Here is a 57,671-nt window from a genome sequence, read left to right on the forward strand (position 1 = left end):
CCATCATTTGGAGTCTTATCAGGGAAAGACCTTACCTGAAATCCTTCGTGAGCAGATTGACGCGGGGCGGTTCTATGCCACGACCTCGTATGCGGAAGCAGCGGCAAACGTGAATCATTATATTGTAACAGCAGGGCTGCCTGTTCATAACGGAGACCCGGACCTGGGACCGTTGAAAAGCTGTGCAGAAACGCTGGGCAGTGTACTGAAAAAAGGTGATACGGTCATGATCCGCAGTACGGTCGTGCCAGGGACGACGGAAGAAGTGGTTAAGCCCATTCTGGAAGAAGTCAGCGGCCTGGTTGCCGGCACGGATTTCTATCTGACCTATTGCTCAGAGCGCATTGCGGAGGGACGAGCCTTCGAAGAGTTCATCCACATGCCTCTCGTTTTGGGTGGAATCAACGAGGCAAGTGCGGAAAAAGGGAAAGAACTTCTCTCGTTTATTAGTGAAACTGACGTGACGATTTCGGATATTCGCGTCGTGGAAACGGCAAAGGTGATTGAGAACATCCAGCGCGATGTCAATATTGCCATGGTTCAGGAATTTGCCCGTTTTGCTGAGGCGTTCGGAATCGATACGTTCGAATTGATTAAAGTAGCGAATACGCATACCCGCGTAAACCTGTTGACGCCAGGGCCAGGAGTGGGAGGATTCTGCTTGCCGAATGCTCTGTACTACCTGCAGCCAAAGGCGAGAGAACTGGAAGTGAGCCTTCCGATCCTGCAGCAAGCTCGCATGACCAACGATGCTGTTCCGGAAGTGCTGATCAACATGCTGGAACGCGTGTTGAAGGAAAAGGGGAAAACACTGGCAGGAAGCCGTGTAGCCGTTCTGGGACTGGCTATGAAGGACTTCTCCAACGACGACCGTGTCAGCCCTGTCAATGATCTGATCGGGCTGCTCCAGACAAAAGGAGTAGAGGTTCGTTCCTATGACCCAGCTGTGCCGACACGATACGAGCACAAGGTAGATAGCTTTGAGGCGGCGGTCAAGGATGCAGACGCACTGTTCCTTACAGCAGTACAAAAAGAGTTTGCCGAAGCGGATTGGGCAGCGGTAGCCGAACAAATGGCTGATTCGCCGATCCTGTTTGATACGAAAAACCGCATCCCGCGTGACCTGGTGAGCAAGGCTACTGTGGTGCGCATCTAAAAGGGAAAGTACTCCCAGCGAAAAACCTCCACAGACACAGGTCACGTGGAGGTTTTTGCTTGCATGCCAGTTAATCCTTCAGCTCAGTAATGACCTCGGATGCGAACTTTTCGTCGGGGGTTGGAAACATCTGATACTGATGGCGAATCTCGATTTCCTTTTCGTCCAGGGCGGCTTGCTGCAGCTCAGCTTGCTTTTCGAGGTCAGCCTGCCTTTCCTTTTGACCAGCCATGAATCGATCACCTCCTGTACTTGTATAATGTGTTCCTCTAGAGGTTGAGCCATGCTGAATAGATTTCATCTGGAAGGGAAAGCTAGTCAAGGTAAGACAAAATTTTAACTTCATGTAAGGGTTACATGCTAGGAGGCAAAAATGGAACGCGGTAAAGTAAAATGGTTTAACAGCGAAAAAGGGTTTGGCTTCATCGAGCGCGAAGGCGGAGAGGATGTATTCGTTCACTTCTCGGCTATTCAAGGGGATGGCTACAAGACACTGGATGAAGGACAGGAAGTTACGTTTGATGTTGAGAACGGCCAACGTGGACCGCAAGCAACAAACGTCCAGAAAGTCTAACCAAACAACCAACAGACTCATTCCTTGAGTCTGTTTTTCTATTTTTAGCGGACGCTCAGCAAAATACGAAAAATTGACCATGACATTCCAGGAGAAACTGACCCTGTTTAAAGGGTCAGTTTTTTTGTAAGCTTTTTGTAACAATCGACCTAGCAAAGGATGTGCCGCAATGAACAAGACGTTGAACCTGAAACATAAAATAGGCCAGGGAATCTCACCACATACCTTCATGGAGAGCATGGAGGTCAGGACGATGGAGCTCAGCGGGATCCCGAACACGAAAGAAAAGATGATCGCGAATTACGAGCATTTCTCGTGGGCGAGTGCAGAGGAAAAAGCATTCTTTGGCTCCATTCCCGAGCACGAGGATCTTCATTGTCTCATTCTGTGTACGGATTGGTGTCCAGATGTCATCTGGAACGTGCCAGTGTTATTTCGAGTAATGGAACAGGCACGAATGACGACAGAAGTCTTGATAATGGAAGATCACTTGGAGACGATGGACCAATTTCTTACGGATGGTGGCCGGGCTCAGCCGATCGCAGTTTTTTTAAAGAGAAGTGGAGAGGTACTAGGCAGATGGGGGGCTCGTCCAGCTTATATTCAAGCAGTGATGGATCACTTTAAAGCCACACATCCCGATAAACAAGATCCGAAATACCAAGAAAGCCTGAATCAGACCTATAGGGAAATCGGGAAGCTTTACCGAGATGGAAACGAGTATCAGCGAGTGATGCTCCAAGAGCTAAGAGAGCTGATTCTTGGATGGGGTCTTCACTAGGCGGAGATAAACAAACAAAACAGTGGCAGTCTAGGATTTTGCGTCCATGACTGCCACTGTCTTATTGTGAGAAAGCCTTTTAGAAAAACTCAGCTCCCCCAGCGAGATTGAGCATGGAACGCATCGTTTTGTACAGGTCATGTGCGTCCTTCACGGTGTAATACAGGGTGTTGGTTTCGGTCTCATAGCGGGTACCTGGCGTGATCGCAGCCATTTCTGCTTGTCCGGCATGGGAAAACTCCACAGCCATCTCTACAGGCTCGCCAAATTCAAGCGGCGCGATGCTGCCGATCTGGGAGAGTGCCAGCATCGTTTTTGTTTTGAGCTCAGCCGTTGCAGCCTCGCGGGACAGACAGAGTGCAGCGGTACGTGATACGGCTTTCTTGACGACGGCTGTTGAGATGCCAGGGATCAGGGCCTTGGCTTCTTCTGCGATTAGCTCATCGCCGGATACCATGACGACCGGTACTTTAAACATTCCAGCGTAAATGGCATTAAAGCCGAATTCGCCCACGACACGCCCGTTGATATACAGGTTGCGGATGACACCGGACATCGTGTGGCTTAGTACACCAGGTACGCCCTGACGTGTGTGGTAGCCAACAAACAGGGCGGCGTCGAAGCTTTCATCCAGTTCTTGCATCATGGAGTAATTGCGAGGGGAGCCAGCCAGAAGCTTTACTTTTGGATGCAAGGACTCCCACAAAATATTGTTCATCGTGTTGTGGCTGTCAGCAACGACGATCTCTGTCGCGCCCGCATCAAAAGCGGCTTCAATCACTGCATTGGCGTCGTCTGTCATAAACTTGCGGCCGCGCTGGTAGTTGACACCCGCATCAGGATTGATATAGCTGTTATCGACGATGCCTGAGATCCCTTCCATGTCAACTGATAGAAATAGTTTCATCCGTTGTTCATCCTCTCGGGTATGTTTCAAAAAATTGCCTCAGTTCTATGAAACCAGATTGTTCGACAACAGGCAACTACGAAAAACCTTACGCAAAGAAAAAGCACGACGGCGTTTGAAAGACGACACGTCGTGCTTTTTAGTGGAGCATTTTCCGGTAGAGACTCACGATCTGCTCCGTCATTTTTTCGATCGTAAAGGAGCGTTCGACCCGCGATAAAGCCCGCTGGACCATCGCATCTGACAGCTCTGGCGAGTTCAGCAGCTTTTCCATGGCGCCTGACAAGGCAGATGGATCTCCAGGCTCGACGACCAACCCGGTGTCCTCGTGGAAGACAAATTCTTTTACTCCGCCGACATTGCTGGCAATGACAGGAACCTCCGAGGCCATCGCTTCGATGATGGTGTAGCCGAGACCTTCGTAAAACGAGGAGTGTACGAAGGCATCACAAGCGTGCAGGCATGCAGGAATGTCTTGGCGAAAGCCGGCAAAGCGGACGCGTGCTTCCAGACCGAGCTTGCGTACCTGCGCTTCCAGGCCCTCCCGTTCAGGACCGTCTCCTACGAGCACGAGGTAGGGACTGCTGGCGGTATTGGCCGCAAACTTGGAAAAGGCATCGACGAGGACAGGCAGTCCTTTCACCGGGACGAAGCGTGCGACTGTGGCAAAGACAAAAGCATCCTGGGGAAGCTCCCACTCCGTTCGCAAACGAGTACGATCCTCTTCGCGCAACTGATGTTGGCGATAGGGAGACAAATCCATTCCATTGTAGATGACGCTGATATCACGAGAAGCGACGCCCTGCTCGCGCAAGATGCTCGCCAAAGCTTCGCTGATCGCGATGTAGTGCTGATTCCACTGCCGGGTACTCCGCTCCATCAGATTGACGATCGCATAGGCGAGAGGGCTGGAATAATCGTAGCGCAGCGAGCTGTGGACGGTCGTCAGCATCGGGACTCTCAGTCCGCGGGCGGCCAGTCTGGAAAAGAAGTTCGCTTTGACACCATGTGTATGTATGATTGCTGGTTGAAAGGCGTGGAACGTATTCCGCAAAGCCCGGAGCAGTCGTAAGTCAAAGCGCCCGAACTGATTCAGCGTAAAGACAGTGATCCCCGCTTGTCTCAGCTTGCTGGCAAAGAGGGAGTCATAAAAGCAAACGACTGCTACCTCCACTTCCTCGACGGAAAACGTGGAGACCAGATTTAGGATATGCTGTTCCGCTCCGCCAAACTCCCCCCCGCCAATCACGTGGAGGACTCGTAATTTGCTCATCTAAATTCACCCGAATCGTAATAAAAAGCCATTTTCACTATAGCAGATGCCTGATAGATTCGCAATAAGCCAGGACTTATGGTATCGTGTATTCAGGAAAATGAAAAGGACAAGGACGGTTACAGAAATGAATAAGCGCAACGTGTTGATCATCTGCTACATCTTTCCTCCCATCGGAGGTGGTGGTGTGCCAAGACCTCTGAAAATGGCCAAATATTTGGGGGAGTTTGGCTGGAGAGTTCATGTGCTGACAGTGGAGCCTGCCTATCATGCCACGCTGGATCCATCTCTTTTAGCACAGCTTCCAGCTGAAGTGACCATTCATCGGGCAAAGGAGTGGAAGCTGCTGCCAAATCGGGGAGCAGCGGCAGTACCAGCGAAGCCGGCTTCAGAAGGAGTACCAGTGTCGAAGCCTTCTGCCAAGGCCGCGCTGAAAAAACAGGTGATCAACGTTCTGAAGAAAGCCAAGCCGTACTTGCTGATTCCGGACGATCAAATATTGTGGCTGCCGAACGCTGTGAAGCTTGGGCGCGAAATCATGAAGCGTGAGAAGATCGACGTGATTTTCTCCACATCGGGACCTGTTACGAACCACTTGGTCGCCCGCAACCTGGCGCGACAGTTTGATTGCAAATGGGTAGCCGATTTCCGAGATCCGTGGACTCAAAACATGCACACATCGGGGATCGCATGGCGCGAGCAGATGGAAGAGCGGATGGAAGCCGATGTCATGCTGGAAGCGGATGCGATCACGACGGTGACAGCGACGTTTGCGAAAAATTTTCAAGACAAGCATCAGGAGCGCATCAAGCGCCTTGAGCTCATTTACAACGGATTTGATCAGGCTGACTTCGAAGGCCTTGCGCCGAGCCATGAAGCACCAGGCAAATTCCACGCCGTATACGCTGGAATTCTGTATCAAAAACGCAATCCACGGCTGCTGTTGCAAGCCATTCGCGAGCTGATTGACGCAGGAGAAGTCGATCAAAATGACCTGCTGCTCAGCTTTGCAGGTGTGTTTGACTATCCGGGCTATTCCGAAAATCGCGACTGCGTAGAGAAGCTAAACTTGGGAAGCATTGTCCGTGTATTGGGCAACCTGCCGCACAAGGATGCCCTCGGATTGATGAAAGGAGCAGACGCCCTGCTGCTGATTGGCGATGTTTCTGCTGACGCAGGTGCGTACATCCCGGGTAAGCTCTATGAGTACATGGGGATCGGAAATCCGATTCTCGCTCTGAACAAGGCTGGGGAAGCGACAGAAATCATTGAGAAGTTCCAATTGGGCCAGGTTGCAGACCCTGAGGAAAAGGATGCGATCAAAGAGGCTTACCTGCAGCTGTACAAGGATTGGAAAGCTCAGGGGATTCGGAGCCAGGCGGAGCGCGGAGCCGACTTCGCAAGCAGAGTCAAGCCGTACGAACGCCGCGAGCAGGCGAGACAGCTGGCTGAGCTCATGACGGATCTGGTGGAGTAGAAAGAGGAAATCACATACCCCGTAGCCACAGGTTACGGGGATTTTCGTCGGAAATGGAGACTGAATACAGTGAAGCTGGGCATTCAAAGCTTGCGCGCTTATAACTTTTTTTATTTTTCTCTTCTGTCCATCTTCATCTCATTTGTGCCCGTGTACTTGACGTTCCGCGGCGTTACCCCAGGGGAAATCGGGATGATGGTTGGCTTTGGCTCGTTCATCGGCATTCTCTCCCAGCCCTTCTGGGGGTTGGTGAGTGACAAGTACAAGACAATCAAGCGCATTATCCTCCTCACACTGGGAGCATCCATACTGGTAGGCATGACGTTGTTTACCACGAACCATTTTTCCCTTTTGTTTCTGTTAGTTGGCGCGATGTACTTCTTCCTGCTGCCTACGGACCCGTTGACGGAAAGCCTCAATTACCGAGTGGCGCAGCAGCATCAGATCAGCTTCGGATCGATTCGGACGTTCGGCGCGATCGGATATGCCACAGCGTCCTTGATCATCGGGTGGACGGTGGATCAGCTGGGGATGGATCGTCTTAGCTGGCTCTTTTTGGGCTATGGACTGCTCGCGTTTGTGTTTGCGCTTGTCGTCTCTGATGCACCCTCCAGTAGCAAGAAGCTGTCCAGGCAGGAGCTCAAGCAATTTTTCTTCTATCCCAAGACCCTGCAATTCTTTTTGCTGGTGCTGATCGCGGCGACACCGCATCGCACCAATGACAGCTTTCTCGGCGTTTTCGTCCAAAGTCTCGGCGGGAGCACGGGCGATGTGGGACAGGCGTGGTTTTTTGCGGCCATCAGCGAGGTGCTATTTTTCGCCCTCAGTGCACGTATCCTGCAAAAGTGGAGCGAGATCAAGCTGATTACGTGGGCAACCGCTTTGTACACGATCCGTTACGCTTTGTGTGCGATGGCGCCGTCTGCCGAGTGGGTCGTGTATTTGCAGCTGACCCAAGGCGTAACCTTTGTCATCTTCTATACGGCGACCATTCAGTACTTGTATCGGATCATTCCTGAGGAGTGGAAAGCAACCGGACAAACGATACTGGCTGTCCTATTCTTCGGAATCTCCGGCATTATCGGATCGATCGCTGGGGGATGGGTGTTTCAGCAATGGGGAGGAGCGGCCTTGTACATGGTCATGGGTGTCCTCTCGCTTGTTGCCTGTGGGTATAGCTTGACACTCTGGCGGTCACAGCACACAGAAGAAGTCCAATCGTAAGCAAAAAAAAGAGCTGATCGCCTTTGCCGCGTCAGCTCTTTTTGCATCTCATGTTGCAGACTAGATTAGTAAAGCAGGTACTTTTCGACTTCCGACGGATCCTTGATATGAATACCCGGATCGTTGTATTTGTAGAGCTGGAACAGCACCTGTTGATCCATTGTCCCGGCTTCCGGCAGCGGGAGGATGATCCATGTTTCGTACTGGTGAATCAGACGGTCGTCCTTGCCGATCCAGAACGTTGTTTTGATCGTGGATTCATTCAAAATGTAGTCCAGATCAGGTCGATTGCCCAGCTTCTGCTTCAGCGGATCCAGAAGAGCGCTTTGGCTGGTTTTCAGCCAATCGGCACCCGTCATTTTGAGCTGGAAAGGAACGCATACGGTTCCGTATACTTTATCATCTGGCAGCTGAACGGCTTTGTCCATGAAAGGCAGCCAGTCGTCAAAGCCAGCCAATACGTCAAACGCAAGTGGATCTTCATTTGCCGTCAGCCAGTAATCGTTGGCGCGGATGTAGCGCTTGTCGTCGATGCGGTAGTACTGGTATGGCTGTGCCGCGATGCGGGCATCTACGTTGTAGCCTTTGCCGTTGACGACGGCTCCGTTGAACATGCTGGTCGTGGAACGGGAGAGGATCATGTTTTTTACATGTCCTTTATACCAGTAGGATTGAGCTTCCGGGTCTGTTTTCGCTTTTTCCAAAGCGGTTTTCAGCCAGTCCGCTCCGGATTCCGTCTGCGCCGTTGTCGTCTGCTCCGGTGTAGTCCCAAAATTGGTGGAAGCGAACGATTTTGGACCAGACTCATAGGTGCAACCGCCGAGCAGGGCAGCCGCGCAGATGCCAGCGAGCAATGCCGATGCCTTCGTAAGCTTACGCATGGCGAACCCTCCTTACTACGCCGTAACCCAATAGCCCGATAAACAGAATAATCGTGAGTGTGAGCACTGGGACGTTGTGTGGTTTGAATACGAGCACGCGATGTGTGTTGTAAATGGTGGCGACGATTTCGTTTTGCTTGTCGCCATCGACGTCACCGACTTGGACGTTGATCAGCGGCAGGTAAATCCGCCAGTTTTCTTCCAGCCCATCTGGGGTATAGTTGTATCCGCTCAAATAGCGGCTGTCTGTCGTACTTACCCAGCTTTTGGCCTTGGCGATAATTTCCGGCTGTCCAGCTCCGACAGAGGCGAAGTTGGAGAAGCGGAAGCTCTTGTCGTTTTCAGCGCTTGCCCACAAAATCTCCCAGGTGCCATCTGCTTTCGGCTTCAGGATGTAGGACGGCTTTCCTGCGATCAAAAGCTCGTCTACTTTGTCATGGTCGATATCTGCCGGGATGAATTCACCCGTAGCCAGCTCCGCTTCTTTACGAGTAAGTGTGTAGGCTTCGGTAAGTGTACCATCTGCTTCTACCTTCAGGACGCTCAGGTGCTCGCCCATCGTGACCAAGCCTTCGCTGCCATCCGGGAGCATCATGGTTGTCATGAGCTTTGTCGCTTTGGTCGTTCCGCCAAACGGTTTGCCATCATACGTACCTGTCAGCATGCCGCCCTTGATGTGCAAATCTTTGTATTTGCTGCCCATCTGCCTGCGCAGGTCCATGCTTCCGTCGTTTTCCTCCAGCTGATTGGCGATGTTGTCCATATCCAGCATGAAAGCGCGATAAGGAGCAGTTCCTACCTGCAGCATAGCTTCCGCGTAAGGCTGGCGCTGTACGTTTGGCACGAGCTGACCATCTTTCATCGTATAGTACGGAAAGCCAGGGTAGTCTGTAGGCAGCTGTTGCTTCAGAACCGTCATGGTCTCAGCAGGGATCTGGTCATTTGGCATGCGAACCATTTTGCCATCTCTCCAGGTCAAGACGTACAACGAGACCGGTTCAGGCTGCAGGTGCAGAAGCTTGTCAGCCAGTGCCTTTTTCTCTTCTTCGGTCTCCGGCTTTTTCGCCGCCTCTTCCGGAAGAGGGAGCTCTTCAGCATTTCCATAAGTAATAATCTCTTGCTTGCCGTCGTGATCCACGTCGTACAAAGCCATCGGGAAGTAGTCAACCCATTGACCGTTGTAGAGGCGATCGGATTCGTATTTCACCGTGAAATGGCTCAGGGCAGCCAGCGTGTCCCGATTGAAGGTCACATTGGCGAGCAGGGCAACGATCACGAGGGAGCCAACCGCTTTCCAGTTCAGACGTCCATACCATTTGGCGAGGAGCGCGATGACGATGATTGCAATGGCTCCGCCTATCAAAAGAGCTGCCGTTGTTTTCACATCGACCCGTGTAAGCGCACGGTCAAGCAGCAAGACAGCGATCGTGAAGGCAAGAACTTGCCTGCGTTCCTTTGGATGGACCACGTAATAGCAGAAGGCCAGAAGTGGCAGAAACACCAAGAGAGCGATCCACGTCAGGTCGAGAAATGCAGGTTTGATGAGCAAGTGGTAAATGAGCAGCAGAGCAATGGCGTACAATGCCCAGCCGACCGTAGTTAGAATAGGATTGCGTCGCATGGGATTCACCACCTTTTTGTTTGGGTTTGGTCGACGAATAAAGCGCAGAAGAAGCCGCCAAACAGCCAGAAGTAAAGGGCCATGAACGGCACCTCAAAAATGTTTTCCACCAAATTGTGCAGGGCGACCGCAAAGAGTCCACCGAATAGTCCCAACAGGGCGAAGAAATACGGCGACTCTGTCAGGCTGCGAATGACTTTAATACTGTAACGAAGCATTTGCGCGACGAGGCCGATCAGCATGATAATCCCGATCAAGCCAAATTCAGCAAGGCTCTTGAAGAAGTAGCTGTCCGAGTAAATGGTTCCGAAATGACGCGAAGCAACCGCTCCGCCGTGATGACCGAGGCCAACGCCAAACAGTGGCTCGACACGCATTTTGTCATAAGCTTCACCCCAGCGACCGAGGCGTCCGCCTTCCAGACTGGAAGACATATAGTCAGCCGTAAACAGAGTGAAAATCCGGTTTTTGATCGTACCTACGAGTGGGACTGACTCAGGAACAAAGAATAGAGCCACGACCCCGATGATTCCAGCGAGAACGAGGTAGCCTGCAATGCGCTTGTTCCATATGTAGCAGCATATGAACAGCGAAAACGCTAAAGCAAACCAAGCGCCGCGAGATCCGGTAAGAAGCAGCGCAAGCAGTGTAGTCAACGTAACGACTGCCCACACAATCTTTTCTTTCCGGGATGGTGCCTTCAGGAAAAGTCCGGCAGCCACAGGAGCAATCAGAGCCATGTAGCTTCCCAGAACGTTGGGGCTTGTCACAAAGGAAAAAGCGCGAGTCGTGATCGCTTCTCCTTCCTGTACCCAGGATTCAGGAGTCTGTACACCCAGGACTACCTGCATGACACCGACGAGACCTGCCAAAAATCCGACGAGGGCAAGTCCCTTCATCAGCTTGTCCAGCTGCTCCATCGACTGCAGCAGGTAAAAGCCCATCAGGAAGGCAATGATGTACTGATAGACCGAACGGAAACCTTCCACGCTCGCATCCCAGTTGGCCATGTCGGTTACCATCAAGGCGATGCCGAGGACCAGAAAGGCGATCAACAGGTGCTTGATCTTGGGCATCGTCCTTTTGCCCTGAAAATAGGCAACGAACGTAAAGCCTAAAAGGATCAGGAGCAGACCTTCATCCCAAAAAGACGAAACGACAGGAATCGGTAGAATTTTCCGCAACACATAATCAATGACAGGATAGGCCAAAAGCAAATACAACCACGTAGTTGATTGGCTTCCCCACTTCAACACGGTTTCTCTCATTTTGATTGTAGTCCTCCTACACGCTTAGGATTAACCTGTCTATTATAATGAATCCATCTATCTCGCCGCAACCCAGGCAGGAAAGAGGTTGGTAGGAACCATAGAAATAAGATATGATATCAAGGTATTAACAGCATTCGTCGTTTACTAGAGATAGGAGATAAGGTACATGAGTTTGTTACGAATCGCTTCGATGATCGTCGTATTGACGCTGGTAGGAAGGCTGCTCGGCTTTTTCCGCAGCATCTATCTATCCAGCTTGTACGGCACGGGAATGGAGTCGGATGCCTTTAATATTGCGGCGACGATTCCACTCACGCTGTTCTTGGTCGTGCCTGGAGCTGTCAATGCCATCCTGATTCCGACCATGCGCGGACTGATGGAAAAGCAGCAGCGCACAACGGAGCTGTACCACAAAATGCTGACGGTCATTCTGGTCATATTCGTCGTGTTGGCTGGAATGGGAGTAGGATTCTCGAGGGAACTGGCTGCCATGTTCGGCTTGTCGGGTGAAAAGCTGGAAATGACGGCTGACATGCTGCGTTGGATGTGGCCATCCGCGATCTTTATCGGCTTGACCGGGCTTTGGTCGAGCATTTGCAATTCGCATCAGCATTTCTTTACACCGACGCTCGGGACAGTGGCGAACGGGGCTGTCGTCATTGTTAGCATGTACGTTCTCGTGCCGATCTACGGACCGAACGGCCTGGCGATTGCCACTACCTTGGGCTACTTGGCAGCGATGCTGACCATGATCCCAACCTTGCGCCGTTTCGGCTACGACCATCGCCTGTCATTTGCCTGGAAAAATGACGAGGCACTAAAAGGTATGGGTGAGCGTGTCATCCCGATTTTGATCGGGGCTGTGGTGGCGCAAGCGACGACATTTCTGGAGCGCGGTTTCGCAGAGGGAGTGGGGACAGGAGTGATTTCTGCACTTGCGAACGCCAACCAGATCGTGCAAATGCCTATGGCGATATTCGTAGGAGCGTTCACGCTGCCTCTCTTTCCGCTGCTCGCCAGTCACGTGAAGCGCGGCGAGATGAAAGAGATGAAGCAAATCCTGCAAAAAGGGCTGGCCTACCTGCTCATCCTGCTCATCCCGGTGACGGTCGGTCTGGCTTTGTACGCGGAGCCAATCGTCCGCCTGGCTTTTCAACGTGGCGCTTTTGATGAGTACTCCGTCGCTTTGACAGCGTGGGCGCTGCCGTTCTATGGCCTCGGGCTTTATTTTCTGGCAGCACGCGATTTGCTTACAAGAGCGTTTTATGCGTTGGAAAACACGCGTACTCCCGTGCTGATCGGAGCGATCGGGATCGGCGTGTACGCAGCAGCCAACTGGCTTTTGATTCCTTGGATGGGGCACGGTGGAATCGCCCTGGCCAATGCCCTTTCAGCCCTCAGTCAAGCTGTCTTGCTGTTTATTTGGCTGTGGAAGGCGGTAGGTGTCCCTGTGCAAAGCGGCTTCCTGAAAACGCTCGCCAAGACGCTGATCGCTTGTCTGGTAATGGGAGCAGCGATTGTGCTGGCAGATCCGTGGCTGTCCCTGTTGCCTCTGTGGATCTATCTGCCGCTCGGGATTGTGGCTGCAGCGCTGCTGTATTTGGCTGTGCTCGCGATCCTGCGAGAGCCTTTGGTTTCAGAGCTGCTGCAAAAGGTACGCAGACGTTCTACTCCAGCGGCTGGACGCTCTTGAGCGGGCATTCACGTATGGCATAACGAAATTTTCCTGAGCCGGTCGGTGGAATCTGGTCGACGTACGCTACCTGTACACTGACTTCACCCAGTGCCATCCGAATGCCCGCCAGCAGGCGATCCTCGTCAGCGGTGTGAAAGCGACTGGGCTCTTTTACCAGCTTCAGGCTCAGACTTTGCGGCTCATGCTGGATGAGCTGAAAGGTGCGAAAGCTTTCCAAATTGCGCACGATGTGGTTGAAATAATGACCATGGACATACTGCCCATTTTGCGAAATAAACATGTCGTCTTCTCTTCCGTCAATCGTGTTCAGGAGTGGATAGCTGATGCCACAAGAGCATAATTCTGGGGAAAGCGCGACGACATCGCCCAACTGATAGCGCAGGCGAGGCATGACCGTATTGTGCAGATCCGTGACGAGCAAGACACCGGATTCCCCTGGATAAAGGGGGAGATGGGTGATGGGATCGACGACCTCCAGGAAGCAATTCTCACTGAAGGCGTGCATCCTGCCGGCAGGACACTGATAGGCGATGATCCCCCCATCACGGGCTCCGTATTCATTGATGATGGGAGCCTGAAAAGCTTCTGCTATTGCTTTTCGCTGATGCTCATGCAGGCTCTCTGCCGTTGAAACGACGCCCTTTAGTGGGATTCCAATCGTCCAGCCTCGGTTCAGCATCATTTCGGCAAGAATATGAAGAGCAGAGGCATACCCGTATAAATAAGCAGGCCGAAAGCGTTGAATGAGCGTCAAATGCGTCTGCAGCCTGCGTTCGTCCAGTTCGTAGGCGGAGAGAAGCAGCCGGTTTTTCAGCCAGCGTTCCTTCCAGCGATACCGTTTGGCTTGCTGCTGGTTCAGCTCCAAGGGGGATCCCCAGATCATCACAGAAGGATCCCCGATCTGGATGCCGTGCCACGATAGTCCAAGCCAGCGAGCCGCTTCGTAGTGCTCGACGGCGATGCGGTCCAGATAAAAGCGAGTGGGCTCTCCGGTTGAACCGCCTGTCCGGTTTCCGATGAGCTGGGCGGAATTTACGCCTTTCGTTACGTAATCGTCCGCATGCAGGCGGAAATGAGTTTTGCTGAGGATGGGGATGCGCTGTAAAAAACGCTCAGGAGGAATGCGGCTCGTGTCCCACTCAGAGGAAAGCGACGCGTAAGCCGGGACTTTGTGCACAGCATGCTGCAGCAGGCGTCCCAGCTTTTGTCTTTGTCGATCTAGCAGCTGCTCCTGAGAAAAGCCCTGCGCATTCTGCAAATCTCGCAAGTAGTGGCGTGTCCGATTCTCTTTCAGTCGTTCCATTAGTGGCCACTGAACGTTTCGGATCAAAAATCCGGTAACAGGCATGATTACCCCTCCTATTCATGGCAGACGATTCTAAGAAGTCGATCAATCTACGTTTCAACAGTATTCCTGCCAAATTCCATCGTTATACCTGTTTGCTGGAAAGGGTAAATGATAGTAGGATAGAGAGTGGGTTCATGTCGATTCGGGGGATCCCCCCCTATAAAGGAGTTTCCCATGTTGAAAAAAAGTCATTTTCTCGCAGGCGCGTTAATTCTCGCCGTGGCGGGGATTTTGTCCAAAGTGATCGGGATGTTCTACCGCATTCCACTTCAGGAAATTGTGGGGGACAACGGTCTCGGACTCTATCAAGAGGTGTATCCGCTCTACCTGACCTTTCTGATTCTGGCTACTGCGGGTGTTCCTGTCGCTTTGTCCAGAGTCATAGCGGAAGCATTGGCAGAGGGCAAGCAAGGCTCCGTCGGACAGATTCTGGCGCGGAGCATGGTCATGATGGGAGCTATCGGTGTCGCTCTGTTTGCGATTTTGTATGTGACATCTCCTCTGATTGCAAAGATGATGGGAAATCCGCATTTGATCGAGCCGATCCGTGCGATATCCTTATCCCTGCTGTTCGTCCCGCTGATTGCGGTCATTCGCGGATTTTTTTACGGCTATCAAAAGATGCTGTACGTCGGCTTGTCCCAGATCGTCGAGCAGACCTTGCGTGTCGTCTTTATTCTGGTCGCTTCGCTCTATCTCGTTTCGCTGGGTGAGGATACCGACACAGTGATTACCGGTGTCAATTTCGGTACGATGATCAGTACGTTTTTGAGTCTCGGTTTCTTGGCCATGCTGATGTGGATGCACAATCGCAAAGATTCAGTATTCACGGGTGCTCAGTGGAAGCGCGTAGATTGGTGGTACGATCGTGCCTTCTTCGCATCCATGTGGCGCATTGCCTGGCCGATCTGTATCTCTGCCCTGGTGATCCCGATCTTTTCTCTGACCGACTCTTTTCTTGCGATTAATATTTTCCGTTATATTTGGAACGTGGATGGACTCACTGCAGATACGTGGTTTGGAATCTATAGCCGTGGTGGTCCTCTATTGCAGATGGCGAGCTTGTTCGGCTCCTCGATTGCTCTTTCTATCGTTCCCGCCATTGCTGAAGCAGTACGGCAAAAGGACTCTGAACGTGTCACGACCTTGACCAAGCTGTCTTTGCGCTTTGCGTGGCTGATTGGACTGCCAGCCGGACTGGGCTTGACCGCTGTAGCAGAAGGCGCGAACCTGGCTCTCTACGGTGATATGGAGGGCACACGAGCGATGGCTATTCTAGGAATCAGTGCGATTCCATTGTCCCTCCTTCTCGCGACCAACGGCATTTTGCAAGGGATTGGAAAAGAGAAAATCCCGGCACGCCATTTGCTCTACGGTGTGTTGGTGAAGGTAGCTGCGACTCTCGTCTTTACGTCGCTGTTGGGCATGGACGGTCTTTCTCTGTCCTGGCTGTGCGCGACAGCATTTGTCTGCATCCTCAACATGCGGACGATCAACCGTCTGGTAACGGTGCCGATCAACTGGCGATTTGATACGCTCTATCCGCTTCTCGTCGCCAATCTCATGCTGCTTCTGGCATGGGGAGCGACAGAGGCTGTTGAGCTGCTGCTTGCTGGCAAAGAAAAGGTGCGCTTGCTGGGAGCGTTGGAGACCGTTTCAGGAGTCGGCGTAGGTCTGATCATCTACCTGGGTCTGCTGCTGCTCATCCCGCTGATTGAGGAAAAAGAGCTGGAATGGCTGCCTGGAGGCAATAAACTGCGAACCTTGATGAATGCCATTCGCAAAAAACAGACGCAGTCCAAGATTCAATAAAGGGTAAAATGAAAAAGGGCGTCCTTCTGTCGATGAGTGATAGAGGGACACCTTTTTTTATACAGTAAGAATTTATAAGATTCTTATCCAGTATAAGTGCAACTAAGACTGCGCCATAAGGCTTGGCGCAGCCAAGTTTTCTAATACAGGAAGAATTTGAGGAATTCTTATCCAGGATAAGGGCAACTAAGGTGAGGTCTGTACTCTTTGGGTGCAAAAGGCTTGGTAGAGCCAAGTTTCTAAACATGATGCAGCATGCATGCAAATGTTAGGGGGTGGAAGCAGGATTGGTTTATTAGGTCAGGTTGCTTATAATAAGATATACCGTAAAGAATGAGCGTTTGAACGCAATTTACATATTGCTCATGTACCAACGTGTGGGAGGACAAGCCATGAATAAAGAAGAGCTGGTCATCATGGAGTTCAGGGACTTATTCAACAAAATGGTTTGGCTGAATAAGAGTAAGATGGAAGACAGTCTGAAGGGCTTTAAGCCTTCTGAAGTACATTGCATCGAATACATTGAAAGAAATGTAGACTCCAACGTGACAAAGCTTGCGGAGTCCCTTTATATGACTAGCGGTGCCATCAGTAAATTAACGCAGAAGCTCATAAAAAAAGGCTTGATCGAAAGTTACCAAAAGCCGGAGAATAAAAAAGAAATTTATTTTAGGCTAACGGAGCAAGGAAAAGTCATTTATAAAATCCATGAGGACCTGCACAAAGAGTTTCAAGAGCGGGATAAAGCCGTATTTGAGCAGGTAACCGAGGAACAATTTGACAGTATGCTGAGCTTCATAGAAAGATATAGCAGGCATTTGGATGAGGAAATAAAGAAACTGGGTATAAATATTCGGTCAGAATAATGGATGAATGAAAAGGACAACACAGGCAGCCCAACTCTACGGAGAGCGGGCTGTCTTTTTTTATTCGCATTATTTTGTTGCCAAGGAAGGAAAAATGGAGTACGATGTTTTTGTTTCCGAGGAAGGAAAATCGCAACCTTGAAAGGAGCATGTAAGTGTCTACATTTCGATCACATCATGAACAGAGCACAGAAACTGCCATAGATAAAAGGGCGTTACTATTCGGACTGATGTCTGTGTTTCTTTGCGGGCTTGGCTTCAGTATCATAGCACCCGTCGGCCCATTCTTGGTGCAGCCTTATATAAACAATCCGGGAGATCAAGCGATCGTTGTTACACTGCTGACCTCTGTTTACGCGATCTGCGTGTTTTTTGCGGCCCCTGGACTTGGAGCTTTGAGCGACAGATTTGGTCGTCGTCCCTTGCTCTTACTATGTCTATTGGGCTCCGCAATCGGGTACTTCGTTTTTGGCTTAGGAGGTGCGCTATGGGTACTATTTGCTGGTCGCATCATAGAAGGAATTGCAGGCGGGAGCATCAGCACTCTCTTCGCATACTTTGCAGACATCACCCCTAGAGAACAGCGCACCAAATACTTTGGGTGGATGAGTGCGGCAGCAGGTGTAGGCTCCGCCATTGGTCCAGCTCTAGGCGGTTTGATTGCCAGGTTTGGTTACGCTGCCCCTATGTATTTTGGTGCGATCATCACCCTAATAAATGTGGTTTTTGGATTCTTCTTTTTGTCGGAGAGCCTTGACGAGAAGAGTAGACTGAAAAAGATTACCTTTGTCAGACTGAATCCATTCACACAGCTTGTCAACGTACTTTCCGTTAGAAACGTAAAAAGGCTGCTGGTCTCCGCATTCTTAATTTGGGTACCCAACGGATCTTTACAGGCAGTTTTCTCCCAATTGACAATAGATACTTTCCATTGGGCGCCTGCACTCATTGGACTTATATTTTCCATTTTGGGCGTCCAAGACATCATTTCACAAGGTTTCATTATGCCAAAGCTTTTGAAAAAACGCAGTGATGCACAGATAGCCATTCTGGGAATGGTTTCGGAGGTGATCGGCTACATTCTGATTGCAGCATCAGCTTTGTGCTCCTTCTATCCGCTTATAATCGCAGGAATGTTTCTCTTTGGTTTTGGCGATTCGATCTTTGGGCCTTCATTCAATGGGATGCTATCCAAGTCTGTCGATTCAAGTGAGCAAGGAAGGATTCAGGGAGGGAGCCAATCTATTCAGGCTTTAGCCAGAATAGCTGGACCTATTATTGGAGGACAAATCTATGTATCACTTGGTCATGCCGCCCCCGCTTTTATGGGGAGCATTCTAATAGCGGCGGCCATACCCGTTTTGTATAAGGGGACGCATGTAACGAAGTAAAATCAAGCCCGAGTGAGTTTCAATCACCCGGGCTTCTTTATGGAATTACCTCTTTTGATAGACACATACGACCATTTTGACAAAGAATTCTCGGAAACCAGGCAGCTGTGCGAGACCTTGTAGCTGGCTGCGCAGAGGAATTTCCTTCTGGTAGACAGCAGGCTGCGTGACACCTTGCTGGATCCGGCGAAAACGCTTGATCGTCATGCGGTTGATATAGGAGATGGTATCGCTGCCGTCCGGACGTTTGTCAAAGCGAAAAGAGATACGGTCAGAACCGTCTGGCAAATCGCGAACGAGCTCTTTGTAGGCATCAATCAATGCTTGTTCGGAAAAGAGGGCGTGTACCCATGGAATTCCGATCGCATCCGAAAGATGGGCTCCGTACGGATGGTAGTAAGGCGGGAAGTTGATATAGAGATGACCGCCTGGCTTCAGCACCCGGAAGCATTCCTCCAACGTTTTCTCCGGCTCTCCCACATGCTCCATCGCGTCATTCATGATGATGGTGTCAAAGGTGTTATCCTCGAAGATCATTCGCGCAGCATCGCCTGTCATGAAGGAAACGACGTCTGCGAGCCCTTTTTCTTTGGCAAATGCATTTCCTTCCTCCGCATAGTGAGGGACGATATCGATGCCGATCATTTTTTTCGGACCATATGTGGCGTAGTAGCAGGTTTTCCCACCACCGCCGCAGCCGATGTCCAGTACTGTTTTGTCCCGGAACATTTGCTCCTGGGAGTGGAAGGGGAGGAAGAACTGGATTGTCTGGTCCCCTTTTTGAAACTGCCATTCGGTATAGCTCATCTCTCCGTTGTTGGCCAGATTAAACGGGTGAACGGGGAGAGGGAATAATCGATTCATGCCAATTAATAGTTGAGAGGAAACGGACATTTGCTAGTCCTCCTTATCCTATTCCTGTAGAAATGGAAATTTCTCAAGGAAGGTAGTATAAGCGCAGGTGAGGCTTCGCCTGCGCCAAAAGCTGGACAAAGCCCCTTCTACGAATCAGTGTTTTTTCGCAAAGCTTGCAGCACCAATTCGCTGCTTTTGGCTGCTTCGATTTCGAGCAGGCGCGAGTGCTCTGTCACCACGCCAATTTCCTGATCCATGCGGTCTAGACGCTCTTCCAAGAGGGCAAGCAAGCTATTTTCCGCAAGCTTCGTGATATGACCTGCATTCGGCATACCGGCGCGCTCGACAAACCGATCAATTTTCGGATCGTAGGAGATTCCGATAAAAGGGGTCCGCAGCATGCAAGCGAGAATCAACGAATGCAGGCGCATGCCCACCACGTAATCGCATTGCTTTAAGACGGACATGATGTCATGGAAGGTCACTGGCTCATCAAGAAGTCTGGCACCAGGCTGTTGCATCTGATCCATGATTTCACGGGAAGGCGCAAGGTCGCTGGGAACATGCATCGGTAAAAACAAGACGTTCCACCCGCGCAAAAGAAACCAGTCAGCGGCCCTGGCAATGACCTTTTTGAAAGCCTGCTCCTGCTTCCAGTTCCGAACAGAGATGGCGACCAGAGGCTTGGCGGGATCTGCAAACTTGCCTTGCAAAAGCTCAAGGCCGCGCTCGTCCGATATATCCTCCGGAGAGATCGTCAGAGCTGGGTCAGCTGTTATATGAATGGGCGCTTTTACTACCCCACAGGATTTGAAGTCTTCGCCGGACTCGTAGTCACGCACGGTAATGACGTCTACCCGGTTGACCACTCGTTTGATCATGGAACGACTGAGTGGCTTTAGGATCGGACCAAAACCTTGCGCGTAAAAGACGACAGGTTTGCCCAGCAGCTTGGCGATCGTGACAATGCCCAAATAGTAGAGGACACTGCGCGGGCTGGTTACGTCTTGCATCAGCGTACCGCCGCCCATCACCAGCATGTCGCTTCGCATCAGCTCGCGGACGATGGTACCGAAGCTCCAGCGGTCATACGCTTCAATCCCAAACAGTTCCGCTGTGCGATCTGGCTGATTGGACAAAACCGCCAGGGAAATATTTGGTTGTTCCCTCTTGAGGGAGCTGATGATGCCGTACAGGACCACATCGTCTCCGGCATTATTAAATCCGTAATACCCGGAGATGAGAATTCGCGACATGGAGTGAACCTTCTTTCTATATCAAACGTACAGGAAAAATACATTCTCAAGTATAATCGAGTAAACAAGGGGAAGTAAAGCAACCCTAGTAAAAACTTGCTTCCTCTACATCGTCTGTAACCTGATAGGGTATAATGAATAGGCTAAATTACGAAAACATATAGAGGAATCCCATAACGAACATGCCGATCCCAAGAACGATCAGGGCAATCATCGTGACGAGAAGTCCTTTGTTCTTGCGGCGTCGATAAAAGAATTCGCCAAACATGGTAAGCCTCCCAACGGAAAAATAGTCCATTCTACTATCATACCACGTAGAGTAGGAACCTCGCCATTAGCAGATGGAGCCTACGCAGGGATGGCACCAAGGAAAGGAGAAAGCAATCATGGAAAATATGTGGCTGAAATACACCTTGCTGGTAGAGAGGGAAACAGAAGATACGTTCGTGGCAGAGGTTTTGGGGAGTCCCTATACACTCGGGTGGATCGAGCCACAGATTGAAGTGCTGACGACGGAAAATGGCTACGACTATGCGGAAAACACGGACGGACCGGCAGTCGGCTATTTGTTCGAGCCCATGCAGGATGGGGAAGAGGCGCATGTAGAGAGATTGCAAGCTTACATACAGCGCTGGAATGGCCATGTCACGCTAAAAGAAGTAGAACAGGTTCCTGAAGAGAACGATTCCTGGAAAGAGGAGTTTCGCGAGGTAAAGATAGGCAGCTGGTGGGTAGCTCCGACGTGGACGGACCCGCAGGCTTTGGAAGGGGCAGAGCATGTGCTCTGGATCGATCCGGGTGCTGCTTTCGGGACGGGCTATCATGGAACGACGCAGGACAGTCTGCTATTCCTGCAGGAGCTTTCCTTGACAGAAAAAAACGTGCTGGATATCGGGGCAGGCTCAGGGATTCTCTCCCTGTACTGTGTTCTAAGCGGAGCTCGTCAACCCGTTTACGCAGTCGATATCAATCCGCAGAGCGAATACCAGGTGCTGGTCAATGCAACGAACAACCATTTGCCGGATTCGGCTGTACGGGTCGTGATTGGGGATGCGCTCTTGCCGGAAGTAGCGGAGAAGCTTCCAGAGCGCTCAGACCTTATTTTGCTCAATATCGGAGGAGACGAGGATATTGCGATGCTGCCAGTGGTAGACAAGCATATAGCGCCGGACGGCTTGGTCATTCTCTCCGGAATCGTCGATTGGAATCGCAGCCATGTGTTATCCGCCTACGAGGAAGCTGGCTATCGACTGGAAAAAGAGCGTCATAGTGACGAGTGGGTTACTTTACTGCTGCGAAAAATCACGATGAAGTGAACTTGTAACTCATCTGTGCGATAATAGAGAAAAATACGAAAGCTTCTGCCAAAGGCTGCTCTGGTGGAAGCTTTGCCGCAATGGAGGGAGAAACAATGAAGGAGCAAGTAGTCATTGCCGCTGCTGGGCGTACGCCAATCGGCTCTTTTGGTGGTGTACTGAAAGATGTAAGCGCTCGCAAGCTGGCGGAAACCGTTATTCGGGGAGTATTGGACAAATCGGGAGTTCAGGCGAGCCAGATTGATGAAGTGATCCTCGGCAACTGCATTCAACGAAGTGATGAAGCAAACATCGCCCGTGTCGTCGCGATTGATGCCGGACTCGGGAAAGAAGTGACGGGCTTTACGGTGCAGCGTCAATGCGCTTCCGGCATGCAAGCTCTGGCAAGCGGCGCGTCTGAAATTTTGCTCGGTGACAGTGAGATCGTGATCGCGGGTGGCGTAGAGAGTATGAGCAATGCTCCTTATGTGCTGAAAAACGCTCGCTGGGGAAAACGCCTGATGCACGGCGAAATGACGGATGCCATGTGGGATCTCTTGACCGATCCACACCACCAGATTTTAATGGGCGAAACGGCAGAGCGATTGGTTGATCGCTACGGCATTACCCGGGAGGAGCAGGATGTGATTGCACTGCGCAGTCAGCAAAATGCGATTCGAGCCATCGACAACGGTCTGTTTGCAGAAGAAATCATCCCTGTACCTGTCAAAAAGAAAGGGCAGGAGACACTCGTGGCCACAGATGAATTTCCTCGCAGAGACGTATCGCTGGAGGGGCTTGCCAAGCTGAAGCCAGGCTTCCGCGCAGATGGAACGGTGACAGCAGGCAATGCATCGGGACTGAATGACGGGGCATCTGCTGCGATCCTCATGAAGGAAGGAAAAGCAAAAGAGCTCGGGATTGAGCCGCTCGGACGAATCGTATCGTGGGCGTGGGCAGGCGTGGAGCCAGATCTGATGGGGTATGGCCCTGTACCCGCTGTCAAAAAGGCGCTGGCGAAAGCAGGACTCTCCTTGTCTGACATCGAGCTGATTGAGGTCAATGAAGCTTTTGCTGCCCAGTATCTGGCGGTAGAAAAGCTGCTGGAGCTCCCGCGCGAAATCACGAATGTAAATGGAAGCGGTATCTCGCTCGGCCACCCTGTAGGATCTACAGGCTGCCGTATTGTCATTACACTGCTCCATGAAATGAAACGCCGTCAGCTAAAACGTGGCCTCGCAGCTCTGTGCGTTGGCGGCGGAATGGGAATGGCCATGGTTGTGGAACGCGACTAAAAGCAGCATCCACCAAGAAAAACGAATACTCCAAAATGTTTAAAGAGAGCCTCTCCTGTTAAGAATGAAAGCAAGTCCCTGTCTGAATTCGTAAAGACGGGGGTTTTGCTAGAATAGGGGGAGGCTCTTTGCTATGATGCTCTTTTCTTTTTTGAGGAAGAATTGGAAAAAAATCGCGTTTCACACGATATCGTGCATGTTGATAGGAGCGCTCGTCGCGGTAGCGTACACAGCCTATCAATACAAACAGATGACACAAAAATGGTATGCCCCTATCGAAGAAAAAAACGGAAATAGCACGCAGGCCTCTGCTTCTTTGCCGCCTCGGGATTTTCTGGCAGGTACAGAGCCAATGAAGCCTTTTTTGATGCTGCTGCTCGGGGTAGACAGCAGGGATGGCGAGAGTGCTCGCTCAGATACCATCATGCTGGCCGCAATTCATCCTGCCAAGCAAGGCGCTTATCTCTTATCCATACCACGGGACAGCTATATGGAGCTTGGCGGAAAGGGATACGATAAAGTCAACCACGCGATGGCTTTTGGCGGTCCCAAAATGGTGAAGGAAGCGTTGGAGAAATTTTTACAAGTAAAGATCGATCGATACATGTCTGTAGATTTTGATGGATTTCGCCAAATCGTCGACGAGCTCGGAGGCGTTTCGGTCGATGTGAAAAAGCGGATGAAATACAGTGACCCAAGCGATGACACCTTTATCGACATCAAGCCTGGCTTGCAAACCCTATCTGGGGAGCAGGCGCTCGACTACGCGCGTTACCGAAAAAGTGATCTTGGCAAAGAGGACAGTGATTACCAGCGCATCAATCGCCAGCAGGAAATCGTCCGTGCGCTTGCTTCCAAGGGATCGAGCGTGCAGGCGTATGCGAAGGCATTTTCTTTGATGGAGATTGTGGGCAATCACGTCAAAACGGATTTGACAGAAGGGGAGATCGCTTCGCTGCTCATCTCCTACGGGGATCCGACACCGAATGCGATTCATACGGACACCCTAATTGGTCAAGACGAACGCATTTGGCACAATGGCATTTTGGGCTGGTATCACTTGGTGCCAAGCTCGGAACGGGAGCGCGTGCGTCAGCAAATCGTCCACGCAACGACCCCATAAATCTCTTCCTTCAAGCAACAGAAGGGCTGCATGATTGGCAGCCCTTTTTTGCTGTTTTCGCTTTGAAGGGACAGCAAGAAAATCGTGGGAAGGCGAATTTGCTAATTAGTTGTAAAATTAGCTATTTTTCGAATAAAATAAGAAGAAGGAAGAGATTGTGAAAGCGGATCTTACGGGAGAGGCAAGGCCAATTTTGGATGGAGGGAACGCCCATGTCAAATGCCAAGCCTTGGATTGCGAATTACCCGCCAGAAACTGCACCCTCATTGGAATACCCCCGTGTTCCACTGACGTTTTTTTTGGAGCAGTCAGCCGCAGAGTATCCAGATAACTATGCGATTTATTTTATGGGAAAGCGTATTACCTATCGTGAGCTGTTGCAGATGTCGTACCAATTCGCCCACGGACTCATTCGTCGTGGAGTGAAAAAGGGCGATCGCGTTGCCATCATGCTGCCAAACACTCCACAGGCGGTCGTCAGCTATTACGGTGCCTTGTTTGCAGGTGCCATTGTCGTGATGACCAATCCCCTCTATACAGAAAGGGAGCTCATCCATCAGCTGAACGATTCAGGCGCAGAGACCATCATCACCCTTGACTTGTTATACAAGCGCGTTTCTTCTGTAAAGGCATCCACTCCACTGAAACGAGTAATCGTAACGAGCGTTGGAGATTTCCTTCCATTCGTCAAGAAAATGCTGTATCCGTTGGTCCAAAAGAAACAAGGACACAATCCGCAAATACCGTATGGCAGCGAAGTTGAGCCTTTTCTTTCTATTATAAAAGAAAGCGCTACCACACCGGTGAAAACAGAAATTGACCCAGAGGCAGACATCGCCCTTTTGCAGTATACCGGTGGTACGACAGGGGTAGCCAAAGGCGTGATGCTGACACATGGCAATCTCATTGCCAATGCCATCCAATGCCAGGCTGTGCTCTACAAGCTAAAAAAGGGCAAGGAACGAATCCTTGGAGCCCTGCCTCTCTTCCATGTGTACGGGATGACGACGGTGATGAACAAAGGGATCTCGATCGCAGCAGAGATCATTCTCGTGCCCAAATACGAGGTCAAACAAATATTTGAGATGATCGACAAGCGAAAGCCTACCCTGTTTCCAGGCGCTCCGACGATGTACATCGCCCTCATCAATCATCCCGATTTGAAAAATCATGATCTGTCCTCCATCGAGGCTTGTGTGAGCGGATCAGCCCCATTGCCGCTCGAGGTGCAGAGCAAATTCGAGGAGCTGACGCACGGCAAGCTTGTAGAGGGGTACGGACTGACCGAAGCCTCGCCAGTGACTCATTCGAATCCGATCTGGGACAAACGAATTTCCGGAAGTATTGGATTGCCTTGGCCGGATACCGACTGCAGGATTGTCGATACCGCTACCGGAGAAGCTTTGCCACAAGGGGAAATCGGAGAGCTGGCAGTCAAAGGACCTCAGGTGATGAAAGGCTACTGGAACCGCCCGGAAGAGACAGCGGCGATCTTGCAGGATGGCTGGCTTTTGACAGGCGATATGGGGTATATGGACGAAGAGGGCTATTTCTACATCGTAGATCGCAAAAAGGACATGATCATCGCAGGCGGCTTCAATATTTATCCACGAGAAGTCGAGGAGGTTCTGTTCGAGCATCCGATGATTCAGGAGGCAGCTGTCATCGGGGTTCCCGACCCGTACCGCGGAGAAACGGTCAAAGCGTTCATCGTATTCAAGAAAGGCCAGCAGGCGAGCGAGGATGAGATCGAAAAGCATTGTCGCGAGCGGCTGGCAGCTTATAAAATCCCGAGGCAATACGAATTCCGTTCTGATCTGCCTAAGACGATGGTAGGCAAGGTACTCCGGCGTCAGCTGCAGGACGAGGATAAAAAGCGAAGAGAAGCAAAGAGCAGTGAAAGTAAAACCAGCTAGGAGCAAAACGAAGCAGGTCTGTTTCCCACAAACGGTAGGAGATGGACCTGCCCCGAATTGCGGGCTGGAAAGTGTAGACACAATTCTGGAATTGCAGCCAGCGATGATTGACATGAATCATCGGCTGATATAAACTGATTATGAATGAATGGTCATTCATTTTATTGTCAGTGCTAGTAAAGATGGAGGTATGTATGGCAAAGAAAACGGGGGAAAAGTATCAGGCCATTATTGATGCAGCTGTTCGTGTCATCGCTCGTCAGGGTTATCATAATGCCCAGGTATCCAAGATTGCAAAAGAGGCGAAGGTAGCGGACGGCACGATCTACCTCTATTTTGAAAACAAGGATGATATTTTGATTTCTCTGTTCAACGAAAAGATGGGTCATTTTGTTGAAACAAACCGGAGACACATCGCAGAGGCATCATCCATCGAGCAAAAATTATATGTACTCGTTCATGCTCACTTTAGCCAGCTTTCATTGGATCATGAGTTTGCGAAAGTGACGCAAATCGAGCTGCGCCAGTCCAATCCTGTCATCAGCGAAGGGATCGGGAATGTCATGAAGCAGTACTTCGACCTGATCGACGAAGTGCTTTGTGAAGGGATCGACAAAGGCATTTTGAACCCAGACCTGGATGTGCGGGTAGCGCGGAAAATGATTTTTGGTACGCTGGATGAAGTCACGACGTCTTGGGTGATGAAGCAGTGCAAGTACGACCTGGTCTCTTATACGGATTCCGTTCATAACCTCTTCCTGTACGGTTTGAAAGGAAAATGATGAAAGAAAAAGCTTTTTTTGAAGTGACACCTTTGATACAATAAGAATGCGATACTGAGCGATCGCTCAGAAACGAAAGAACTCCAATAGAAACTTACTTAAGATAGAGCTTGGGGGGAGAGAAATGGATTCGCGTTGGAATGTGCAGATCGTCGATCGTGTAGCTGTAGCTACGATCACCAACCCGCCTGCCAATGCATTAGGCAAGCCTGTGCTGGCACAGCTTGGTGAACTGCTGGATCAATGGGAGAAAGATACCGAGATCAAAGCAATCGTTGTGACCGGGGAAGGACGTTTTTTCGTTGCAGGAGCAGATATCAAGGAATTTACTGAGCTGCTGCCGGCCGATGCCGAAGCAATGGCGAAAAATGGCCAAGCGCTGTTTGACCGTATGGAGAAATTCCCGAAGCCGATCATTGCCGCTATTAATGGAGCATGCCTGGGCGGAGGGCTGGAGCTGGCGATGGCCTGCCACATTCGACTGGCTGCACCAGAAGCCAAGCTTGGATTGCCTGAGTTGAATCTGGGATTGATTCCTGGATACGGAGGTACGCAGCGCTTGCCACGTCTGGTCGGTCGCGGGAAAGCGACACAGCTGATCCTCACTTCCGAAATGATAGGTGGCGAGGAAGCTCATCGCATCGGTCTTGTGGAAGCGGTATATCCGGCAGAGCAGCTGCTGGAGGAAGCTAAAAAGCTGGCTGCAACGATCGCGACGAAGAGCGCAGTTACCTTAAAGCTGGCGCTTGCTGCCGTCCAAGGCGCAGTGGATCTTCCTTTGTCAGAAGGTTTGGCAAAAGAAGCAACCCTGTTTGGCGAAGCATTCACCTCCGAAGATGTAAAAGAAGGCGTAGGTGCCTTTTTAGAAAAACGCAAACCGAATTTCGCTGACCGCTAAAGAGGTCATTTCTGCAATACCATTTCGAGGGAGGGCAACGAAATGAATATCTTGGTTGTGATGAAGCAAACCTTTGATACCGAAGAAAAAATCGTTATCCAAAACGGAAAAATTTCCGAAGATGGTGTAGAGTTTATCATCAACCCGTACGATGAGTACGCAGTAGAAGAGGCAATCAAGCTGAAAGAAGAGCACGGCGGCGAAGTAACTGTCATCAGCATCGGCCCAGATCGCGCGGAGAGCTCACTGCGTACTGCTTTGGCGATGGGTGCAGATAAAGCCGTTCTCGTAGACGACGAGGAGCTCTTCGGTGATGAGTTCACGACAGCAAAAGTGCTGGCAGCTGTCGCACAAAAGGTCGGCTATGACATCATCATCGGCGGACAGATGGCGGTAGACTCTGGCGCGGGACAAGGCGGGCCTCGTCTGGCGGAAGAGCTGGGAATCAACCATGTGTCCACTGTCGTGAAATTGGAAGTGAACGGCACAGCCGTGCGTGTAGAACGAGACGTGGAAGGCGACCTCGAAGTAGTAGAAACGAGCCTGCCAGTACTGATCACGGCACAGCAAGGTCTGAACGAACCGCGCTATCCTTCCCTTCCAGGGATCATGAAAGCGAAGAAAAAACCTTTGGATCGCCTGTCTGCAGATGATCTGGGGCTGGATGTAGCTGCTGTCAAAGCAAAAACAGAGATCGTGGATCAAACGCTGCCACCGAAAAAGCAAGCAGGACGAATTCTCTCTGGTGAACTGGCGGCTCAGGCGTCAGAACTGGTGCAATTGTTGCGCAGCGAAGCGAAAGTGATCTAAGCGAGAAGGAGAGGATATCCATGAAAAAAGTACTGGTATTGGCAGAAGTTCGTGACGGACAACTTCGCAACGTGTCGCTGGAAGCTTTGGCTGCCGCTTCTACATTGGCAGACGGCGGTGAAGTGACAGCAGCTGTTTTTGGCTCAAATGCAGCAGGACTCGCAGCGACTCTCGGACAGCATGGTGCAAGCACCGTTTATACAGCTGACCACAGTGCACTTGCACAATATACACCAGATGCCTTTACGCAAGCACTGGTTCAACTGATTGAGCTGGCAAATCCGGATGCGATTGTCCTCGGTCACACGGCCATCGGACGCGATGTAGCACCGCGCGTAGCTGCTCGTCTCGGATACGGTCTGGTTTCCGACGTAACAAGCCTGGAAGCAGGAGAGGTATTCGTTCGTCCGATCTACGCAGGAAAAGCTTTTCAACAACGTAAATTTGTTGATGGAACAACTTTCGTTACTATACGACCAAACAATATCGCTATTGGCGCAGCAGACGCTTCCAAAACGGCAACGGTGGTTCCTGTGGAGCTGGAAATCAAGGATCTGCGTTCTATCGTGAAGGAAGTCGTACGCAAAACCAGTGGCAAAGTGGATCTTTCCGAGGCCAAAGTGATCATTTCCGGTGGTCGTGGCGTGAAGAGTGCGGAAGGCTTCAACACGCTGAATGAGCTGGCGGATGTACTGGGTGCAGCGGTCGGCGCATCCCGTGGTGCGTGCGATGCTGACTACTGCGATTACTCCATGCAAATCGGTCAAACAGGGAAAGTCGTTACTCCTGACCTGTACATCGCGTGCGGCATCTCCGGAGCCATTCAACACTTGGCTGGGATGTCCAGCTCGAAGGTCATCGTCGCGATCAACAAGGATCCGGAAGCGCCGATTTTCCAAGTGGCCGATTACGGGATCGTAGGCGATCTGTTCGAAGTCGTTCCCCTTCTGACAGCCGAATTCAAAAAGGTATTGGTGTAGTCCAGCCTGACTTATAGAACAAAAGCGTCCGTAAATAGCGGGCGCTTTTTTCCTTGTCCATGCCCCTGTGTTTCACACGATGAATGAGAGCAGCATAAGAGTGGATAGACTAAAGCGTGAAGTGCGTCCAAAGTGCTCGGCGCCGTAGTCATTTTCAGGATTGGATGATATACTGTGCGTGTGGAACCTTTTTCCGTAATTGAATTCTAGGGGGTAATTACTCATGGCAATTGTAAATGGAACGGACCAAAACTTTTCCCAGGAAGTAGAGCAAGGCGGTACTGTCCTGGTTGACTTCTGGGCACCTTGGTGCGGCCCTTGCAAAATGATCGCTCCTGTTTTGGAGCAAATCGACAGCGAAGTGGGCTCCCAGCTCAAAATCGTAAAAGTAAACGTGGATGACAACCCAGGCTCCGCTGGACGCTTTGGCGTAATGTCCATCCCAACCCTGATCGTTTTCAAAGACGGTCAACCTGTTGACAAAGTCATCGGCTTCCAACCAAAAGAAGCTTTGATGGCAACCGTTGGCAAACATCTGTAAAAAAATACCTGTTGACAGGTAGGGAACGGCATCCTTCGAGGGTGCCGTTTTTTCGTGTGATTAAACGGAAGTATGGCGGTCGATTCGGTAGGGGAAAACCCATGAGGCCACTAGCTTTCTGGCCTGAATCGACATCGCCGAAAGGATTGGATTTTTAACAAGAGCATAAAAATTCTGAGCGATCGTTTGTCAAAAAACAAAGTTTAAAGAGAGAAAATTGATTGCGTTTTCGTAATACATTGATTAAAATTCATATATTCAATTTTTTTAGAAAGATTTATAAAAATTAAGGGAGGCTTTTCATGATGAAAGGGTTCAGCTTACTCAAGTCACTGGCGACGATTTCATTGGGTGCCGTATTGATGGTAGGATGTTCTAGCGGAAATAGTGCAGCACCAGCAGCAAACGGAGGTTCCACACCAGCACAGACTCCAGCAGCAGAAGGTGCCGGTGGAGAAGTTACAGCACAAATCGGTGTGGTTGGGTTCTTGTCCGGTTCGGGTGCAGCGTACGGCGAAGCACAAAAAGCAGGTCTGGAGTTGGCTTTGGGCGAGTTGAACGAAGCGAACAAAGGCAAACTCAAGATGGAATTAAAGTTTGAAGATTCTGGCGGAGAAAAAGAAGGGGCAATTAACGCTGTAAATAAACTGATAAATCAGGATAATGTGGTAGCGATCATCGGGCCTACTCTATCCGGTGAAATGTTCGCGGCAGGTCCAGTTGCGAACGAAGCGGAAGTTCCGATCTTTGGTATCTCCAACACTTCTGAAGGCATTAACGATATCGGTGAATACGTATTCCGCAACTCCTTGCCTGAGTCCATCGCGATTCCAACCGCGATGAAAGCTGCTGTGGAGAAAAAAGGCATCAAGAAAGTAGCATTGATCTATGCATCAAACGATGACTTCTCCGTAAACGGCTACAAAGTGATGAAAGCTACTGCTGAAAAAATGGGTCTGGAGATCACTGGCGAAGCTACTTTCTCCAACGGCGATGTTGACTTCTCCGCTCAGCTGACCAAGCTGAAGCAAACCAACCCGGATGCGCTTTTGGTATCCGCCCTGTACAAAGAAGGCTCCATGGTAGTGAAAAAAGCTCGCGAACTGGGTATCACAGCAACGATCCTGGGCGGTAACGGCTTCAACAACCCGAAAGTATTTGAAATAGCAGGTCCTGCAGCTGACGGTTTGATCGTAGCAACACCTTTCAGCCCAGAAAAACAAGATGACAAAGTACAAGCCTTCGTAAAAGCATTCGAAGCAAAATACAACAAGAAGCCTGACCAATTCGCTGCTCAAGCTTACGACTCTCTGTACATCATGTCCCAATCCCTCCTGGGTGCTGGCAAAGCTGAGCGTGAAGAATTGCGTAACCAACTGGCTCAGCTGAAAGACTTTACCGGTGTATCCGGCAAATTGTCCTTTGACGAAAAACGCAACCCAATTGGAGATGCCGTTGTTGTAGTAGCAAAGGATGGTAAATTCGTTCCTTTTGAATAAGGGATGCTGCCCGGGGACTCCCGGGCTCTTCTTTCAACAAACGAGGAAGTAAACTACGTTCGTCATCTGCCAAGCGCATGTCCTACCAGTAAGAAGGGGCTCCGTCTAATATGGCGGGGCCAAGTTTTCTAACTGGATCAGTAAGTATAAACGCCGATCTTTTACTTGCTGATCCAGCCAGAATAACTTTCCGCGCTCCAGCGGTCTGACCAGGACTTTAGGCGTGCGTCTCGAAGGTGATAGAACCACTTTACAGTGAGGTGAGGCAGTTGTTTTGGCAGCAATTAGTCAATGGCTTGACAGTTGGTAGTACCTATTCGTTGATTGCTTTGGGCTATACGCTCATTTTCGGTGTCTTGGGCATCATTAACATGGCGCATGGACAGATCTTTATTTTTGGCTCGCTGGTCGGACTCGTCTTGATGACGAGCATGCAGATGCCGCTTGGAGTAGCGCTGGTTGCGTCGATCGTCATATCTGCGATTCTGGGACTTATTTTGGAATATACAGCTTTGCGTCCCTTGCGCAAAAAGAACGTTCCTCACTTGGCGTCCTTGATCAGTACCATTGGTTTTGCGATTCTCGTGGAAGAGGCGATGCACAAAATCTTTGGTGCAGACTCTCGTGCGTTTCCGCAATCATTCGGTGACAAGACGTTTGATTTAGGCGTCATCCAAATACGCAGTGTGGATCTTATTATTCTCGCTATTGCACTGATTCTGATGTTTGTCCTCCACTTCTGGATTCAAAAGACCAAAATGGGAAAAGCGATCCGGGCCACAGCGGAAAATACCGATACCGCCAATATCCTGGGGATCAATACGAACATGGTCATCATCGTTACCGTCATGCTGGCTTCTGCTCTTGGGGGCGTAGCGGGTATTTTGATCGGGATGGCATATTCTGCTTTGATTCCAACCATGGGGATGACTCTTGGATTTAAAGGACTGGCCGTATTGATTCTGGGTGGTGTCGGCAGCATTCCTGGTGCGATGGTATGCGGCGTACTACTCGGGGTGATCGAGGTGTTCACGGTAGCGTACGGAGATTCCTCGTACCGGGATGCAGTGGCATTCGGTTTGATTATCGTCATTTTGCTGTTGAAACCGGAAGGACTATTCGGACGAAAAGCGTAAAGGAGGTGCACACGAGATGGATATATTGAATCCGTACAATTTACAAGTATTCACATTTATTTTGCTAAACAGCATTCTTGCGATTAGTATCTATATCACGCTCTCGACCGGCCAGCTCTCGTTGGGACATGCAGGGTTTATGAGCATTGGTGCTTTTACGGCGAGTATTTTGTCCAAGCAAGCGGACGTGCCGCTGTTTATCGCGATCATCATTGGAGGACTGGCTGCGGGGATCGTCGCTTTGCTGATCGGAGCCCCGACTTTGAAGCTCCACGGCTTGTATCTGGCGATCGCTACGCTTGGGTTTGGTGAAGTCATTCGCGTTATTTTGCTGAACATGAAAATTACGAACGGTGCACTGGGACTTACTGGTCTGCAGTCCATCGGGAACTATTTATATGATTTCGAAAAAGCGATAGGGCTGAAAGCGCAATCGCTGGGTATTTCCGTCATTCAGATGAAGTCATTGACGACATTCGTGTTTATGGTGCTCCTGTTCGCTGTTGTGCTGTTCCTGACTTTGCGTCTGAACCGCTCGCGTCTGGGCCGTGCCTTTGAAGCGATCAAAGCGGACGAAACAGCTGCTCGTGCGATGGGGCTGCAGGTTGCGTATTACAAAATGCTCGCCTTTATCATCGGCTCTGTGCTGGCAGGGATTTGCGGCGGTCTGTATGCGCACATCACGACGACGATTACACCTGACGACTTTAACTATCACAAAGTCGTAGAGATTTTGTCCTATGCCGTTATCGGAGGAAGCGAAGTTGTTTGGGGTCCTCTGTTTGGTGCGCTTGTGCTGACGGCTCTGCCAGAGGTGCTGCGTGGCTTGGCGGAGTACAAGATGCTGATGTACGGCTTGATCATGGTAGGGGTAATGGCATTTAGACCGCACGGCTTGATCGGTGCCGATACGTTCCAAAAGCTTTTCCTCCGCCGCAAAGGCAAGGCGGGAAATGAAGCGAAGGAGGGAATGTGACGTGCTGCTAGAACTGAAGAAAGTAGGAAAAAGCTTCGGTGGGATCACAGCCCTGCGTGACGTTTCCTTTGGTGTGAAGGAAGGCGAGATCGTCGGCTTGATCGGCCCGAACGGAGCGGGGAAAACGACGATTTTTAACATGGCAACGGGTATTTTTGCACCGACGACGGGGACCTTCTCGTTTGCAGGGCAGGAGCTAAACGGGGTTGCCCCAAACAAAATTACAGAAATGGGCGTCGCCCGGACGTTTCAGAATATTCGCCTGTTTGGTCATTTAAGTGCGCTTGATAATGTCAAGATCGGCTGCCATTCCCGGATGAAGGCTGGCTTCTGGGCAGCGCTGCTCCGCACTCCAAGCCAACGAAGGGAAGAGCGCGAAGTCGAGAAAAAAGCAGAGGCTTTGCTCGAATTTGTTGGGCTGTCTGACGTGCGAGACGTTCGTTCCGATACGCTGGCTTACGGACAGCAGCGCCGCTTGGAAATTGCTCGCGCGCTAGCTACTGAGCCAAAGCTGCTTTTACTGGACGAACCAGCCGCAGGGATGATCGAAAGTGAAACGAAGTCCTTGACGGAGCTCGTGCGCAAAATTCGCGACAGCGGCATTACCGTGCTTTTGGTTGAGCATGATATGGGTCTGGTCATGACTCTGTGCGATAAAGTCGTCTGCATCAACTTCGGTGTGAAGATCGCCGATGGTACACCTGAAGAGGTGCAGAACAATCCGGACGTCATTGAAGCCTACCTCGGCAAGGAGGAGGAATAAGCATGCTGAGTATTCAAAACCTGACGACTTCCTACGGGCAGATCAAAGCGATCCGGGGAATTTCTCTGGAAGTGCCGGAGGGAAAAATCGTTTCCCTGATCGGTGCAAACGGTGCCGGCAAAACAACGACGATGAGAACCATTGCAGGGCAGCTAAAGCCGCAAAGCGGGGGCATCGTGTTTTGCGGGCAGAAGATTGACGGTTCCAAGCCGCACCAGATCGTGAAAGCAGGTTTGGCGCTTGTCCCGGAAGGCCGTCAAATTCTCGGGAAAATGACGGTGCTGGAAAACCTGGAGATGGGTGCTTTCCAGCGCAACGATGCACAAGGCATCAAAGACGATATGGAAAAGATGATGAATTGGTTCCCGATTTTGCGGGAACGTTTGTCTCAGCTTGGTGGTACGATGTCGGGAGGGCAGCAGCAGATGCTGGCGATTGCCCGTGCATTGATGTCCCGTCCGAAGCTGCTTTTGCTGGACGAGCCTTCTATGGGCCTCGCTCCCATTGTCGTATCGGATATTTTTAAAGTAATCAAGCAGATCAATGCGGAAGGCACGACGGTTCTCATCGTGGAGCAAAACGTCAAGCAGGCGTTGAAAATCGCGGATTACGGGTACGTGCTAGAAGCAGGTCAGATCGTACTCGACGGAACGGCTGAATCGCTCTTGAACGACGAGCGTGTCAAAGAAGCGTATCTGGGTGGCCGCAAGCATTAAGATCATCAGACAGCCAGAAAACTGTCGCTCTTACCAAAAGGGCGGCAGTTTTTTTCATCTACGATCCGTGGTAACATGGAGAAAGAACGTATATTCCTATTTCGTGAGTTATAGAGGAAGGGTGCGCAAACGGCCTATGGCGGAAAAAATGTCCCGGGAACAAAAAGAATACCTCGTCCATCAGGTGCAGCGCTTTTTCCACGAGCAGCGTGGAGAAGAGCTGGGGAATCTGGAGACGGAAGAGATGATCGACTTTTTTTGGAAGCAGCTAGGTCCCATTCTCTATAATCTGGGTGTGCAGGACGCAAGAAAGCTTTTGCAAGAGCGGTTTGCGTCGCTGGAGGACGAATTGTACGTGTTGGAAAAGCCATCTGCATCTGGTCGCTGAGGCCGGGTGTTCCACCCAGCCACATAGCCGGGTGTTCCACCCAGCCACATAGCCGGGTGTTCCACCCAGCCACATAGCCGGGTGTTCTCCTATTGAAAGATAAAAGGAGGGAGCAGCCTTGAACAGCTCCTTGAAAGATAAACTGGCTGTACTTCCGGAAAAGCCAGGCTGCTACCTGATGAAAAACAAGAGCGGTGAGATTATTTACGTCGGGAAGGCAAAGGTCCTGAAAAACCGCGTCCGTTCGTATTTCACCGGTAGCCACGACGGGAAGACGCAGCTTCTGGTCAGCGAGATCGTCGATTTTGAATATATTGTCGTCTCCTCGGCTATTGAGGCTTTGGTCCTGGAGTGTAACCTGATCAAACAGCATAACCCGCGTTATAACGTCATGCTGCGGGACGACAAGACTTATCCATACATTAAAATTACGAATGAAAAGCAGCCGCGGCTGGAAATCACACGCAAGGTCATCAAGGACAAAGCGCGTTATTTTGGCCCATACCCGAATGCCGGGGCAGCCTCCGAAGTGAAAAAGCTGCTGGATCGGCTCTATCCACTGCGCAAATGCCGGACGATTCCAAAGCAGGTGTGCCTGTACTATCATATGGGGCAATGTCTCGCGCCCTGTATTCAGGACGTCGCAGAAGAAGAAAACCAACGGCTTGTAGAGGAAATCAGCAAGTTTCTCGATGGCGGGCATGAGGAAATGAAGCAGCAGCTGACCGGAAAAATGCATCAGGCTGCCGAAAACATGGAGTTCGAGCGAGCAAAGGAATTCCGCGATCAGATCATCAGCATCGATGCGGTGATGGAAAAACAAAAGGTCACCATGATGGATACAGTGGATCGGGATATCATCGGCTATGCAGTAGAAAAAGGCTGGATGTGCGTACAGGTCTTTTACATGCGTCAGGGCAAGATGATCGAGCGGGATACGACTTCCTTTCCTTATTATGGAGACGAGGCAGAGGACTTCATGTCGTACGTCAGCCAATTTTACTACGACAAGCAAAATGCCTTGCCAAAAGAGATTTTGCTTCCGGAGAGCAGTGACCCGGATCTGCTGGCGGAATGGCTAGGTGTCAAAGTCCACGCACCGAAGCGCAGCAAAAAGCGCGAGCTCGTGCAAATGGCGTCGGAAAATGCGCGGATTGCCCTTCAGGAGAAATTTGCGCTGATGTCCAAGGATGATGCTCGTACGATTCAGGCTGTCCACAACCTGGGTCATATTCTCGGGATTGGCACACCAAACCGGATTGAGGCGTTTGACAACTCGAATATTCAAGGGACAGAGCCAGTGTCTGCGATGGTTGTCTTTACAGACGGGCGACCCGATAAAAGGGAATATCGCAAGTTTAAAATCAAAACGGTAGAGGGTCCGGATGATTACGGCTCCATGCGTGAGGTCATCAGACGCCGTTACTCGCGCCTTTTAAAGGAAGATGGTCATATGCCTGACCTGATCGTGATCGACGGCGGAAAGGGCCAAATAAGCGCGGCTATGGACGTGCTGGAAAATGAACTGGGCCTGTACATCCCCGTTTGTGGTCTCGCCAAGGATGAAAAGCACAAAACCGCACAGCTGATGTTCGGTGATCCACCTGAACCGGTTGAGCTCAAGCGGGACAGCTATGAGTTTTACCTGCTGCAGCGCGTACAAGACGAGGTGCACCGGTTTGCCATTACGTTTCATCGTCAGTCTCGTTCGAAAACGATGCTTTCCTCGCAGCTCGACGAAATCCCGGGAATCGGGGAAAAGCGCCGCAAGCTGCTGTTTACTCACTTTGGCTCCTTGAAAAAAATGAGGGAAGCTACGGTAGAAGACTTCAGGCAGCTGGGGATTGGCGACAAGCTCGCAAAAGAGATCATTTCGCATTTGCGCAAGCTGGAATCGTAATAGGCTGACAAAAAGGAATTGAACCTCACTCATTCGCATGATATAATGCGATTCAAACAGAATAGTAAGCCTCACTTCCATTATGGAGTGAGGTAGAGGCGCGAAAACCAAGAGTACCTCCCTGAGATCGGGAATCTGTGAAGGGTATGGAAAAGGGGAATTCGCCGAAGTGTGGAGATGGACCCGCCTCTCTCCATGCTGGGTCTGCATTGAACAAATGCAGGACTGTCATCTGCGCAATCACCAGTTGCCAGATGGAGAGCTATCTCACGGTGTGTCAGTGTGAGTCATGATGAATGGTTTTGTCATGCTTTGCTGTCCGCGTGTATTGGAAGGGAGGAACCGGGATGTCGAAACAATAGACAGCGGCAGGTGCAATCCTCGTCGGTGTCTTTTTTACTAATTACGAATGTCTTAACTTCATGAATAGTCTGCCTGATCTGAACGGGAAAATGTCAGGAAATGGCGTAAATGTAATATTACGCATTGAGAAAAATAGAAACCATACGAAACCATATAGGAAACGAGAGAATAGGAAAAGGGAGAGAAGCCAGCATGGGGTTGATCGTGCAGAAATACGGAGGCACCTCCGTTGGTACCATTGAGCGTATTTTGCGAGTAGCGGACCGGATTATCAGCTATAAAGAAGAGGGACACGATATCGTTGTGGTAGTCTCTGCCATGGGAAAATCCACAGATGTCTTGGTGGATATGGCCAAGCAAATTACGTCTTACCCGTCAGAGCGGGAAATGGATATGCTGTTGACCACGGGGGAGCAGGTATCTATCGCGCTTTTGTCGATGGCATTGCATACGAAAGGCTACGATGCCATTTCGCTGACTGGCTGGCAGGCCGGTATCACCACGGAGTCGATCCACGGGAGGGCGCGAATCCAGCAAATTGATGCCGCGCGCATTCAGTCGGAGCTGGGGCGTGGCCGCGTCGTTATCGTGGCAGGCTTTCAGGGCCTCAGTGAAGAGGGCGAGATCACTACGCTCGGCCGCGGTGGTTCGGATACGTCGGCAGTGGCTTTGGCAGCCAGCTTGAATGCTGAGAAATGCGAGATTTTTACAGACGTGTCCGGTGTGTACACGGCTGATCCACGCGTCGTTCCGGCAGCCAGCAAGCTCGACAGCATTTCCTATGACGAGATGCTGGAGCTGGCGAATCTTGGAGCTGGTGTGCTGCATCCGCGTTCAGTAGAAGCCGCAAAAAAATACAAGGTACGGCTGGTGGTCCGCTCCAGCTTTACCGCTGAAGATGGTACGTACGTAGAGGAGGTTGCCAACATGGAGACAGGAAGAGTGGTAAGTGGAGTCGCACACGATGAAGATGTTGCGAAAATTACGGTTGTCGGGATGCCTGCGAAAGTAGGGACTCTCTCTCGCCTTTTCAATACACTGGCAGATCATCAAGTCAATGTAGACATTATTATTCAAAGCTCCTATGATGCAGCTGTTACGAACATCTCGTTTACGTGCGCATCCGATGATTTGAAGAAGGCGCTGGATACCCTGGAAGCCCATCAGCAAACGCTAGGCTTTGAAAAGGTGGATCATGAAGAAGGCTTGACGAAAGTATCGATCGTCGGCTCCGGCATGATCAACAATCCAGGGGTTGCAGCTGAAATGTTCCGCGTTTTGGCTGAACAAGAAATTTCTATTAAAATGGTATCCACTTCTGATATCAAGGTTTCATGCGTGATTCCAGCTCATTTGACAGAGCTTGCTGTTCGCAGCCTGCACTCAGCTTACGGACTGGACGTGGCAGAAACCGCTGTCGTACACGGACTGTAGGCATTTGAATTCGGCGATGCGGCTATACTCCCCTCTTCCCTGCCTGGGAAGAGGGGTTTCCCATATTTGATCCCACCGAGGATTTTAATGGGATGCCTCAATGCGTATTTCAGTCTCGCCTTCGAGCAAGAGCTGAGCAGTCGTTTCCTTTCCTCTCCACTGTTCGACCGCCCCTGCGACGATACCGCATTCTAGCGAAAGAGCACGGCTTTTTCGCTGCTCAGACATATAGGGGAAGATAGCGTGAGAGAGCTTGAAGAGAATGCGTGATTCCGACTCTTCCAACAAGTCGAGCTGCCCCAAGCCTAGCCGAATGAAGGGCATAACAATCCCGTTTGCCGATTCGATGGGAATCTTCCCACCAATGTCTTTTCCGAGCCAATAAAGGATAGGGCTTTCGCTTTCACCGAGCATGGTGTGGGTGAGTGCTTCTCGCAAGACGTGATAGCCGAGATAGGGCATGTTCATGCGTTCGGCATATGCGATAGACTTTTGCGGCAGTAAAGCGGACAGTTGATCCGTCTCTTTCATTCTGCTTCCCTCCTGTCTGTACTAGATTATGAGGAACCTGTAATTGTTATGACAGAATAATAGGAAAATAACGCCGATAGAAAAGTATGATCTATCAATGGATTTAGTCTATTAACTGTCTTGACGCTCCCCGAGTACAGGAGTACAATTGTTTTGGTCAAAGTTTTGCCCAACTTTTTTTCGTGTTCTGACACATTTCGACGCATATAGACATTGTGGTGGAGAGAACTATGTCATGTCTAATGGATGATCCAATGGGTTAGGATATGGGGGAAAGGTCTATCAAAAGAGCGTTACATACATTGAAAGGGGGACCATAGTATGGCGAAAGGCAATAGCTTTCTCAGTCACAAGCTACACTCACTACTCGGATTATTTCCAATCGGGCTGTTCCTGCTGTTTCACTTGACAGCAAACTATCAAGCAACCCGGGGAGCGGAAGCCTTCAACACTACGGTCGGCGCGATTGAATCCGTTCCAATTCTTCTTGTAGTTGAATTCGTTTTCATCTACATCCCGATCCTGTTTCACGCGATTTACGGTATCTACATTGCTTTCCAGGCAAAGCAAAATGTAGGGAACTTCGGTTACTTCCGGAACCAAATGTTCCTGTGGCAACGGGTAACAGGCATCATTACGCTCATTTTCATTGTTTGGCACGTATGGGAAACCCGCATTGCTAAAGCAATGGGAGCAACCGTAGACTTCGATATGATGGCGAACATTTTCAGCAGCCCTGCAATGATCGTGTTCTACGCCATCGGTATCATCAGCACTGTTTTCCACTTCTCTAACGGTATCTGGTCGTTCCTGGTTCACTGGGGTATTACAGTTGGACCACGTTCCCAACGTATCGCTACTTACTTCACATTGATCGTATTCGTAGTTGTGACTTACATCGGCTTGCGTGCGATGTCAGCTTTCATTGTATAGGGATAGGGGGACTTCATTATGGCAAAAGGTAAACTAATCATTGTCGGTGGTGGTTTGGCCGGCTTGATGGCTACCATCAAAGCAGCAGAAAAAGGCGTTCCCGTCCAGCTTTTCTCCCTGGTTCCGGTGAAACGGTCTCACTCTGTTTGTGCCCAAGGCGGAATTAACGGCGCGGTAAACACCAAAGGGGAAGGCGACTCCACCTGGATTCACTTCGACGACACCGTTTACGGCGGCGACTTCCTGGCGAACCAACCGCCAGTTAAAGCGATGTGTGACGCAGCACCTGGTATCATCTACATGCTGGACCGCATGGGTGTTATGTTCAACCGTACACCTGAGGGTCTCTTGGACTTCCGTCGTTTCGGGGGAACGCAGCACCACCGTACAGCATTTGCTGGTGCAACCACTGGTCAACAGCTCTTGTATGCTTTGGATGAGCAAGTACGTCGCTACGAAGCAGAAGGTCTGGTTACCAAGTATGAATATTGGGATTTCCTCGGAGCTGTTTTGGACGATACCGGTACCTGTAAAGGGATCACGGCGCAAAACATGCGTTCCGGCGAAATTCAATCCTTCCGCGCGGATGCCGTTATCCTGGCGACTGGCGGACCTGGTATCATCTTCGGTAAATCGACCAACTCAATCATCAACACAGGTACAGCAGCATCTGCAGCTTACCAACAAGGCGTAATCTACGCGAACGGCGAAATGATCCAGATTCACCCGACAGCGATCCCAGGCGATGACAAGCTCCGCCTGATGTCTGAGTCTGCTCGTGGTGAAGGTGGACGCGTATGGACATATAAAGACGGTAAACCTTGGTACTTCCTGGAGGAAAAATATCCAGCGTACGGTAACCTGGTACCTCGTGACATCGCAACACGTGAAATCTTCAGCGTGTGCGTAGACATGAAGCTGGGCGTAAACGGCGAAAACACTGTTTACCTCGACCTGTCTCACAAAGATCCAAAAGAGCTCGATGTTAAATTGGGCGGAATCATCGAGATCTACGAGAAATTCGTAGGGGATGACCCGCGCAAAGTTCCAATGAAAATCTTCCCTGCTGTTCACTACTCCATGGGCGGTATGTGGGTAGATTACAACCAAATGACTAACATCCCTGGCTTGTTCGCAGCAGGTGAGTGCGATTATTCCCAACACGGTGCGAACCGTCTGGGTGCAAACTCCCTCCTGTCCGCGATCTTCGGCGGTATGGTAGCAGGTCCAAAAGCAATCGAGTACATCGAAGGTCTGAAGCAGTCCGCAGACGATCTGTCCTCTACACTCTTCGATGGCTTCACCAACAAAGAGCAAGCGAAATACGATAGCATCCTGAAAATGGATGGTACCGAAAATGCTTACTTGATCCATAAAGAGCTGGGTGAGTGGATGACGGACAACGTAACTGTTGTACGTTACAACGATCGTCTGCAAAGAACAGACGATAAAATCCAAGAGCTGATGGAACGCTACAAAAATATCAACATCAACGATACAAACAAATTCAGCAACTCGGGTGCAGCGTTTACCCGTCACCTGTGGAACATGCTGGTTCTGTCCCGTGCGATCACGATCGGTGCGCTCAAGCGTGACGAGAGCCGTGGCGCTCACTACAAGCCAGATTTCCCTGAGCGTGATGACGAGAACTTCATGAAGACTACTATGGCGAAGTTCAATGCAGAAACAACTGCGCCAGAAATCTACTACGAAGAAATCGACGTTTCCCTGATCGCGCCACGTAAGCGTGACTATACGACAAAGCATTAATAGATAGGAGGTAACTGATCATGGCAGAAAAATTAGTACATCTGATTATTACTCGTCAAGATAGCCCTGACAGCACTCCGTACAAGGAAGAGTTCAAAATTCCTTACCGTCCGAACATGAACGTCATTGGCGCGCTAATGGAAATTCAGCGTAATCCTTTGACTGCACAAGGCCAAAAAACGGCTCCGGTAAACTGGGAATCGAACTGCCTGGAAGAAGTATGTGGTGCGTGCTCGATGGTCATCAACGGAAGACCACGCCAAGCTTGCTCTGCGTTGATCGATAAACTCGAACAGCCGATTCGTCTCGAACCTATGAGCACATTCCCGGTACAACGTGACCTGTCCGTTGACCGCAGCCGTATGTTCGACGCACTGAAACGTGTAAAAGCATGGATCCCAATCGATGGTACACATGACCTCGGTCCTGGTCCACGTATGCCCGAGGTTGATCGTCAATGGGCGTATGAGCTGTCCAAATGCATGACTTGCGGTGTATGTCTGGAAGCTTGCCCGAACGTAAATGCGAAATCCGAATTTATCGGTCCTTTCGCGATTTCTCAAGTTCGCCTGTTCAACGAGCATCCAACTGGTAAAATGAACAGACATGAGCGTCTGGAAGCTTTGATGGAAGATGGCGGTATCGGTGATTGCGGTAACTCGCAAAACTGCGTACAGGCTTGCCCGAAAGGCATTCCGCTCACAACGTCGATCGCTCACATGAACAAAGAAACAACCAAACACGCTGTGAAGAAATTCTTCTTCTCGTAATCGCGTGATCAAAAAAGCGTGCAATCCGGATAAAGGGTTGCACGCTTTTTGTTAACGTATAGGAATTTATAAGCGTAATGCTTATGAATTCCGGAGCGCATGGAAACTTTCCGCTAAAACGCGGTCGCTCCTCCTCGAACAGGCCTCGATAGAGGTTTTCTTACTGAATCAGAAAGTATAAACGACGTGAGCCATCTACCTGATTCAGCATGAATAACCTTCCGATAAATCGCGGTCGCTCCTCCATGAGATGACCTCGATAGAGGTTTTCTTATAGCGGTAGCAGAAGAGCGATTAGCCGGAAACGATCTGAGCCTGCTTTTGCTTGGAAAAGGCGACCAGAATGATCCGTCGTGTCCCCCATTTATCTGCGGCATGACCCCCTAGTCTTGCGCCAAGTACCCCGATCAGGCCTAAGACGAGCATGAGAAGGCCTGTTTCCGAGATGCTGTAGTGGAGGACTTGGAAAAGATACGGGCTGACATAGGTGTTCATCATCGAAATTCCTGATTTCCGAAAAAGGGTGAAGGAAAAGGTCAGGAGAAGTACGGGATGCAGGAGGAGCTGAAGCTGGGAACGGAAAGGAACAGGGGGTCCTTCCATGGTCGGAAGCAAGCGGATCAGAACTAGCAAAAGAACTGCGCCGAGAATCGCCAGAAAAAGAAAGATGACACGTCAGCCCATCGAATTGGAAATGGCGATACCAATAGGGGTAACAAGGACGAGGGCTGCACTAAACCCGAGACATGATATCATTCGCCTTCTTTCTGCTGGACACCGCTTCGTTTTGCTGAAGAAGGGTACCAGGGATTGTCATTGATTGACAGTATAAAATACGTCATTACATAATGTAAGAAGGCAAAGATTTTGGATATTATCCAACCCCATTGACTTACTAACCTTTTGTTAGTTATGGGGGAGCAATCATGGGGCAGCAGGATGCGAGAAAAGACAACCAAACGTTAACGGAAAAGGGAAGCGACTTTCAGGCAGCTTTAAAAGAGATGGAAAAATGGGGACAAAAATGGGGGGGTAACAGGCATGAATAAAAGCCAGCAGCCTTTTGAGGGCTACTGGCTTTTGTTTTGGTTTAGGCTGCCGCTTCTTTATCCTCTTCGTCTTTGACAGGCTTGCTGATCGTGATCTTTCCTAGGAAAAAGGTCAAGACCGCACCGATCAGGACAAAGAGCAATCCGTACAGGAAGACGTAGTGCAGAGAGTCCACCATGGAAGACTTCAGAATCGGCAGCAGTGTATCGCCAATAGCGGCGGGGATCTGCGCCAGTGTCTCAGGGCTGTACATCATCGAGTAGAGTCCCTGTGGATTGGTAGCGATCATGCCCTCCATCTGCTGCACCATTTCATGAGACTGGGGAGGCAGCTTTTCCAGAAACGGAACGAGCTTGGTCTGCAAAAGACCACTGGACTGAACATTCATCACGGCTCCGAGAATCGTCATCCCAAAAGTCCCACCGATCTGGCGGAAGAACTGGCTGGAGGATGTAACGACACCCAGCTCTGATTTGGGGAACGATTCCTGCAAAGCGATCGTGATCAGCGGCATTACGAGACCCATGCCAAGACCGAGCACTACCATGTAGCACATTGCACTCAGCTTCGTTGTATCCAGACTCATGCCGGAAAGGAGCCAGAAGCCGGCGCTCATCGTCAGCATACCGATCAGCATCTGGGTACGCAAACCGAGCTTATGGACCAGACGCCCGCCAAAAATACTGGTCAGCATCATCGACAGCATCATCGGAATCATAACGGTACCTGATTCGGAGGCGCTAATCCCGATCACACCCTGCATAAACAAAGGGACAAACATGATTGCGCCGAACATACCGACGGACATCAGGAAGCCGATGCCGGACAGCAAAGAGAACGTCTTGCTTTGAAAGAGTCGCAGCGGCAAAATAGGCTCGCTGACTCTGGATTCGATCACCAGGAAGATGGTCAAAAAGACGATTGCCGAGCCGAACAACGAGAGGATTTGCCAGGAGCCCCACGGATAATCTTTTCCTCCGAAAGTAAGCCCCAATAGCAGGCTGACGACACCGGCGATCATGGTAAACATGCCCCAAATGTCTATTTTCACAGGACCTGTGGCTTTAAAGCTTTTCAAAGCAATGGAAATCAAAATGGTGGCGATAATCCCAACAGGCAGGTTGATGTAAAAAACCCAACGCCAGTTCAGGGAATCGACAATCCATCCACCGATTTGTGGGCCAACGATGGAGGATAGACCGTAGATGGCACCAAACACGCCCTGCCATTTCGCACGCTGTTGACCTGTGAAAATATCCCCGATGATGATCATGGCCATCGGCATCATGATCCCGCCGCCAATCCCTTGCAGGGCGCGGAAGAAGATCAGCTGGTTCATCGTTTCGGCCATGCCGCACAGCATCGAGCCGACCATGAAAGTAATCAAGCCTGTCACGTAGACGGATTTTCGCCCAAGCAGGTCGGCCAGTTTCCCTGCAATGGGGACGACGGTTGTAGAGCTCAGCATGTACGCAGTGGTCAACCACGTCATGACACCTAATCCGCCGAGTTCACCTACGATTCGCGGCATCGCCGTACCGACGATGGTTCCGTCCAATGCCGCGAAGAGCATCGCTACGAGTAAACCTGCTATTAGTAGTCCTCGATTTTTCATTTGTTCTTCCAATTTCGATCACTCCTAGACTTGTTGAAACGCTTCTTGTTGTGTGGACGGAGGGAATGGACAGAAACAAACAGGTTACTTATTCACTTTTGACTGGAGGCGCAACCTTTGCCATCTTTTCAAAGACATGAATGAGACTCTCCAGCTCTTCAGGGCTTAGATGAGACAGGTAGTGCTGCAGGATTTCCAGCCTGTGCGCTTTGACTTGATTCAGTGTCTCGATGCCAGATGCCGTGAGTCGAATATGAACGACACGCCGATCGTTTTCATCTCGATCACGAACGACGAATTCATGCTTATCCAAACGATCAATCATAGCAGTGATGGCACTGGGCTTGACTGCCATGGATTCTGCCAGCTCACCGACCGTACATTTCCCTTTTTGATCAAGCTGATGCAAAATGTAAAATTGGGGACCAGTCAGACCAAAGATAGGCTCGGACAGCTGTGGACCCAGCACACGCATGGTGGATCGAACAGCCTCTTGAAGGCGCTCCATGGCCAATGTGAGATCTTGTTGCATAGCCTCAGCTCCTCATTTATTCTACATTTCCTATCGTGAATATTTCGCATGTAGAAAAGTTAATGTAATTAAATATATGCTTGTCCCTTAGGTTTGTCAACTACACATTTTCACTTGAGGGAATACCTGAGCGGTTCCCAGTGAAAACTTAAAGACAATGGAAGCTTTTCCAAAAGGGGGCAAACGATGAAAAAACAGATGATCAGCTTAGGGTTGGCGTTGCTTTTGCTTCCTCCTACCGCATGGGACATCCGGTCCGTACAGGCAGATTCTGCAGATGCCTCAACGGCTTTGTACGATCAGGTCATACACGATTTAAGCAAAACCGACTGGCTGCCATATACAGGAACGTTGTCAGCAGCGATCCAACAGGAGAAGTGGGCATCGGCAGATGAATGGTCGCGAATGAGTCATTCGTTTTTAGGCGAGCAGGTATCGTCTGCTTCGAATTCAACCTTGGACATGATTGAAGCCCCGAAAGCGTGGGAGACGGCAGGGGTGAAGGGGGAAGGAATGCTTGTCTCTGTGATTGATACGGGGGTCAATTCCGCACATCCAGACATGCCGGCCCCACGGGATAAACGTCTGGCCCAGCAAAAATCTGGCTCGACACAAAAGGTCCTGCGAGGCTTCAACTGGGCAGACCGGAATCAGACGACCGAGGATGTAAGTGAATCGCAGCACGGCGTACATGTGTCGGGAATTATTGCAGCCAACGGAAAGCTGAAGGGGGTCGCTCCTGAGGCACAGATTTTGAGCCAAAAGGTCTTTTCCAATTATCAAGGAGAAGTACCGGGGCTAAGCGAGTCGATTTTGTTTGCAATCAACGATTCGATCACGAAAAAAGCAGATGTAATCAACCTGAGCCTAGGTTCCTCAGCAGGCTACGTGGATGAAGCGAATACGGAGCAGTACGCGGTCAAGCGGGCGGTAGACAACGGTGTCATCGTCGTTGCAGCAGCGGGGAATGACGCCTATTTCGGGAGTGACAAGGTACGGGAGACAAACCCTGATGTAGCGATGATCGGCTCGCCAGGACTTGCGCCAGACGCATTATCGGTAGCCTCCGTCAATGCGACGACGCTGGCTGGGTACAGCTTCCAGGTACAAGGCGTGCCGGGACTTGCGCGCGTTGTGTACTTGCATGGACACGTGGGAAACGGTGCGGTAATCACTCCGGTTTCCGCCCTGTTGAAGCCGTATCCGCTGGTTTATATGGGAAAAGGCAAAAGAGAGGACTACAACGTCTCTGTCAAAGGAAAAGTCGTGCTTCTGGAGCGCGGAGATATCTCCTTTGATGAGAAGCTTCGTCTCGCGAGTGAAGCTGGTGCAGTCGGAGCTGTCATTTACAATAACGAACCAGGACCTCTGCTCATCAGTGCGGAGCATTTGAAGCAGGTTCCTGCCGTGTCCATTTTAAAACAGATGGGCGAACAGCTAGCTCAGGCACTGAAAAAGGGCAAAAAGGTAACCATCAGCTTTGACGGTCAGTACGCGCAAAACCCCATGCCTTATCCGGATGGTGGGACGGTATCGGCGTTTACTTCCTGGGGGCCTACTCCTGACCTGCAGTTCAAGCCAGAGATTTCCGCTCCTGGTGGAGGAATTTTATCGACGGTACGAGAATCGGAGTACGCGGTAAAAAGCGGAACGTCCATGGCAACGCCGCATGTCGCGGGGGGCATGGCTCTTCTGAAAGAAGCCTACCAGAAGCAAGGTCGTGCACTTTCCGGACGCCAGCTGGTTGAGACGTTGAAGGCAGCTGCGATGAACACGGCGGAGCCCATTATTGACCCACAGCAAGCCGTTTCTGTCTTTGCAGAGAAGCAGCAGAAAAAACTGCCGTACAGTCCGCGTGTCCAAGGAGCCGGTCTGATGCAAATCGCCAAGGCGATCCAAACACCTGTCATCGTTGTAGACCGGAAAGGAAAAGCGGGGGTCTCCTTGGGAGAGGTGGGAGAGACGACTTCGTTCTCCTTGTTTGTGGATAACAAGTTTGGGAAAAACCCGGTTACTTATCAGCTTCAGGATGAGTTTGGGGTGCTGACGGACATGCGCCGAAATGGCGTGAATCTGCTGACGGAAACCGCCATGGACGGCGCACAGCTGAGCTTTTCCAAACAGCAGGTAACGGTCGCTCCCGGCAGCAAGGCGGAGGTAAAGGTGACGCTGCAAATTCCGAAGAGCGCTGCGCGAAATCAATTCGCAGAAGGCTATATTTCCTTTCAGCCTGACGACAAGGATCTGCCGAAGCTGCGCGTTCCTTATTACGGGTTTTACGGAAAATGGGATGAGCCGCGGATCATGGATGCAGCGATGTGGGAGGCAGGCAGTCAGGAAAAGCGGACTGGAATCAAGACGACGTGGTTCCATGACAAGCAGAATGACAAGTGGAAGTATCGGGATTATCTGGGTGTGACAGGGGTAGGGGAAGAAGGCAGTGTACAAATCGATCCGACGAAGGTCGCCTTTTCTCCAAACGGGGATGGCCATTACGATGTGGCAGCTCCCTCGATCACGTTTTTGCGAAATGCACGCCAGGTAGTCGTTGATGTCACAGATGCAAACGGAAAGCTGGTTCGTCCGCTGACCCGTGTCGAGCGGATCAGCAAATTTGATCAGTCCAAGCTGGGAACACCCTACTACTATACAGAGCGGGAAGAATGGAGCTGGGATGGCAAAGCCTTTTCACCGGAAAAAGGAATCTACGAAAAGGTCCCCGACGGTGCCTATCAGTTCGTCATCAAAGCCAAAATTGACGCGCGCAATGCCAATTGGCAAACGCTCACACTGCCCGTGCGAGTGGACACCAAGCCGCCAGTCATCTCGGCATCGCTCTCAGGGAATCGCGTCCAGTGGAGCAGTCGAGACAAAGACGTTCAGGGCTATCTGCTCTATGTGAACGGGAAAAAGGCGGGTGGCCCGTATTCGAGCAGTGTCAGCAGTACGATTGTCAATCAGCCGGATAAGCGAATGAGCGTGGTAGCCTACGATTTTGCCGGTAATGTGAGTGTCGTGGATATCAATGGAAAAAGCGATACCATACCGCCATTTGTAGAGTTCCCGGATGATTTGTTTGCCTACGTGAAAATATCAAAGCAGGCAGATGTAGCGATTCGCGGAAAGGTAACCAATGAAGATATGCTCGATCGTGTTCGTCTCTCGATCAACAAAGCGCCCGTGAAGGTGGAGGCAGATGGCGCATTTGAGACCATCCTGCACTTGCCGGAAGGACTAAATTACGTGGCCTACAGCGTACAGGATATGTACGGCAACACACGTCAGTTTACGCAAAGAGTGATCGTGGACACGACAGCCCCACTGCTGCAATTCCAGAATGACGGGACAGAGGATGTCGTTTTCGATGCCAATGCCAAGCAGGTCATGATACCGATCCGCTTCATGTACCGGGATCAAACCTACAAAGGTCAGGTCAGTCTGAATGGGCAAATCATCTCAAGCTTTGAGGAAGATCAACTGGAAAAGCCAGTCCAAAAGAATGTGGCGCAGACACTGGCACTCAAGCAAGGAGAAAACCGGATACTCATAGAAGGGAAGGATGGAGCAGGCAACCAGAGCGCTTTGGTCGTTTACGGATATGTAGATGCCAACGCGGGGTCAGTTGTCTTGAATCAAGGAGAGCAGCGTTTTACGTATCAGGCGAGAGCAAGCGCAGCTCCTACCGTATCCATCGCCCAAAAGCAGGTAGAAGCAAAGTCGGGTGATACCGTTGCCATTCATGGGAAAGCGACAGGGACGGGCAGTGTTTCCTTGACAGGCACTTACGGCGATCGAAAGCTGCAAGCAGACATCAATGATCGGGGCGAATTCCGGATTATCGTGGATCAGGTTCTCGACGGCAAACACAAGCTTTCTCTTCAAGCAAAAGATGCTCTGGGTCGCGAAGCCCGAGCGGAAGTACTGGTGCAAGGCAAAAAGCGGTAAGGAGGCGCCCGGGGTAGCGTATGTTCCTGCTATACCTGGGTGTTTTCATTTTTGGAGGAAAAAGTATGTTTTACCACGGGATAAAATGGGAATATGTGAGTAGGGAGTATCCGTTGCTTTCTCCCAGAAGAACGGTGAATGCCAAAATAGAAGAACAAATGTTGGATCGCCTGCATTTGATTCAGCAATTTGGGCTTGAGCCGATCCATTTGCTGGAAGACGATGAAAGCTATCCTCCAGAACGTTGCATTCAGGAGTGCCTGGCGTTTGGGGATACCGTATTTATGTTTAAGCGGCTTCGCCTGCCGATGTGGCAGTTGAGCAGTCACGAAGTTGGGGTAGAGGTACTGGATTTGCGAACATGCTCCTACATTTTTACTAGTCTGCATGAGGCCAAAGTAGAGGAGCTTTTTCCGAGCATTCCATGCTGGAGGGACCAAATTCCTATAAAGTTTTGTTGAATGGCTTGCTTCTGCCAAAAATCGACATTATGATAAGGCTTATAGAAAGACAATTGCCCGGGAAAGGAAGATTGCTTAAATGAAAGACCATGACTTTTTGGATCCATTCCTAGAATCTGCAACGTCCGTGATTCAGCAAGTTTGCAATGTAGGCATATCTCGTGGGGAAATGGCTGAAAAGGAGTGGATTTATCCGGAGAATCATACCTGGATACGGATCGGAATGACGGGTCAGCTGCAAGGAACAGTCTTTTTCGGACTGCAGGAAGAATTGGCTTTGCGCATTGTGTCTGCCATGATGGGTGGCTTCCCTATTCAGGAAATGGATGAGATGAGCAAAAGTGCCATATCCGAATTGAGCAATATGATTTCAGGAAATGCGAGTACAATCCTCTCCAATCGAGGAGTAACCGTTGATATTACCCCGCCGCTTTTCTTGTTTCAGGATGATATACAAGGAATATCGGGGACAGCTTTATCCGCACCTTTGGATCTTCATGATATGGGACGGATGGAAATTCAGATGGTGGTAATAGACTAAGAGACGGCTGAGACCGTCTATTTTTTATGCAGTAAGAATTTATAAGGTTCTTATCCAGTATAAGTGCAACTAAGGCTCCACCGCAAAGCTTGGCTTCGAATGATTGACGACCCTCTTTCTTATGCTTTATCGTGATACTCATAAATCGTTAGAAAATGAAGAAAGGCATCTGGATGAGGGGGATGTAACAGTGGAAGATTTTGATTTTTGCGGTACAATCCTTTCCTTAAAAGAGCGTGGACGGACAAAGGATCGGTGGCTCAAACACAGACTGGAGAGGCTCCTGCCTGCAATCATGGACAAGCATCAGTTGGACTTATGGGTCATCATCGGCAGGGAATACCATGAGGACCCTATCATGGAAACCTTGTTCCCTGCGGCTGTTGACAGCTCGCGCCGACTGACGATTTTTGCTTTCTTTTTAAATCAGGACAAGACTGTGAGCCGGTATGTCCTTCATGCCAATCCTGCCTTCGCTCCCTATTACGAGCGGGTATGGAAGCCTGGGCCAGAGGATCAGTGGGAGTGCCTTGGGCGAATCATTCGGGAGAGAAGCCCGAGACAGATCGGTGTGAATACATCCAGCCATTACAGCTTTTGCGATGGACTTACTCATACTTTCTATGAGAAGCTGATCGACGCAGTAGGCAGTAAGTTTGCGGCCAACGTAGTCAGTGCACAGAGCGTTGCACTCGACTGGCTGCAGATCCGGAGTGAGGAAGAGCTGATCGCTTATCCGACGATCGCAGAAACAGCAAGATGCCTCGCACAAGAAGCTCTCTCGAATAAAGTGATACACCCCGGAATTACGACAACGAACGATGTAGTGGACTGGATCCGGCAGCGGGTCAGCGATTTGGGGATTCTCACATCCTTTTACCCAACGGTGGATGTCGTGAGAAAAGGCGGTGATCGCTTGGAAGAGGTCATCATCGTACCAGGGGATATCGTGCATATCGATTTTGGCATTCATTATCTGGGGCTTGCGACTGACACACAGCAGCTGGCTTACGTACTGCGTGCGGGTGAGAGGGAAGTGCCAGAGGGCTTGCAGGCAGCGATGCGTACAGCCATTCGGTTTGAGGACATCCTGGCAGAACATTTCGTGGAAGGCCGCACAGGCAACGAGATTTTCACTGCGAGCATGCTGCAAGCAAAAGCGGAAGGCATACAGCCGATGATTTATTCTCACCCGATCGGCAATCATTGTCATGCGGCTGGTCCCTTGATCGGGATGTACGACAGACAGGAAGAGATACCGGTACGAGGGGACTTGGCGCTGCAAAACAACACGTGCTACGCAATGGAGTTCAACATCCGGCAGTACATTCCGGAATGGGATCAGGAAATCTCGCTCTATATGGAAGAGCCCGTTTCCTATATCCACAACAAGCTGCACTACCTGGCAAAAAGACAGACAGCTTTTTACGTAATTCGTTGATTTCGCGGATAGGCTACCTCCCCTTTTCCTCTCGAGAAGTCTTCTATTTGGGGAGAAAGGGGATTTTTCTTGACTATTTTCCCGCCTCATTATCTGAAATATAAAAAAACATAAAATATTTTTGATTGTCTGGATGATTTTTTTTAGATAGTGTATTGTTGGATTAGCAAGGGGGTATGAATGCTTGTCATATGTGAAACAACTGCTGGGAATGTTCTTCCTGGTCATTGCCGTCTGTGGCGGGCCGTTCATGTTGTATACGGTAAAAGAAGAGATTGTGTTTGCACCTGAAAATGTTGTGGTGCACACGGTGTATCTGATCCAGCAAATCGCTGGGGGCTCTCTGGGAACCTATTATTTGGGGGAAAATGAGAGAAGCATAGCCGAGGACATCGTGCCGTTCGCCATCAGTACGTTTGAACTGCTCTTTTCCAGTGTTTTGATCGCCGTAGTCGCAAGTCTCGTGTTTGGATTGTTTTTGCAGCGTTTTCGCATCGTGCGGCACCTTCAAAAGGGAATGAATCTGTTCGCGACGATTCCGGACTTTATTCTGATTTTGGTGTCGATTCTAGCAGCGATTGGATTTTACAAGATGACCAACATACGGATTATTACTTTATCTCCTACGAGCGATTCTGCCAACAGCTGGTTCCCGATGACTCTCCTTGCGATTGGTCCTACGATTTTTCTCATGAAAGTCATCAGCTTGAAATATACCCAGATCGGCGGAGAGGACTACATCAAGACGGCCTTGGCAAAAGGGATGGGAGTCTGGCATGTCCTCATTCACCACGTGTACAAGAATATTAAGCCCTTTCTCTTGGCTGACTTGAAAAAAACAATCGCCATTACTGTAGCCAACCTGTTTATCGTCGAATACCTGCTCAATGTAGTAGGGCTGACGCGGTTCATTTTCAGCAAAAGCGGAGCGTATCAATTTAACGCAGCTGTTATGGGGCTATTAGGCATCATCTTTTTGTCCATTCTCGTCTATCTCCTGATCCGCGTGATCTTGTACCTGTTCGAACGCGCGGTCGTTTACAAGTAGGCGGTACTCTTATTGTCATGAGTGAGGTTTTTCTATGCAGAAACGAATGAATTGGTCGCTATGGATTGGGGCTTTCCTGGTGCTGCTCCTGCTCATTGTCGGAGTGATCGGGCCTTACGTGGCTCCCTATGAACTGGACTTTCAGGAAAAGCTGCGCAATGAAGTGGTAGGCGGCAAGACGGTCATCATTTCGCCACCGCTGCCCCCGTCAGATGAACATGCTTTCGGGACGGACAAGTGGGGCTACGACATGCTGACGCTGCTCCTGCACGGGGCTCCTTATACGGTATTTGTTACACTGGCGATAGCTTTAGTCCGCTTGGTGATCGGCATGGGGATCGGATTGTACATCGGTGTCCAGGACAAGCCGCAGCGCTGGTGGCTGGCGATTGAAAATGCCTGGAGCTACATGCCGATCTTCATCCCCGTCTATTTCCTGCTCAAAGGCGTCAGCATCAACCCGCTGATGCCGACGTCAACGCTGGTAGCTCTTTTTATTGGAGTCGTGGCTGTTTTGGGAGCGCCGAGCGTAGCCTCCTCTATCCGGCAAAAAACCGAGCAAATCAAGGAGACGCAGTACGTCTTGGCGGCGACATCCTTGGGAGCGGGCAGGGAGCAAATCATTTTCCGCCATATCGTTCCACATCTAAAAGAGCAGCTCATCATCATCCTCGTCACGGAAATGGTGGCGATCATGACCTTAATGGGACTCTTAGGAATGTTTGATCTCTTCGTTGGCGGTACAAAAATGACGATGGATCCGGTGCTGTACCACTCCATCACCCATGAATGGGCAGGGCTGCTCGGGTCGTATCGCGGATTTGTATACAGCAACTACACCTGGATTTTTCTCACGCCGCTGGTGGCGTTCGTCTGGGCGATCGGTTCTTTTACCTTGCTGGCAAAAGGACTGCGGGAAAAGTTCGAGCAGACGTATCATCGGACGCCGTTTATCTAAGATGGTAAGGACAAAAAGCTCGGGATCTTTCACGGATCCGGAGCTTTTTTTGTGGAGGAGCGTTTTGTAACAATGACCATGAAAAGGAGACCAACGCAAAAGGATGCAGCACTTCATGAAAACATTCCGCAGAAATAAAAAACCCTCCCTTCCGACCTAGGGAAGAAAAGGGAGGCTGGGTGGACTGGGCTCAAATCTCTAGTTCACCAAGTCGAACGAGTTCGACTACTGCTTGAGATCGACCTTTTACACCTAATTTTTGCATAACATTGCTAATGTGATTGCGTACAGTCTTTTCACTGATGAAGAGTTGTCCGGCAATCTCTTTGGTTGTCTTATCTTGGACCAAGAGTTCAAACACTTCTCTTTCGCGATTCGTTAACAACGGCTTGGTTTGGTCGCTACCCTTCAATAGTAAAAGTACAATAAAACCGCTTACCACTTTTGAAAACTGATGCCGACCGCAATCCTTTGATACTGTTGACCTTCTGCACATATGGTGAGCCGCCAACCACCGCTTGTAACCGAACAAAACCGAATGCAACTGGTATTTTAACATCAAAAATAGCATCAAATCACTCTTTGTTGTATACTCTCCTTGGAGGAGATCTGATGACAATAAGCAATTTCGAAATGGCCCTTTATACAATATTGCTGGTTATTCCCGGCTTCTCAATGAGCTTCGCATATGGAATTTTCGTACCGCAACGGGACAAGGTTTATCAACCCGCATTTCTAAGATTTCTCTTTTTTAGTTGTGTAAACTTTGTTATCTGGTGGCCTCTTATTTACCGTTTGACTAAAGAAACCTATTGGATTGATCATCCCTATAGGTGGTCCTTCGTTATTATAGCAATCCTAATCATCTCGCCATTCGTTATTGGGGGAGTGATAGGTTTTGCTACAAGAAAAGAGTGGTTCAGGAAGATACAAGCTAAGCTGAAAATTGATACCATTCATCCGATTCCTACTGCTTGGGATTATATTATGGATAAGCCGTCTTGGCTGATAGTGACACTTAAAGACGGCGGGGTTATCTATGGTAGGTATTCGGCTAATTCCTTTGCTTCGTCCGTTCCCACCGAAAAAGACATCTTCATTGAGAAAATCTATGTCCCATCTGAATCGGGAGAGTGGGTCCCAGTCGAACGTTCAGCAGGCATGTGGATCCCTGGAGATCAAATAGCTCATATTGAATTTGTGCAGCTGGATGAAATCAAGCACTACTCTAAGGGGGTGAATCAAAATGAGTGAAAGAAAGGTCTTGAATGAAGGATACAAGCCTAGTACGAACTATGGGCATCAACCCAGTGGATCTGAGCAAAGAGGGCACCAGCCCGCAGCACAGGGCGGTGGTTCTCAAAAACCTCCTTCAAATGTCTCTAGTGTTCAACGCCCAAATAAGTAAAATGCCTAGGATTATTTGCGGAGATTTCAAAGGCTCTACACAGAACAAGACACTTTTCCCGGTGTATAGTTATAGCATAGAAAATGATTCGAGAGCCGCCTTCGGGTGGCTTTTATGTTTTCTATAGACCTTTAATCGAGAAGTGGACGATGATGGCGTTATAGTGGCGCCTAGTCCGAGTGAGTCTGTGCCGTCTTTACGGCAGAGAGCAGGGAACGCTCGCGATCGGGCCAGCAAACCGGGGAAGCGAAGCCATGGGCACGAGTAGAGGGTTAGAGGTGCCCCCGAAAATAGGATAACGAATACTCCACTCCTGGTTGCTGCTTGGACCGACGCACACTTGCAGCAGCTCATACCCGACTACCTGGGCCAGCCGCGACCGTAGCGGCCAAAGGAGTGGATCACGGCGGCTGCCTCACGCCGAAGTAAGTGAGGTTAATCAAAAAGTAACAGGAAAAGACTTCCTTTTGCCGAATTATGTAGGTGAAAGGAGGTGGAACCATGACGCCTGAACAAAGAAACCAAGCTAGACTTGACTTGTTAAAAGAATTGTACGACTACCATTTCCAAAACGGCGGTCGCGCTGCTTCAATTAACACCGAAAAAGAAGGTAAAACCGATAACGAGCTCGTAACAGCTATACAATACCTTGATGACAAGAATCTGATTGAAGGTAAAATTCTACACAGGGCTGCATATCAAGCCAAAATCACTGCATATGGTATTGATTTGATCGAATCAGGAGGCAGTCTGAGATAAGCACCCACGCGGTGCTTTTTCTTTTGCAAAAAAAGAACCACCGGCCAGGGTGGTTCTCAAAGAAAATGTTACTTATCACCTTTGTGCTTTGTTTTATCAGCGAGGATGTATCGTTCTCCTGGATTTTGGGTCGGAGGTAGGGGTTTATCTTTAGTTGAGGTTACCTCTCGTCCTTTGTCTCCTCCTCTAGGACCGACTACTTTGTATTGTCCCGATTCAGGTGCTGGTTGTCCGGGTTTAAGTTTATCTGGCATATTGACTCACCTCCTTTATTTTACAAATTTCAACATGATTGAGATTTATCCTCTACGAAAAAAACGACTGTACTCTAATTAGCGGACAGTCACCGTATAAAAGCCTTATGTATCAAGGCTTCAAAGCCCACTGTACTCTAATTAGAGGATAGTCGCGACTGTACTCTAATCCGCGGACAGTTCTGTACTCTACGTAGAGGACAGTACTGTACTCTAATCCGCGGACAGTCAAACTTTTTCCTTCATTAGAGCGCGATGCCTAAAGAAAAGATTAAAGAAAAGATTAAAGAAATATACTCGCGACACTGTCACTCGTAGTAGAGTGATTTTTTTATTTGATAGAGGAGTGGGAGGAATGAGGCGCTATGAATAATCCGGTAGAGCAGATTGTAAGTCATCTTGAAGAAATCAATCTGAGCATCAAAGAGGTATCGAACACAGGTAATGGTAT

54 protein-coding genes and 1 riboswitch (2 of these 55 cut by a window edge) are annotated in these 57,671 nt (G+C 50.1%); of the genes, 39 read left to right on the plus strand and 15 right to left on the minus strand.

Going from position 1 to position 57,671, the window contains the following annotated elements; all coding sequences use genetic code 11:
• Positions 1-1,156, plus strand: partial view of a nucleotide sugar dehydrogenase gene (locus EDM55_RS06615; protein WP_092274299.1) — the 3' portion only. It extends 143 nt beyond the left edge of the window; the window shows 1,156 of its 1,299 coding nt (coding positions 144-1,299); its start codon lies beyond the left edge, outside the window; it ends in the stop codon at positions 1,154-1,156.
• A gap of 70 nt (positions 1,157-1,226) precedes the next feature.
• Here the strand turns inward: EDM55_RS06615 and EDM55_RS30185 are convergent, their stop codons facing one another.
• Positions 1,227-1,388, minus strand: coding sequence for a hypothetical protein (locus EDM55_RS30185; RefSeq protein WP_170184433.1), 162 nt, complete (start codon positions 1,386-1,388; stop codon positions 1,227-1,229).
• Positions 1,389-1,529: 141 nt separating this feature from the next.
• Here EDM55_RS30185 and EDM55_RS06620 point away from each other — a divergent pair, with 141 nt between their 5' ends.
• A complete protein-coding gene (locus tag EDM55_RS06620) occupies positions 1,530-1,730 on the plus strand; it encodes a cold-shock protein (RefSeq protein WP_092274297.1) in 201 nt (66 codons plus the stop codon).
• Between the two features lie 169 nt (positions 1,731-1,899).
• Positions 1,900-2,511 (plus strand): thioredoxin family protein, encoded by a 612-nt coding sequence (locus EDM55_RS06625; RefSeq protein ID WP_092274295.1) that lies wholly within the window; start codon positions 1,900-1,902, stop codon positions 2,509-2,511.
• Between the two features lie 79 nt (positions 2,512-2,590).
• On the opposite strand, the gene EDM55_RS06630 is transcribed toward EDM55_RS06625, so the two are convergent.
• Both EDM55_RS06630 and EDM55_RS06635 read right to left on the minus strand, forming a co-directional pair.
• The gene (locus EDM55_RS06630; RefSeq protein WP_092274293.1) at positions 2,591-3,418 is read right to left on the minus strand and encodes a M55 family metallopeptidase; all 828 of its coding nucleotides are present in this window, start codon (positions 3,416-3,418) and stop codon (positions 2,591-2,593) included.
• 139 nt (positions 3,419-3,557) lie between these two features.
• Complete coding sequence (locus EDM55_RS06635; protein WP_092274290.1) at positions 3,558-4,691, minus strand: glycosyltransferase; 1,134 nt, start codon at positions 4,689-4,691, stop codon at positions 3,558-3,560.
• A gap of 127 nt (positions 4,692-4,818) precedes the next feature.
• Here EDM55_RS06635 and EDM55_RS06640 point away from each other — a divergent pair, with 127 nt between their 5' ends.
• Complete coding sequence (locus EDM55_RS06640; protein WP_122959904.1) at positions 4,819-6,168, plus strand: glycosyltransferase family 4 protein; 1,350 nt, start codon at positions 4,819-4,821, stop codon at positions 6,166-6,168.
• A gap of 69 nt (positions 6,169-6,237) precedes the next feature.
• Positions 6,238-7,392: an MFS transporter gene (locus EDM55_RS06645; RefSeq protein ID WP_122959905.1), complete on the plus strand. Its 1,155-nt coding sequence runs from the start codon at positions 6,238-6,240 to the stop codon at positions 7,390-7,392.
• A 65-nt stretch (positions 7,393-7,457) separates the two neighbouring features.
• On the opposite strand, the gene EDM55_RS06650 is transcribed toward EDM55_RS06645, so the two are convergent.
• The 3 genes from EDM55_RS06650 to EDM55_RS06660 are packed head-to-tail and all read right to left on the minus strand — an operon-like array spanning position 7,458 to position 11,162.
• On the minus strand, positions 7,458-8,273 hold the full coding sequence (locus EDM55_RS06650) for a hypothetical protein (RefSeq protein ID WP_092274282.1): 816 nt from the start codon (positions 8,271-8,273) through the stop codon (positions 7,458-7,460).
• The gene (locus EDM55_RS06655) at positions 8,266-9,894 is read right to left on the minus strand and encodes a hypothetical protein (protein ID WP_122959906.1); all 1,629 of its coding nucleotides are present in this window, start codon (positions 9,892-9,894) and stop codon (positions 8,266-8,268) included. The genes EDM55_RS06650 and EDM55_RS06655 overlap by 8 nt, the downstream gene beginning before the upstream one ends.
• 5 nt (positions 9,895-9,899) lie before the next feature.
• A complete protein-coding gene (locus EDM55_RS06660) occupies positions 9,900-11,162 on the minus strand; it encodes an O-antigen ligase family protein (protein WP_092274276.1) in 1,263 nt (420 codons plus the stop codon).
• A 169-nt stretch (positions 11,163-11,331) separates the two neighbouring features.
• Between EDM55_RS06660 and murJ the strand changes: the two genes are divergently transcribed.
• Positions 11,332-12,858, plus strand: coding sequence for a murein biosynthesis integral membrane protein MurJ (gene murJ, locus EDM55_RS06665; RefSeq protein WP_092274273.1), 1,527 nt, complete (start codon positions 11,332-11,334; stop codon positions 12,856-12,858).
• Here the strand turns inward: murJ and EDM55_RS06670 are convergent.
• Positions 12,833-14,209: a phenylacetate--CoA ligase family protein gene (locus tag EDM55_RS06670; RefSeq protein WP_092274270.1), complete on the minus strand. Its 1,377-nt coding sequence runs from the start codon at positions 14,207-14,209 to the stop codon at positions 12,833-12,835. The genes murJ and EDM55_RS06670 overlap by 26 nt on opposite strands.
• Positions 14,210-14,383: 174 nt before the next feature.
• On the opposite strand from EDM55_RS06670, the gene EDM55_RS06675 reads away from it, so the two are divergent.
• From EDM55_RS06675 to EDM55_RS06685, 3 genes are all read left to right on the plus strand, one after another.
• Positions 14,384-16,021, plus strand: coding sequence for a putative polysaccharide biosynthesis protein (locus EDM55_RS06675; RefSeq protein ID WP_122959907.1), 1,638 nt, complete (start codon positions 14,384-14,386; stop codon positions 16,019-16,021).
• Positions 16,022-16,413: 392 nt separating this feature from the next.
• On the plus strand, positions 16,414-16,887 hold the full coding sequence (locus tag EDM55_RS06680; RefSeq protein WP_092274264.1) for a MarR family transcriptional regulator: 474 nt from the start codon (positions 16,414-16,416) through the stop codon (positions 16,885-16,887).
• A gap of 155 nt (positions 16,888-17,042) precedes the next feature.
• Positions 17,043-18,278 (plus strand): MFS transporter, encoded by a 1,236-nt coding sequence (locus tag EDM55_RS06685; RefSeq protein WP_122959908.1) that lies wholly within the window; start codon positions 17,043-17,045, stop codon positions 18,276-18,278.
• A gap of 45 nt (positions 18,279-18,323) precedes the next feature.
• On the opposite strand, the gene EDM55_RS06690 is transcribed toward EDM55_RS06685, so the two are convergent.
• The gene (locus EDM55_RS06690) at positions 18,324-19,172 is read right to left on the minus strand and encodes a class I SAM-dependent methyltransferase (protein WP_092274258.1); all 849 of its coding nucleotides are present in this window, start codon (positions 19,170-19,172) and stop codon (positions 18,324-18,326) included.
• A gap of 107 nt (positions 19,173-19,279) precedes the next feature.
• A complete protein-coding gene (gene csaB / locus EDM55_RS06695; RefSeq protein ID WP_092274255.1) occupies positions 19,280-20,389 on the minus strand; it encodes a polysaccharide pyruvyl transferase CsaB in 1,110 nt (369 codons plus the stop codon).
• A gap of 386 nt (positions 20,390-20,775) precedes the next feature.
• Here csaB and EDM55_RS06700 point away from each other — a divergent pair, with 386 nt between their 5' ends.
• The 17 genes from EDM55_RS06700 (at position 20,776) to EDM55_RS06780 (ending at position 39,204) form a co-directional block, all read left to right on the plus strand.
• Complete coding sequence (locus EDM55_RS06700) at positions 20,776-21,705, plus strand: 50S ribosomal protein L11 methyltransferase (RefSeq protein WP_092274252.1); 930 nt, start codon at positions 20,776-20,778, stop codon at positions 21,703-21,705.
• 95 nt (positions 21,706-21,800) lie between these two features.
• The gene (locus EDM55_RS06705) at positions 21,801-22,979 is read left to right on the plus strand and encodes a thiolase family protein (RefSeq protein ID WP_092274249.1); all 1,179 of its coding nucleotides are present in this window, start codon (positions 21,801-21,803) and stop codon (positions 22,977-22,979) included.
• Positions 22,980-23,112: 133 nt separating this feature from the next.
• On the plus strand, positions 23,113-24,102 hold the full coding sequence (locus EDM55_RS06710; protein ID WP_092274245.1) for an LCP family protein: 990 nt from the start codon (positions 23,113-23,115) through the stop codon (positions 24,100-24,102).
• Positions 24,103-24,314: 212 nt separating this feature from the next.
• Entirely contained in the window at positions 24,315-26,018 is a 1,704-nt protein-coding gene (locus tag EDM55_RS06715; RefSeq protein ID WP_122959909.1) for an AMP-binding protein, read from the plus strand.
• Between the two features lie 194 nt (positions 26,019-26,212).
• The gene (gene fadR / locus EDM55_RS06720) at positions 26,213-26,800 is read left to right on the plus strand and encodes a fatty acid metabolism transcriptional regulator FadR (protein ID WP_092274238.1); all 588 of its coding nucleotides are present in this window, start codon (positions 26,213-26,215) and stop codon (positions 26,798-26,800) included.
• A 124-nt stretch (positions 26,801-26,924) separates the two neighbouring features.
• Positions 26,925-27,698 (plus strand): enoyl-CoA hydratase, encoded by a 774-nt coding sequence (locus EDM55_RS06725; RefSeq protein WP_092274233.1) that lies wholly within the window; start codon positions 26,925-26,927, stop codon positions 27,696-27,698.
• A gap of 42 nt (positions 27,699-27,740) precedes the next feature.
• Positions 27,741-28,508 (plus strand): electron transfer flavoprotein subunit beta/FixA family protein, encoded by a 768-nt coding sequence (locus tag EDM55_RS06730; protein ID WP_092274230.1) that lies wholly within the window; start codon positions 27,741-27,743, stop codon positions 28,506-28,508.
• Between the two features lie 20 nt (positions 28,509-28,528).
• On the plus strand, positions 28,529-29,488 hold the full coding sequence (locus EDM55_RS06735) for an electron transfer flavoprotein subunit alpha/FixB family protein (RefSeq protein WP_122959910.1): 960 nt from the start codon (positions 28,529-28,531) through the stop codon (positions 29,486-29,488).
• Between the two features lie 223 nt (positions 29,489-29,711).
• Positions 29,712-30,029 carry a thioredoxin gene (trxA, locus tag EDM55_RS06740; protein WP_055742968.1) on the plus strand — a complete coding sequence of 106 codons (318 nt, stop codon included), beginning with the start codon at positions 29,712-29,714 and terminating at the stop codon, positions 30,027-30,029.
• A 305-nt stretch (positions 30,030-30,334) separates the two neighbouring features.
• Positions 30,335-31,528: an ABC transporter substrate-binding protein gene (locus EDM55_RS06745; protein WP_122959934.1), complete on the plus strand. Its 1,194-nt coding sequence runs from the start codon at positions 30,335-30,337 to the stop codon at positions 31,526-31,528.
• A gap of 269 nt (positions 31,529-31,797) precedes the next feature.
• Positions 31,798-32,664, plus strand: a complete 867-nt coding sequence (locus EDM55_RS06750; protein WP_092274224.1) for a branched-chain amino acid ABC transporter permease — start codon at positions 31,798-31,800, stop codon at positions 32,662-32,664.
• Between the two features lie 16 nt (positions 32,665-32,680).
• Entirely contained in the window at positions 32,681-33,640 is a 960-nt protein-coding gene (locus EDM55_RS06755) for a branched-chain amino acid ABC transporter permease (RefSeq protein WP_122959911.1), read from the plus strand.
• Between the two features lies 1 nt (position 33,641).
• Positions 33,642-34,403 carry an ABC transporter ATP-binding protein gene (locus tag EDM55_RS06760; RefSeq protein ID WP_092274216.1) on the plus strand — a complete coding sequence of 254 codons (762 nt, stop codon included), beginning with the start codon at positions 33,642-33,644 and terminating at the stop codon, positions 34,401-34,403.
• A gap of 2 nt (positions 34,404-34,405) precedes the next feature.
• On the plus strand, positions 34,406-35,119 hold the full coding sequence (locus EDM55_RS06765) for an ABC transporter ATP-binding protein (protein WP_092274212.1): 714 nt from the start codon (positions 34,406-34,408) through the stop codon (positions 35,117-35,119).
• A 136-nt stretch (positions 35,120-35,255) separates the two neighbouring features.
• Positions 35,256-35,507 carry a DUF2164 domain-containing protein gene (locus EDM55_RS06770; RefSeq protein WP_092274209.1) on the plus strand — a complete coding sequence of 84 codons (252 nt, stop codon included), beginning with the start codon at positions 35,256-35,258 and terminating at the stop codon, positions 35,505-35,507.
• Between the two features lie 118 nt (positions 35,508-35,625).
• Entirely contained in the window at positions 35,626-37,407 is a 1,782-nt protein-coding gene (uvrC, locus tag EDM55_RS06775) for an excinuclease ABC subunit UvrC (protein ID WP_092274205.1), read from the plus strand.
• 85 nt (positions 37,408-37,492) lie between these two features.
• Positions 37,493-37,680: riboswitch (Lysine riboswitch) on the plus strand.
• Between the two features lie 282 nt (positions 37,681-37,962).
• Positions 37,963-39,204, plus strand: a complete 1,242-nt coding sequence (locus EDM55_RS06780) for an aspartate kinase (protein WP_092274202.1) — start codon at positions 37,963-37,965, stop codon at positions 39,202-39,204.
• A gap of 84 nt (positions 39,205-39,288) precedes the next feature.
• On the opposite strand, the gene EDM55_RS06785 is transcribed toward EDM55_RS06780, so the two are convergent.
• Positions 39,289-39,735, minus strand: a complete 447-nt coding sequence (locus tag EDM55_RS06785) for a DUF2507 domain-containing protein (RefSeq protein ID WP_122959912.1) — start codon at positions 39,733-39,735, stop codon at positions 39,289-39,291.
• 321 nt (positions 39,736-40,056) lie between these two features.
• Here EDM55_RS06785 and EDM55_RS06790 point away from each other — a divergent pair, with 321 nt between their 5' ends.
• Genes EDM55_RS06790 through sdhB form a run of 3 tightly spaced genes read left to right on the plus strand, consistent with a single transcriptional unit; the run spans position 40,057 to position 43,208 of the window.
• On the plus strand, positions 40,057-40,668 hold the full coding sequence (locus EDM55_RS06790) for a succinate dehydrogenase cytochrome b558 subunit (protein WP_122959913.1): 612 nt from the start codon (positions 40,057-40,059) through the stop codon (positions 40,666-40,668).
• 18 nt (positions 40,669-40,686) lie between these two features.
• Entirely contained in the window at positions 40,687-42,438 is a 1,752-nt protein-coding gene (gene sdhA, locus EDM55_RS06795; RefSeq protein ID WP_092274195.1) for a succinate dehydrogenase flavoprotein subunit, read from the plus strand.
• Positions 42,439-42,458: 20 nt separating this feature from the next.
• Positions 42,459-43,208 carry a succinate dehydrogenase iron-sulfur subunit gene (sdhB, locus tag EDM55_RS06800; protein WP_092274192.1) on the plus strand — a complete coding sequence of 250 codons (750 nt, stop codon included), beginning with the start codon at positions 42,459-42,461 and terminating at the stop codon, positions 43,206-43,208.
• 294 nt (positions 43,209-43,502) lie between these two features.
• Here sdhB and EDM55_RS06805 read toward each other — a convergent pair whose 3' ends face one another.
• On the minus strand, positions 43,503-43,877 hold the full coding sequence (locus EDM55_RS06805) for an MFS transporter (RefSeq protein WP_122959914.1): 375 nt from the start codon (positions 43,875-43,877) through the stop codon (positions 43,503-43,505).
• A gap of 257 nt (positions 43,878-44,134) precedes the next feature.
• Between EDM55_RS06805 and EDM55_RS06810 the strand changes: the two genes are divergently transcribed.
• Positions 44,135-44,257 carry a winged helix-turn-helix transcriptional regulator gene (locus EDM55_RS06810; protein ID WP_246071160.1) on the plus strand — a complete coding sequence of 41 codons (123 nt, stop codon included), beginning with the start codon at positions 44,135-44,137 and terminating at the stop codon, positions 44,255-44,257.
• A 41-nt stretch (positions 44,258-44,298) separates the two neighbouring features.
• On the opposite strand, the gene EDM55_RS06815 is transcribed toward EDM55_RS06810, so the two are convergent.
• Complete coding sequence (locus EDM55_RS06815) at positions 44,299-45,885, minus strand: MDR family MFS transporter (protein WP_092274186.1); 1,587 nt, start codon at positions 45,883-45,885, stop codon at positions 44,299-44,301.
• Between the two features lie 76 nt (positions 45,886-45,961).
• The gene (locus EDM55_RS06820) at positions 45,962-46,405 is read right to left on the minus strand and encodes a MarR family winged helix-turn-helix transcriptional regulator (protein WP_092274183.1); all 444 of its coding nucleotides are present in this window, start codon (positions 46,403-46,405) and stop codon (positions 45,962-45,964) included.
• Between the two features lie 186 nt (positions 46,406-46,591).
• Between EDM55_RS06820 and EDM55_RS06825 the strand changes: the two genes are divergently transcribed.
• The 6 genes from EDM55_RS06825 (at position 46,592) to EDM55_RS06850 (ending at position 54,799) form a co-directional block, all read left to right on the plus strand.
• Positions 46,592-50,350, plus strand: a complete 3,759-nt coding sequence (locus tag EDM55_RS06825) for a S8 family serine peptidase (protein WP_122959915.1) — start codon at positions 46,592-46,594, stop codon at positions 50,348-50,350.
• 65 nt (positions 50,351-50,415) lie between these two features.
• Positions 50,416-50,811, plus strand: coding sequence for a hypothetical protein (locus EDM55_RS06830; RefSeq protein WP_092274359.1), 396 nt, complete (start codon positions 50,416-50,418; stop codon positions 50,809-50,811).
• A 79-nt stretch (positions 50,812-50,890) separates the two neighbouring features.
• Positions 50,891-51,352, plus strand: coding sequence for a chemotaxis protein CheX (locus EDM55_RS06835; protein WP_092274179.1), 462 nt, complete (start codon positions 50,891-50,893; stop codon positions 51,350-51,352).
• 190 nt (positions 51,353-51,542) lie between these two features.
• Positions 51,543-52,793 carry a M24 family metallopeptidase gene (locus EDM55_RS06840; RefSeq protein ID WP_170184540.1) on the plus strand — a complete coding sequence of 417 codons (1,251 nt, stop codon included), beginning with the start codon at positions 51,543-51,545 and terminating at the stop codon, positions 52,791-52,793.
• Positions 52,794-52,977: 184 nt separating this feature from the next.
• Positions 52,978-53,841 carry an ABC transporter permease subunit gene (locus EDM55_RS06845; protein WP_307723972.1) on the plus strand — a complete coding sequence of 288 codons (864 nt, stop codon included), beginning with the start codon at positions 52,978-52,980 and terminating at the stop codon, positions 53,839-53,841.
• A 34-nt stretch (positions 53,842-53,875) separates the two neighbouring features.
• Positions 53,876-54,799 (plus strand): ABC transporter permease, encoded by a 924-nt coding sequence (locus EDM55_RS06850; protein ID WP_092274173.1) that lies wholly within the window; start codon positions 53,876-53,878, stop codon positions 54,797-54,799.
• A 190-nt stretch (positions 54,800-54,989) separates the two neighbouring features.
• On the opposite strand, the gene EDM55_RS06855 is transcribed toward EDM55_RS06850, so the two are convergent.
• Entirely contained in the window at positions 54,990-55,211 is a 222-nt protein-coding gene (locus tag EDM55_RS06855; protein ID WP_003387736.1) for a helix-turn-helix domain-containing protein, read from the minus strand.
• A gap of 200 nt (positions 55,212-55,411) precedes the next feature.
• Here EDM55_RS06855 and EDM55_RS06860 point away from each other — a divergent pair, with 200 nt between their 5' ends.
• Positions 55,412-56,053 (plus strand): DUF6338 family protein, encoded by a 642-nt coding sequence (locus tag EDM55_RS06860; RefSeq protein ID WP_122959916.1) that lies wholly within the window; start codon positions 55,412-55,414, stop codon positions 56,051-56,053.
• A gap of 655 nt (positions 56,054-56,708) precedes the next feature.
• Positions 56,709-56,966, plus strand: a complete 258-nt coding sequence (locus EDM55_RS06870) for a hypothetical protein (RefSeq protein WP_122959918.1) — start codon at positions 56,709-56,711, stop codon at positions 56,964-56,966.
• A gap of 68 nt (positions 56,967-57,034) precedes the next feature.
• Here the strand turns inward: EDM55_RS06870 and EDM55_RS06875 are convergent, their stop codons facing one another.
• On the minus strand, positions 57,035-57,220 hold the full coding sequence (locus tag EDM55_RS06875) for a hypothetical protein (RefSeq protein WP_122959919.1): 186 nt from the start codon (positions 57,218-57,220) through the stop codon (positions 57,035-57,037).
• 365 nt (positions 57,221-57,585) lie between these two features.
• Here EDM55_RS06875 and EDM55_RS06880 point away from each other — a divergent pair, with 365 nt between their 5' ends.
• On the plus strand, positions 57,586-57,671 hold the start of the coding sequence (locus EDM55_RS06880; RefSeq protein WP_122959920.1) for a hypothetical protein. The gene runs 142 nt beyond the window's last position; 86 of the gene's 228 nt are visible here — the first part of the coding sequence; it begins with the start codon at positions 57,586-57,588; its stop codon lies off the right edge, out of view.

This window comes from Brevibacillus centrosporus, from assembly GCF_003710815.1.
In the GTDB taxonomy this organism is placed as follows: Bacteria; Bacillota; Bacilli; order Brevibacillales; family Brevibacillaceae; genus Brevibacillus; species Brevibacillus centrosporus.

Excerpts from the sequence above, each read along its gene's own strand:
- EDM55_RS30185 (WP_170184433.1), bottom strand. The coding sequence starts at position 1,388 with ATGGCTGGTCAAAAGGAAAGGCAGGCTGACCTCGAAAAGCAAGCTGAG.
- EDM55_RS06620 (WP_092274297.1), top strand. The coding sequence starts at position 1,530 with ATGGAACGCGGTAAAGTAAAATGGTTTAACAGCGAAAAAGGGTTTGGC.
- EDM55_RS06625 (WP_092274295.1), top strand. The coding sequence starts at position 1,900 with ATGAACAAGACGTTGAACCTGAAACATAAAATAGGCCAGGGAATCTCA.
- EDM55_RS06630 (WP_092274293.1), bottom strand. The coding sequence starts at position 3,418 with ATGAAACTATTTCTATCAGTTGACATGGAAGGGATCTCAGGCATCGTC.
- EDM55_RS06635 (WP_092274290.1), bottom strand. The coding sequence starts at position 4,691 with ATGAGCAAATTACGAGTCCTCCACGTGATTGGCGGGGGGGAGTTTGGC.
- EDM55_RS06640 (WP_122959904.1), top strand. The coding sequence starts at position 4,819 with ATGAATAAGCGCAACGTGTTGATCATCTGCTACATCTTTCCTCCCATC.
- EDM55_RS06650 (WP_092274282.1), bottom strand. The coding sequence starts at position 8,273 with ATGCGTAAGCTTACGAAGGCATCGGCATTGCTCGCTGGCATCTGCGCG.
- EDM55_RS06655 (WP_122959906.1), bottom strand. The coding sequence starts at position 9,894 with ATGCGACGCAATCCTATTCTAACTACGGTCGGCTGGGCATTGTACGCC.
- EDM55_RS06660 (WP_092274276.1), bottom strand. The coding sequence starts at position 11,162 with ATGAGAGAAACCGTGTTGAAGTGGGGAAGCCAATCAACTACGTGGTTG.
- murJ (WP_092274273.1), top strand. The coding sequence starts at position 11,332 with ATGAGTTTGTTACGAATCGCTTCGATGATCGTCGTATTGACGCTGGTA.
- EDM55_RS06670 (WP_092274270.1), bottom strand. The coding sequence starts at position 14,209 with ATGCCTGTTACCGGATTTTTGATCCGAAACGTTCAGTGGCCACTAATG.
- EDM55_RS06675 (WP_122959907.1), top strand. The coding sequence starts at position 14,384 with ATGTTGAAAAAAAGTCATTTTCTCGCAGGCGCGTTAATTCTCGCCGTG.
- EDM55_RS06680 (WP_092274264.1), top strand. The coding sequence starts at position 16,414 with ATGAATAAAGAAGAGCTGGTCATCATGGAGTTCAGGGACTTATTCAAC.
- EDM55_RS06690 (WP_092274258.1), bottom strand. The coding sequence starts at position 19,172 with ATGTCCGTTTCCTCTCAACTATTAATTGGCATGAATCGATTATTCCCT.
- csaB (WP_092274255.1), bottom strand. The coding sequence starts at position 20,389 with ATGTCGCGAATTCTCATCTCCGGGTATTACGGATTTAATAATGCCGGA.
- EDM55_RS06700 (WP_092274252.1), top strand. The coding sequence starts at position 20,776 with ATGGAAAATATGTGGCTGAAATACACCTTGCTGGTAGAGAGGGAAACA.
- EDM55_RS06705 (WP_092274249.1), top strand. The coding sequence starts at position 21,801 with ATGAAGGAGCAAGTAGTCATTGCCGCTGCTGGGCGTACGCCAATCGGC.
- EDM55_RS06710 (WP_092274245.1), top strand. The coding sequence starts at position 23,113 with ATGATGCTCTTTTCTTTTTTGAGGAAGAATTGGAAAAAAATCGCGTTT.
- EDM55_RS06715 (WP_122959909.1), top strand. The coding sequence starts at position 24,315 with ATGTCAAATGCCAAGCCTTGGATTGCGAATTACCCGCCAGAAACTGCA.
- fadR (WP_092274238.1), top strand. The coding sequence starts at position 26,213 with ATGGCAAAGAAAACGGGGGAAAAGTATCAGGCCATTATTGATGCAGCT.
- EDM55_RS06725 (WP_092274233.1), top strand. The coding sequence starts at position 26,925 with ATGGATTCGCGTTGGAATGTGCAGATCGTCGATCGTGTAGCTGTAGCT.
- EDM55_RS06730 (WP_092274230.1), top strand. The coding sequence starts at position 27,741 with ATGAATATCTTGGTTGTGATGAAGCAAACCTTTGATACCGAAGAAAAA.
- EDM55_RS06735 (WP_122959910.1), top strand. The coding sequence starts at position 28,529 with ATGAAAAAAGTACTGGTATTGGCAGAAGTTCGTGACGGACAACTTCGC.
- trxA (WP_055742968.1), top strand. The coding sequence starts at position 29,712 with ATGGCAATTGTAAATGGAACGGACCAAAACTTTTCCCAGGAAGTAGAG.
- EDM55_RS06745 (WP_122959934.1), top strand. The coding sequence starts at position 30,335 with ATGAAAGGGTTCAGCTTACTCAAGTCACTGGCGACGATTTCATTGGGT.
- EDM55_RS06755 (WP_122959911.1), top strand. The coding sequence starts at position 32,681 with ATGGATATATTGAATCCGTACAATTTACAAGTATTCACATTTATTTTG.
- EDM55_RS06765 (WP_092274212.1), top strand. The coding sequence starts at position 34,406 with ATGCTGAGTATTCAAAACCTGACGACTTCCTACGGGCAGATCAAAGCG.
- EDM55_RS06770 (WP_092274209.1), top strand. The coding sequence starts at position 35,256 with ATGGCGGAAAAAATGTCCCGGGAACAAAAAGAATACCTCGTCCATCAG.
- EDM55_RS06780 (WP_092274202.1), top strand. The coding sequence starts at position 37,963 with ATGGGGTTGATCGTGCAGAAATACGGAGGCACCTCCGTTGGTACCATT.
- EDM55_RS06785 (WP_122959912.1), bottom strand. The coding sequence starts at position 39,735 with ATGAAAGAGACGGATCAACTGTCCGCTTTACTGCCGCAAAAGTCTATC.
- EDM55_RS06790 (WP_122959913.1), top strand. The coding sequence starts at position 40,057 with ATGGCGAAAGGCAATAGCTTTCTCAGTCACAAGCTACACTCACTACTC.
- sdhA (WP_092274195.1), top strand. The coding sequence starts at position 40,687 with ATGGCAAAAGGTAAACTAATCATTGTCGGTGGTGGTTTGGCCGGCTTG.
- sdhB (WP_092274192.1), top strand. The coding sequence starts at position 42,459 with ATGGCAGAAAAATTAGTACATCTGATTATTACTCGTCAAGATAGCCCT.
- EDM55_RS06810 (WP_246071160.1), top strand. The coding sequence starts at position 44,135 with ATGGGGCAGCAGGATGCGAGAAAAGACAACCAAACGTTAACGGAAAAG.
- EDM55_RS06820 (WP_092274183.1), bottom strand. The coding sequence starts at position 46,405 with ATGCAACAAGATCTCACATTGGCCATGGAGCGCCTTCAAGAGGCTGTT.
- EDM55_RS06825 (WP_122959915.1), top strand. The coding sequence starts at position 46,592 with ATGAAAAAACAGATGATCAGCTTAGGGTTGGCGTTGCTTTTGCTTCCT.
- EDM55_RS06830 (WP_092274359.1), top strand. The coding sequence starts at position 50,416 with ATGTTTTACCACGGGATAAAATGGGAATATGTGAGTAGGGAGTATCCG.
- EDM55_RS06835 (WP_092274179.1), top strand. The coding sequence starts at position 50,891 with ATGAAAGACCATGACTTTTTGGATCCATTCCTAGAATCTGCAACGTCC.
- EDM55_RS06850 (WP_092274173.1), top strand. The coding sequence starts at position 53,876 with ATGCAGAAACGAATGAATTGGTCGCTATGGATTGGGGCTTTCCTGGTG.
- EDM55_RS06860 (WP_122959916.1), top strand. The coding sequence starts at position 55,412 with ATGACAATAAGCAATTTCGAAATGGCCCTTTATACAATATTGCTGGTT.
- EDM55_RS06870 (WP_122959918.1), top strand. The coding sequence starts at position 56,709 with ATGACGCCTGAACAAAGAAACCAAGCTAGACTTGACTTGTTAAAAGAA.
- EDM55_RS06875 (WP_122959919.1), bottom strand. The coding sequence starts at position 57,220 with ATGCCAGATAAACTTAAACCCGGACAACCAGCACCTGAATCGGGACAA.